The following is a 55637-nucleotide window of genomic DNA, read 5'->3' on the forward strand; positions in this document are numbered from 1 at the left end:
GGGGGTGCTCGCCGTCGGCGGCCGCGGGGCGGTGGGCGGAGCCGTGAGCGGGCAAAGGTGCGGGTTTCCCCGTGCGGGGTGCTCGCCGTCGGCGGCCGGGGGCCGGTGGGTTGGCGGCTGTTGATTTCCCCTGAGCCCCTTCGCCGTTCCCCTCACCCCCTCAGCGGTACCGCCGCCAGTTCCCCCACCGTCCACGTCAGCGGGACGAAGACGGTCAGGAGGGTGACCGCTCTCAGGAGGGCTGTGGTGCGGAGGACGCCTGGTGGGGCGCCGATGCGGAGGAGGGCTTCGGTGGTGTGGGTGCGGGACTGTTTGGATTCCAGGGCCGCTGTGAGGAGCGTCGCCGTCGTGCAGGCCACGACCAGGGCGGCGCCCAGGCCGGCCAGGGGGCCGAAGTCGGTGTTCAGGGCGAGGGCCGCCACCGCGCCCGAGCCGACCGCGCACACCACGCCCAACGGGCGTCCGATGCGGCGCGACTCGTCCATGAGGACCCGGCCCGCGAGGAGGCGTACCGCGCCGGGGCGCACCATCTGGAGCAGGCGGCCGCACCAGTGGGTGAGGCCGGGGCCGGCCATCGCGAGGCCGATCGCGGTGAGGATCCAGCCGGCGAGGACGCCGCCGCTGCCGTTCCGGCCCGCGTACGTCTCCAGGGCGAGGCCGACGGCCAGGAGCGCTACGCCCCAGGGGAGGCCGGAGGGCTGGGGGGCGACCTCCGCGGGCTTGCGCGGGCGCAGGGCCAGGCCGGCGGCCGTGGCGGCCACCACGGGGAGGATCGCGAGCAGGGTGAGGGCCGCGGCGAGCGGGATGGGCTGGTCGGCGGCGAGGAGTTCCGCCGCGGCGCCGTCGAAGGGCAGGCCGGTGATGTCGCCGCGCAGGTGGAGGTAGAAGAGGAGGGCCAGGGCCGAGCCGAGGGTGGTCGCGACCGCTGTGGAGGCGGCCGCCAGTGCGGTGAGGCGGGCGGGGCCGAGGCCGACCGCGTCGAGGCCCTGCCGGGGGCGGGTGCTGGGGTCCGTGCGGGCGACGGCCACCGCGAACTGCACCGTCGCGGCGAGCGGCAGCGCGCACCACAGCAGGCGCAGCACGGAGGTGGAGGACTGCGCGGGGTGCCCGACCGCGTAACCGAGGGCGCAGAGCAGGAGGAAGCCCACCCCGGCCGCCGCCGTGGCCACCAGCAGGCGGCGCAGCTGGACGAGGGGGTGGGTGCCGCGGACTAGACGGAGAGCGAGCACGCGGTGACGCCCTCCGCCCCGGTGGCCGGCGGTACGGAGCCGACGCGGCGTCCGTCGAGCAGCGCGACCGAGCGGTCGGCGAGGGCGGCGACCTCGGGGTCGTGGGTCGCGAGGAGGACGGTGATCCGGTGGGAGCGGGCCGCGGCGGTCAGGGTGCGCAGCACCTGGGCGCCGTCCGCGCGGTGCAGGGTGGCGCTCGGCTCGTCGGCGAAGAGCACCGAGGGGGTGGTGACGAGGGCGCGGGCGATGGCGATCCGCTGGCGCTGGGAGTGGGTGAGGGCGTGCGGCCGTTTCCGGGCGCTGGCGCCGATGTCGAGCCGGTCGAGCCATTCGAGGGCGGCGGTCTTCGCGGCCCGGTGGGAGATGCCGCGCAGCAGCAGGGGGAGGGCGGCGTTCTCCCAGCCGGTGAGTTCGGGGACCAGGCCGGGCTCGGGGTCGATCCAGCCGAAGCGCTCGCGGCGGACGCGTTCGCGCTGGGCGGTGCCGAGGGTGTGGAGGGGGGCGCTGTTGAACCAGACCTCGCCCTGCTGGGCGACGGTCTGGCCGGAGAGGCAGCGCATCAGGGTGGTCTTGCCGCTGCCGCGCGGTCCGACGAGGGCGAGGATCTCGCCTTCTCGTACGCCGAGGGAGACGCCGGTCAGGACGTCCGTGCCGCCCAGGGTGCAGTGCAGGGAACGCGCCCAGAGCACGTCGTTGTCCGGTGGGGCCATCGCGTACACCTCGATGTCGAAGCCAAACAGAGTCCGTTCCCCCGTCCGGGGGAACGAGGAGACGGCCCTGTCGGTCACTGGGACTCGGGGCGTCACTGGGCACCGTAAGGATTCAGATCAGCTTGTACGGACAGCACGCGGCCCGGGCCGCCGCCATCCACTCGGATGGCGGCATGCCCGGGCCGGGGTCACGCCGTGAGGGCGGCGTGGCGCACGTCGAGATCTACAGCTTCGTCCAGGCCTCGGTGAGGGTGGCGCGGAGGATCTGCTCGATCTCGTCGAACGTGGTCTGGTCCGCGATCAGCGGCGGAGCCAGCTGGATGACCGGGTCGCCACGGTCGTCGGCACGGCAGTAGAGACCGTTCTCGTACAGCGCCTTGGAGAGGTAGCCGTAGAGGACGCGCTCCACCTCCTCGTCGTTGAAGGACTCCTTGGTGACCTTGTCCTTGACGAGCTCGATGCCGTAGAAGAAGCCGTTGCCGCGGACGTCGCCGACGATCGGGAGGTCGTGCAGCTTCTGCAGCGTCGAGAAGAAGTTGCCCTCCTGGTCCAGCACGTGCTGGTTCAGGCCCTCCTTGTCGAAGATGTCGAGGTTCGCCAGGGCCACGGCGGAGGACACCGGGTGACCACCGAAGGTGTAGCCGTGCAGGAAGGTGTTGTCGCCCTTGTAGAACGGCTCCGCGATGCGGTCCGAGACGATGCAGGCGCCGATCGGGGAGTAGCCCGAGGTCATGCCCTTGGCGCAGGTGATCATGTCCGGCACGTAGCCGAACTTGTCACAGGCGAACATCGTGCCGAGGCGGCCGAAGGCGCAGATCGTCTCGTCGGAGACGAGCAGCACGTCGTACTGGTCGCAGATCTCGCGGACGCGCTGGAAGTACCCGGGCGGCGGCGGGAAGCAGCCACCGGCGTTCTGCACCGGCTCCAGGAAGACGGCGGCGACGGTGTCGGCGCCCTCGAAGAGGATCTGCTGCTCGATCTGGTCGGCGGCCCAGCGGCCGAAGGCCTCGGGGTCGTCGGCGTGGATCGGCGCGCGGTAGATGTTGGTGTTCGGCACCTTGTGCGCGCCGGGGACCAGCGGCTCGAAGGGGGCCTTCAGGGCCGGCAGGCCGGTGATGGACAGGGCGCCCTGCGGGGTGCCGTGGTAGGCGACCGCACGCGAGATGACCTTGTACTTGGTGTGCTTGCCCTGCAGCTTGAAGTACTGCTTGGCCAGCTTCCACGCGGTCTCGACGGCCTCGCCGCCACCGGTGGTGAAGAAGACCTTGTTCAGGTCGCCGGGGGCGTAGTCCGCCAGACGCTCGGCGAGCTCGACGGCCTTGGGGTGCGCGTACGACCACACGGGGAAGAACGCGAGCTCCTGGGCCTGCTTGTACGCGACCTCGGCCAGCTCCTTGCGGCCGTGGCCGGCGTTCACCACGAACAGGCCGGCGAGGCCGTCGAGGTAGCGCTTGCCCTTGTCGTCGAAGATGTAGGTGCCCTCACCGCGGACGATGGTGGGGACGGGGTTGTTCTCGTACGACGACATGCGGGTGAAGTGCATCCACAGGTGGTCGTAGGCGGTTTTCGAGAGGTCCTGGCTCACGGCTATCGGGTTCCCCACATATAGGTCTGCTTCTTGAGCTTCAGGTAGACGAAGCTCTCGGTGGAGCGCACCCCGGGGAGGGTGCGGATGCGCTTGTTGATCACATCCAGGAGGTGGTCGTCGTCCTCGCAGACGACCTCCACCATCAGGTCGAAGGAGCCCGCGGTCATCACCACGTACTCGCATTCGGCCATCGCGGTCAGCGCCTCCGCGACCGGATCCAGGTCACCCTCGACGTTGATGCCGACCATCGCCTGCCGCCGGAAACCCACGGTGAGCGGGTCGGTGACGGCGACGATCTGCATGACGCCCTGGTCGAGCAGCTTCTGGACGCGCTGTCGTACGGCGGCTTCGGAGAGGCCGACGGCCTTTCCGATGGCTGCGTAGGGACGGCGACCGTCCTCCTGGAGCTGCTCGATGATCGCCAGGGAGACGGCATCGATCGTCGGGGACGAACCGGTTCCGGTTCTGGAGTCTGTGCTTCGACTGGCCACGACTTCACTGTGCACCGAACCTCGTCGGTCTGGCAACCCCAGAGTGATGAAATCCGTTGTTCTGGGGTGCGGATCTCACTGAATCCGAAGTTGGCAGGGGTCGGGCCTGTTGAAAGCGTCTGCGAACCGACTAGGCTGGGTGTCTCGCCCATCGGGCACGCCGCACGACGGAGTGCGGAGTACAGAACGTGACAGGAGGGGTGGCAAGTGACCACCGAGCTGCGTCGGCTGCGCAACTACATCAACGGGGAGTTCCGGGATGCGGCCGACGGCCGCACGATCGACGTGATCAACCCTGCCACCGGTGAGGCGTACGCGACCTCCCCGCTCTCCGGCCAGGCCGACGTCGACGCCGCCATGGAGGCCGCCGCGGCCGCCTTCCCCGCCTGGCGCGACACCACGCCGTCCGAGCGCCAGAAGGTCCTCCTCAAGATCGCGGACGCCTTCGAGGAGCGCGCCGAGGACCTGATCGCCGCCGAGGTCGAGAACACCGGCAAGCCGGTCGCCCTCACCGCGAGCGAGGAAATTCCGCCGATGGTGGACCAGATCCGCTTCTTCGCGGGTGCCGCCCGGATGCTCGAGGGCCGCTCGGCCGGCGAGTACATGGAGGGCATGACCTCGATCATCCGCCGCGAGCCGGTCGGCGTCTGCGCCCAGGTCGCGCCGTGGAACTACCCGATGATGATGGCCGTGTGGAAGTTCGCCCCGGCCCTCGCCGCGGGCAACACGGTCGTCCTCAAGCCCTCGGACACGACCCCCGCGTCGACCGTCCTGATGGCCGAGATCATCGGCTCGATCGTCCCCAAGGGCGTCTTCAACGTCCTCTGCGGCGACCGCGAGACCGGCAAGGCGATGGTCGAGCACCCGACCCCGGCGATGGCCTCCATCACCGGCTCGGTGCGCGCCGGCATGCAGGTCGCCGAGTCGGCGGCCAAGGACGTCAAGCGCGTCCACCTGGAGCTGGGCGGCAAGGCCCCGGTCGTGGTCTTCGAGGACACCGACCTGGACAAGGCCGTCGAGGACATCTCCGTGGCGGGCTACTTCAACGCCGGCCAGGACTGCACGGCCGCGACCCGCGTCCTGGTCCACGAGTCGATCCACGACGAGTTCGTCGCCGCCCTCGCCAAGGCCGCGAGCGAGACGAAGACCGGCCAGCCGGACGACGAGGACGTGCTCTACGGCCCGCTGAACAACGCCAACCAGCTCACGCAGGTCAGCGGCTTCATCGACCGCCTGCCGGCGCACGCCAAGGTCGAGGCGGGCGGCCACCGGGTCGGCGACAAGGGCTACTTCTACGCCCCGACCGTCGTCTCCGGCCTCAAGCAGGACGACGAGATCATCCAGAACGAGGTCTTCGGCCCCGTCATCACGGTCCAGTCCTTCACGGACGAGGCCCAGGCGCTGGAGTTCGCCAACGGCGTCGAGTTCGCCCTGGCCTCCTCGGTCTGGACGAAGGACCACGCCCGCGCGATGCGCATGTCCAAGTCGCTCGACTTCGGCTGTGTGTGGATCAACACCCACATCCCGCTGGTCGCCGAGATGCCCCACGGCGGCTACAAGAAGTCCGGCTACGGCAAGGACCTGTCGGCGTACGGCTTCGAGGACTACACGCGCATCAAGCACGTGATGACCTCCCTGGGCTGATCCAGCCCGCCCCCCCCCGCGGCCCCGGCACCTCGATCGACGTGATCGACAAGGTGTCGGGGCCGCGCCGTCCCGGTCGACGGACCGTCCATTGCCGCTGGTCACCCGGGGCGACCATGCTGGGCGGGTGACAGCCAGAGCCAGAGTTCCCGCCCGCCCGCACCCGTCCCGCCGCGCCCTGCTGCGGGGGATCGGCGGGGCCGGCGCCGCCGCGCTCCTCGCCGGATGCGGAGTGCCGGCCGCGTACGTCGATCCGGAGGACCGGGCCGGGCGGGACCTGTCCGCGCGGGACCGGGTGCTGCACTTCGCGAACTGGCCGCTCTACATCGACACCGATGACGACGACAAGTCGAAGCGGCCCACCCTGGACGCCTTCCAGAAGCGGACCGGGATCTCCGTGCGCTACACGGAGGAGATCAACGACAACGACGAGTTCTTCGGCAAGATCGGCCCGGCCCTGATGAACCACCAGGAGACCGACCGGGACCTCATCGTGATCAGCGACTGGATGGCCGCCCGCTACGTGCGGCTCGGCTGGGTCCAGGAGATGGACCGGGCCAAGCAGCCCAACGTCGCCAGGTACCTGGACCCGCTGCTGCGCAAGCCCGCCTTCGACGAGGGCCGGCTGCACTCGGTGCCCTGGCAGTCCGGGATCACCGGCATCGCGTACAACCGCAAGAAGCTGGGCCGGGAGATCCGCTCCACCAAGGAGCTGTGGGCCGACGACCTGAGCGGCAAGGTCACCCTGCTGTCCGGGCTCGACGAGTCCTTCTCGCTGCTCATGCAGGGCATGGGCGTCGACGTCACCCGCTGGACCGCGGACGACTTCCACGCGCTGTGCGAGGAGATCGAGGGCCTGGTCCGCCGCAAGCACATCCGCCGCTTCACCGGCAACGACTACATCAAGGACCTGTCCACCGGCGACGTGCTCGCCTGTCAGGCGTACTCCGGCGACATCATCCAGCTCCAGGCCGACAACCCGGACATCGAGTTCGTCGTGCCCGAGGAGGGCGCCGAGCTGTGGGCCGAGTCCCTGATGATCCCCAACCTGGCCCGGCACAAGACCAGCGCCGAGCAGCTCGTCGACTACTACTACGAGCCCGAGGTCGCCGCCGAGCTGGCCTCCTGGGTCAACTACGTCTGCCCGGTCCCCGCGGCCCGCGACGTCCTCGCCGACTCGGGCGACAAGGAGCTGGCGGCCCTCGCCGAGGACCCGCTGATCTTCCCGGACGACGCGATGCGCACCCGGCTGGCCATCGCGCGGGACATCTCCTCCGATGAGCGCACCGAGTTCGCGAAGCGGTGGAACTCGATCGTCGGCCTGTGAGAAGGGGGTCCCTGCGACGGGGCCCCCTTTTTGAACGTGTTCATGAGGGGCGTACGCTGCCCCCATGAGCGACACGAACGGGCCCAGAGCCCTCCTCAAGCGCATCCGCGTCTGGCTGGTCGTCTTCATCGTCTGCCTGGTACTGAGCGGCGCCACCGCCTTCCCGCTCGTCACCGAACTGCGCCTCGTCGACGGGGCCCTGGACTCCTGGGCCGCACCCCTGGCCGACGCCTTCCCCGGCCTCGCCGAGTGGATCACCCGCGTCCGCACCGGCCTCGAAGGCGCCGACGCCCGGGCCCCGTACCTCCTCTACGGCACCGACTGGCTGGCCTTCGCCCACCTCGTCATCGCCGTCGCCTTCTACGGGCCCTACCGGGACCCGGTCCGCAACATCTGGGTGATCGAGTTCGGCATGATCGCCTGCGTCGGCATCATCCCGCTCGCCCTGATCTGCGGACCGATCCGCGCCATCCCCTTCTGGTGGTCGGTCATCGACATGTCGTTCGGCGTCATCGGCATCCTGCCGCTCCTCGCCGTCCACCGGCTGATCAAGCGCCTCGAAGCCCTGGAGGCCGCCGCGCCGGTCCTCACTCCGACGGCAGGCCGTACGTCGACAGCATGATCCCCAGCGCCACCTTGTTCATGTCCTGGCCCTTGGCGTCGGTCGCGTTGACGCTGTAGACCAGGGTCCGCTCACCGTGGCGGGTCGAGGCGATGGCCGCGTTGTAGCCCCAGCGGCCACCCGTCTTGCCCCACACCTCGCGCCCGCCCAGCTTCTTCATCGACAGGCCCACGGAGTACGCGGCCGGGGCACCGCTCTTGAAGTCCGCCACCTTCGGCAGCGTGAACATCTCCTCCAGGAGCGGTCCGCGCACCACCCGGCCCGCGAACAGGGCCTGGGTGAAGCGCTCCAGGTCCGCCGTGGTGGAGATCAGGTCCCCGGCCGCCCAGCCGTCCGTCGCCCCCCACACGGAGACGTCCCGCAGCCCGGTCGTCCCGTCGTCCAGCCGCATCCACTGGTAGCCGTGGTTGTACCGGCCCTCGATCCGCGGGCTCGTGCCGGGGAAGTACGTGTCGCGCAGCCCGAGCGGCCGCAGCACGCGCGCGCTCACCTGGTGCGCGTACGAGTCGCCCGTGACGCGCTCGATGATCAGACCCGCGATCGTGTAGCCGATGTTCAGGTAGTGCTGCTTCGCACCGGGGGCGAACTCGCGCGGCTGGGAGGTCGCCGAGCGGACCAGGTCGCGCGGGTCGTACTCCACGAAACGGCGCGCGTACCACTCCTCGACCGTCTCGCCCGGCAGATCCGCCGCCGGGATGCCGTGCGTGTGGTTCAGCAGCTGGCGCACCGTCACCTCGCCGTACGCCGCCGGGATCAGCTCCGGCAGGTACGAGCGGGCCGTGCGGTCCAGGTCGAGCCGGCCCTCGCCGGCCAGCTGGAGCGCCACCGCCGCCGTGAACACCTTCGTCACCGAACCCGCCCGGAACCGCGCCCCCGGGTCCGCCGCGCGGCCGGACTTCAGATCCCGCACGCCCGAACCGCCCTGCCAGACACCCTCCGTGCCCCCGACCCGGACCAGCGCCGCCGTCGCGTCCTTCGACGGGAGGCCGGCGATCGCCGCCGCCAGGGCGGTGCCCGTCGCGGGGTCCACCGGGGCGCCCTCGGCAGCGGACCGGGCCGTCACGGACACCGGGGCCGCGCCCGCCGGGAGGACCGCGGGACCCGCCGCGACGCCCAGGACGAGGGCGGCGGCCAGCAGCGTGCGGGTGGTGCTCTTCATGGTCAACTCCGTGGGTGTGAGCCGTTGTTCTCGATGGCTCCATCCTGCTGACCAGGGACGGAACGCGGATCGCCCGCACCGGCGGTTCCCACGGCCGGCATTCCTCACCGGCGCGGGGGAGTCACCTCGCCGCGCCTCCCCCGCCCGGGGGAGGCCCCGCCGCCACGAGCCCCGTCTCGTACGCGCAGATCACCGCCTGGATCCGGTCCCGCAGCCCCAGCTTCGCCAGCACGTTCCCCACGTGCGTCTTCACCGTGTGGTCGCTCACCACCAGCTCCGCCGCGATCTCCGCGTTCGACAGACCCCGCGCCAGGAGCAGCAGCGTCTCGCGCTCCCGCCCCGTCAGCACGTCGAGCCGCGCGTCGGCGGGCGCGTCCGCCCGGCGCGGGGTGCCCGAGGTGTACTGCTCCACGAGCCGCCGCGCCACCGAGGGCGCGAGCAGCGCCTCGCCCGCCGCGACCACCCGCACCGCGTGGACCAGGTCGTCCCGGCGCACGTCCTTCAGCAGGAAGCCGCTCGCACCCGCGTGCAGCGCCTCGTACACGTACTCGTCCGAGTCGAAGGTCGTCAGGATGACCGTCCGGCACTCCGACTCCGCGCTGATCACCCGGCACGCCTCGATGCCGTCCATCCGGGGCATCCGGATGTCGAGCAGCGCCACGTCGGGCCGCAGCCGCCGCACCGCCTCCACGGCCGCGGCGCCGTCGCCGACCTCCGCGACCACCTCGATGTCCTCCTGCACGTCCAGGATGAGCGCGAACCCGCTGCGCACCAGCTCCTGGTCGTCCGCGACCACCACCCGCAGCGTCATCCCCGCACCTCCAGCGGGAGCACCGCCCGCAGTTCGAAACCGTGCCCGTCCGGGCCGGGGCCGGCCGAGGCCGTACCCCCGTGGGCGGCCGCCCGCTCCCGGACCCCGACGAGACCGTGCCCGCCGGAACCCCCGGGGCGCGGCCCGCGCCCGTCGTCCGTCACCCGGACCTCCACCTCGTCCCTGCCGTAGCCGAGGCGCACCGACACCGTCGTGGCCCCCGCGTGCTTGACCACGTTCGTCAGCGCCTCCTGCACGATACGGAAGACGGTCGCCCCGGTCGCGGCCGGCAGCGGGCGCGCCGTGCCGTCCGTCCCGTACCGCACGTCGAGCCCTCCGCCCCGTACCCGCTCGACCAGTTCCGGCAGCCGGTCCATCCCGGGCTGCGGGTCGCGCGGCGCGTCGGAGGCGCCGTCCTCGTCCCGCAACACGCCGAGCATCCCGCGCAGTTGCCGCATCGCGTCGCGCCCGGTCTCCGAGATCGCCTCGAACGCGGCCTCGGCCCGCTCGGGCGCCCGGCGCACGGCCAGCGGGCCGGCCTCCGCCTGCACGATCATCAGGCTCACCGCGTGCGACAGGATGTCGTGCATCTCCCGGGCGATCCGCGCCCGTTCCCGCGCGGCGGCCTGTTCCGCCTCCACCCGGTTGGCCCGCTGCCGGGCGTCGGTCAGCCGGCCGAAGGCGTAGGCGGCGCCGAACACGAAGAGGGAGAAGGTCAGTTCGCGCGCCGACTGGGTGTTGAGCCATACCGACACCGGCACCGCGACCAGCATCAGCAGCGCCGTCACCAGCCGCTTCCACGGCGGCGACAGCACGGCGATCGTGTAGACGCTCACCAGACCGGTGTACGGCAGCGGCTGCCCCGGGCCCTCCAGCGCCAGCTTGTACAGCGCGCTGGCCGCCAGCATCGCGAGCAGCACCGCCAGCGGTGCCCGGCGGCGCCACACCAGCGGCAGGACCGTCAGCGTCGTCAGGCCGTACGCGGGCCAGGTCGCCGGCTCCAGTTCGGGCGGGCGCGGGACGACGAAGGGCATCGTCATCGCCGCCTGCACGAGCAGCGCCAGGGCCGTGTCGACCGCCCAGGGGTGGTCCGCCGCCCAGGCCCTCAGCTCCTGGATCCCGCGGACGTCCCGGAGCCCGAGCCGCCCGTCCTGGATCCCCGCCCCGCCTTGCGTCCCCCGCGTCCCTTGAGTCCCCAGAGTCCCGCGCCTCCCCCGTATGTCCATTACGGCTTGCGGCCCACCGCTCCGTACTGCGCCACCGCGACCGCCTCCGGCGCCCGCCAGCGCGCGCACGACACGATGCCCGGCTCCAGCAGCTCCAGGCCGTCCAGGAACGACGCGAAATCCGCCCGGCCGCGCGCCGTGATCGGCGGGGTCGCGTGGGCGTTCCAGAACTCCATCGCCGCGATGTTCCCCTCGCCGCCCAGCTCCGCGTCGAACGTCGGGTGCGTCAGCACCAGATGACTGCCGGACGGCAGCGCCGCCATCACCGTGCGCACGATCTGCCGGGCCTCGTCGGTGTCCAGGACGAAGTTCAGGATGCCCAGCATCAGCACCGCGACCGGCCGCGACAGGTCCAGCGTCCGGCCGGCCGCCGCCAGGATCGTCTCCGGGTCGTGCGCGTCGGCGTCCACGTACTCGGTGACGCCCTGCGGCGCGCTCGTCAGGAGCGCCCGCGCGTGGGTCAGGACGATCGGGTCGTTGTCGACGTAGACCACCCGGGAGTCCGGCGCCACCCGCTGCGCGACCTCGTGGGTGTTGTCGGCCGTCGGCAGCCCCGTACCGATGTCGAGGAACTGGCGCACCCCCGCCTCCGCCGCGAGGTACGTGACCGCCCGCCCGAGGAACGCCCGGTCCGCGCGCGCCACGGCGCCGATGCTCGGGTGGAAGGAGGTGACCTGGTCGCCGACCGCGCGGTCCACCGGGTAGTTGTCCTTGCCGCCCAGCCAGTAGTTCCACACCCGTGCGTTGTGCGCGATGTCGGTGCGGATCCTGTCGTTCATTCTCGGCCCTTTCGCAGCACGCCGGCCAGCGTGTCGATCCGGTTGGTGGTGATCGAGTCCACCCCGTCGCGGATCAGCTTACGCATCGTCCAGGCGGTGTCCGCGGTCCAGGCCGAGACCAGCAGCCCGTCCTTGTGCACCCGCTCCACCAGCTCCCGACCGGCAAGGCCGAAGCGGTAGTTGAGCCACCGGGGGCGCACCGCGTCCAGCAGCGTGCGGCGCGGCGGGGCCAGCGTGTTCCAGGTCAGCGCGATCTCCGCGGCCGGGTCCGCCGCCCGCACCTGGAGCATCGCCACGGCCCCGGCGCAGTAGTAGACGCGCTCGCCCGCCCCGGCCTCGCGGACCGTGCCCACGATCGTGCGCACCGAACGCGCGTCGCCGCCCGGCAGATCCAGCATCAGGCGGTGCGCCCCGGCAGCGATCAGCGCCTCGCGCAGGGTCGGCACACCCCCCTGGGTGACCTCCGCGAGCTCGGAGACCGTCAGCGAGGACAGCGGGCGCTCGACCTTCCAGAGCCGCTTGAGGGTGTCGTCGTGGAGGAGGACGGGGACGCCGTCCTTGGTGAGCCGGACGTCGACCTCCACCGCGTCCGCGCCCCGCTCGATCGCCGACAGGATCGAGGGGACGGTGTTCTCGCGGACGCGGTAGGGGTCGCCGCGGTGGCCTACGACAGTGACGGGGTCCATGACCCCATTCTCCCGGCGCTCAGCGCGCCAGCCACTGCTCCGTGTACGTGTCGATCTCCTCGACGATCCGGGCCTTGCCCGCCTCGTCGAGGAACGAGGCCTCCACCGCGTTCTTGGCGAGGGCCGCGACCCCGCGCTCGTCCAGGCCGAGCAGGCGGGCGGCGACGGCGTACTCGTTGTTGAGGTCGGTGCCGAACATCGGCGGGTCGTCGCTGTTGATGGTCACCAGCACGCCCGCGTCCACCATCCGCTTGAGCGGGTGGTCCTCCAGGCGCTCCACCGCGCGGGTGGCGATGTTCGAGGTCGGGCAGACCTCCAGGGCGATCCGGTGCTCGGCGAGGTACTTGAGGAGCTCCGGGTCCTGGACCGAGCTGGTGCCGTGGCCGATGCGCTCGGCGCCCAGGTCGTTCAGGGCGTCCCAGACCGTCTCCGGGCCCGTCGTCTCGCCCGCGTGCGGGACCGAGCGCAGGCCGGCCGCGCGGGCGCGGTCGAAGTACGGCTTGAACTGCGGGCGCGGCACGCCGATCTCGGGGCCGCCGAGACCGAAGGAGACCAGGCCCTCCGGGCGCAGGTCGACCGCCAGGCGCGCGGTCTCCTCCGCCGCCTCCAGGCCCGCCTCGCCGGGGATGTCGAAGCACCAGCGCAGGATCACGCCCAGCTCGGTCTCGGCGGCCTTGCGGGCGTCCTCGATGGCCGCCATGAAGGCGTGCTCGTCGATGCCGCGGCGGGTGGAGCTGTAGGGGGTGATGGTCAGCTCGGCGTAGCGGATGTTCTGCCGGGCCATGTCGCGGGCGACCTCGTAGGTCAGCAGGCGCACGTCCTCGGGGGTGCGGACCAGGTCCACCACCGACAGGTACACGTCGATGAAGTGCGCGAAGTCCGTGAAGACGAAGTAGTCGCTCAGCGCCTCCGGATCGGTCGGCACCTTGGAGTCCGGGTGGCGGGCCGCCAGCTCGGCGACGATCCGGGGCGAGGCGGAGCCGACGTGGTGGACGTGCAGCTCGGCCTTGGGGAGTCCGGCGATGAAGGGATGCAGGTCGGTCATCGGGTCATCGTAGGCCGGGCCCTTCCTCCGTCAGAGGGAGGTCGTAGCATGGCGTGACCACGATGGGGGAGGCCCAATGTCCGAAAACAGCGAACCGCCGGTGGACCCGTGGGCTCCGCCCCACCCGGACCGCGTCGAGCTGACCAAGCCCGCGACGCCTCCGGTCCATGACCAGAACACCGTGATCTCGATGCCGGGCGCGGACGTCCCGCCGCCGCCGGTCGCCCCGGGCGGCGCGTACGGCTACCCGACGCCCGCCCCGGTGCCGCCGGCCACACCGTCCTACGGCTACCCGCCGGCGTCGCCGTACCCGAGCTACGGCGCGGGGTACGGGCAGCCGGGCTGGCAGCAGTCCCCGTCCAACGGGATGGGGACGACGGCGATGGTGCTCGGCATCATCGCCGTGGCCGGTTTCTGCATGTACGGCCTGGGGATCGTCCTGGGCGTCCTGGCGCTGATCTTCGGCATCATCGGCATGAAGAAGGCGAACCGGGGCGAGGCGACCAACCGGGGCATGGCCCTCGCGGGTGTCATCCTCGGGTCGATCGGCATTCTGGTGAGCGCCGTGTTCCTCGGGTTCATGGTCTGGGTCATCTCCCAGGACTCGTCGTCCTTCGACGAGTCCGAGGACCCGTTCGCCACCTCGCTGGTCGTGGACGCCGGGGGCCGTTAGCGCAGTCGGCCGGTGGGGGGTCCCCGTCCCCCCGCCCGCCCTCCGCTCCCCTCACAGCCGCAGCCGGTCCCGCGCCTCCATCAGCGCGAAGCCCAGGAGGTTCAGGCCGCGCCAGCGCTCCGGGTCCGTCGCGGCCGGGGCGTCCGCCGTCAGGCCGATGCCCCAGACGCGGTCCAACGGGCTCGCCTCCACGAGGACGCGCGCGCCCGTTCCCAGCAGGAACGCCCGCAGGGCCTCGTCCGCGGCGAACTTGTGGACGCTGCCCCGCGTGACGATCTCGGCGCGCTCCCGTTCCCAGACGTCCCCGTCGAAGTCCCGGACCAGACGGCCCGCGTTCTTGGCCTCCGCCGGGGTCCGCGCCGAGAGGATCGTCGCCTCGGCCTCCGGGTCGCCGAACAGCCTCGCCTTCTCGGCCATCATCCAGTGCTCCGCGGTCGCGTACCGCACGCCGTCCACCACGAACGGTGACGGCCACCACTGGCTCAGACAACTCGCCGAGAGCGTGCCGTCGGGCCGTGGACGGTGGCCCCAGAAGTGCAGCCACTTGACCTTCTCACCCCGTCTGACCTGGCCAATCAGCCACTCAAGATCCTTCATGCATGCCACCCTGCCACTCGCCACGGACACTCCGTACGGCAATTTCCCGCTGCCCTCGACACATGGTCCACCGATTCCGTCGCGTAACCAAAAGGCAACAACGGAATCACTTGTTGCACCCGTATGTCTCTGTCAGGATCGGCACTCAATTCGAGCGGGAACAACGGAGTGCGTCATGGGCAACCGCTTCCAGGTGTCGGACCGTTTCGCGGACGGCGCGCAGTACATCGGGGGGCGGCTCCGCCCCGGAACCTCGGGGCAGGAGCACAGCGTCATCGACCCGGCCACCGGCGAGAGCGTCTACACGTACGCCCTCGCCTCGGAGGCGGACGTCGACGACGCCGTCGCCGCGGCCAAGGCGGCCTTCCCCGCCTGGGCGGCCGCCACGCCGGGGGAGCGGTCCGAGGCCCTGCACCGGTTCGCGAGCGTGCTCGCCGAGCGGGCGGAGGACATCGCCGTCGTCGAGTCCCTCCAGTGCGGCAAGCCCATCAAGCTGACGACCGAGTTCGACGTGCCCGGCACGATCGACAACACCGCGTTCTTCGCCGGTGCGGCCCGTCACCTCCAGGGCCAGTCCGCCGCCGAGTACGACGGCGACCACACCTCGTACGTACGGCGCGAGCCGATCGGCGTGGTCGGCTCCATCGCACCCTGGAACTATCCGCTCCAGATGGCCGCCTGGAAGATCCTCCCGGCGGTCGCCGCCGGCAACACGATCGTCCTCAAGCCGGCCGAGCTCACCCCGCTGACCTCGCTGATGTTCGCGCAGGCGGCGACCGAGGCCGGGATCCCCGACGGTGTCATCAACATCGTCAACGGCGCCGGCCGCACCGTGGGCGAGCACCTCGTCGGCCACCCCGACGTGGTCATGACCTCCTTCACCGGCTCCACCCCGGTCGGCAAGCGGGTCGCCGAGATCGCCACCGCCACCGTCAAGCGCCTCCACCTGGAGCTCGGCGGCAAGGCACCGTTCGTCGTCTTCGACGACGCCGACCTGGAGGCCGCCGCGCACGGCGCCGTCGCCGCCTCGCTCATCAACAGCGGGCAGGACTGCACCGCCGCCACCCGCGCCTATGTGCAGCGGCCGCTCTTCGACGCCTTCGTGGCGCGGGTCGCCGAGCTCATGGAGACCGTGCGGCTGGGCGACCCGTTCGACCCGTCGACGGACCTCGGGCCGCTCATCAGCCACGCCCAGCGCGACCGCGTCGCCGCCTTCGTCGAGCGCGCCCGCGGCTACGCCACCGTCGTCACGGGCGGCGAAGCCCCCGGCGGTGACCTGAAGGACGGGGCGTACTATCGCCCCACCCTGATCACCGGTGCGGCGCAGGACAGCGAGGTCGTGCAGTCGGAGATCTTCGGCCCGGTCCTGGTGGCCCTGCCCTTCGACAGCGACGACGAGGGCATCCAGCTCGCCAACGACACCCCGTACGGGCTCGCCGCCTCCGCCTGGAGCCGCGACGTGTACCGGGCCAACCGGGCCACCCGCGAGATCAAGGCCGGATGCGTGTGGGTCAACGACCACATCCCGATCATCAGCGAGATGCCCCACGGCGGCTCCAAGGCCTCCGGCTTCGGAAAGGACATGTCGGTGTACTCCTTCGAGGAGTACACGCAGGTCAAGCACGTGATGTTCGACAACACCGCGGTCGCCGAGAAGGACTGGCACCGCACGATCTTCGGGGACCGATAGCAGCCAGCCGTCCGACCAGCGGCGAACCCATCCCGAAAGGGCACAGCGCATGGAGCAGTACCAGCCCGACAGTCTGTCCGCCGCGCAGATAGCGGCGATGCGGCGCACTCTCACGAGCGGCCGGGGCGCGCTCACCCGCCGTTCGGTGCTGCGGGCGGGCGGCGTGGGCGCGCTCACGGTCGGCGGGCTCGCCGGCCTGACCGCCTGCGGCATCCCGCCGGCCAAACGGGAGGGCCAGGGGCCGGCGTCCACGGACTTCTCGGCCAAGGAGAGGACGGTGAACTTCTCCAACTGGACCGAGTACATGGACGTCAGCGAGGACGAGAAGTCCCGGCCCACCCTGGAGGCCTTCGCCAAGCGGACCGGGATCAAGGTCAAGTACACCGAGGACATCAACGACAACGTCGAGTTCTTCGGCAAGGTCAAGCCGCAGCTCGCGGCCGGCCAGGACACCGGCCGCGACCTGATCTGCGTCACCGACTGGCTGGCCGCCCGCATCATCCGCCTCGGCTGGGCGCAGAAGCTGGACGCGTCGAACCTCCCCACGGCGTACGCCAACCTCTCCGCGCAGTTCCGCCGCCCCGACTGGGACCCGGGCCGGGCCTACTCGTACCCCTGGACGGGCATCTCCACCGTCATCGCCTACAACTCCAAGGCGACCGGCGGCAAGAAGGTCGACTCCGTCAGCCAGCTGCTCGACGACCCCGCGCTCAAGGGCCGGGTCGGCTTCCTCACCGAGATGCGCGACTCCGTCGGCATGACCCTGCTCGACATGGGCAAGGACCCCGGGAAGTTCACCGACGCCGACTACGACGCGGCCGTCGGACGCCTCCAGAAGGGCGTCGACAAGAAGCAGATCCGCCGCTTCACCGGCAACGACTACACCTCCGACCTCGACAAGGGCGACCTGGCGGCCTGCCTCGCCTGGGCCGGTGACATCATCCAGCTCCAGGCGGACAACCCGGACATCAAGTTCGCGATCCCCTCGGCGGGCTACATCACCTCCAGCGACAACCTCCTGGTCCCCGCCCAGGCCCGGCACAAGACCAACGCCGAGAAGCTCATCGACTACTACTACGAGCTTCCGGTGGCCGCGCAGCTCGCCGCGTACATCAACTACGTCTGCCCGGTCGACGGGGTGAAGGACGAGCTCGCCAAGATCGACCCCGAGCTGGCGAACAACACGCTGATCGTCCCCGACAAGGCGATGGCCCGGAAGTCGCACGCCTTCCGCTCGCTGAGCAGCGCGGAGGAGACGGCGTACGAGGAGAAGTTCGCCAAGCTCATCGGTGCCTGACCGCCGCCACCCCTTTCCTTACGACCCTCCGGGACCGCAACCCATGACTGACAAGACTGCTCACACCGAAAAGAACGCCGGCGGCGGCGACGTCCGTCTCTCCGGCATCAGCAAGTCCTACGGCTCCTTCCACGCCGTCCGCCCGCTCGACCTGACGATCCCGCAGGGCTCGTTCTTCGCCCTCCTCGGCGCCTCGGGCTGCGGCAAGACCACCACGCTGCGCATGATCGCCGGCCTGGAGGACCCCACCACGGGCACCGTCTTCCTCGGCGACCGGGACGTCACCGACCTCCCGCCGTACAAGCGCCCCGTGAACACGGTCTTCCAGTCGTACGCGCTCTTCCCGCACATGAGCATCTTCGAGAACATCGCCTTCGGCCTGCGCCGGCGCGGCGTCAAGTCGGTGAAGCCGCAGGTCGACGAGATGATCGACCTCGTGCAGCTCGGCGAGCACGCCCACAAGAAGCCGCACCAGCTCTCCGGCGGCCAGCAGCAGCGCGTCGCCGTCGCCCGCGCGCTCATCAACCACCCCCAGGTCCTCCTGCTCGACGAGCCGCTGGGCGCGCTCGACCTCAAGCTGCGCCGCCAGATGCAGCTGGAGCTGAAGCGCATCCAGACCGAGGTCGGCATCACCTTCGTCCACGTCACCCACGACCAGGAGGAGGCCATGACCATGGCCGACCAGGTCGCGGTGATGAACGGCGGCCGCGTCGAGCAGCTCGGCGCCCCCGCCGACCTGTACGAGAACCCGCAGACCACCTTCGTCGCCAACTTCCTCGGCACCTCCAACCTCATCGAGGCCGAGGTCGTCGAGACGGGCGGCGCCGACGTCCTGGCCACGGCCGGCGGCGGCAAGCTCCGCGTACCCCGCAGCCGCTGTACGGACGCCGTCCGCACGGGCGGCAAGGTGCTGGTCGGCGTGCGCCCGGAGAAGATCTCCCTCGCCCACGCCGACGACGAGGGCACGATCGCCGACGGCCGCAACCGGGTCACCGGCCGGATCGTCGACTCCTCCTTCATCGGCGTCTCCACCCAGTTCGTGGTGAACTCGCCGGCCGGCCAGGAGCTCCAGGTCTACGAGCAGAACATCGAGCGGGACGCGCGCCTGGTCCCCGGCGCCGAGGTCGTCCTGCACTGGAACCCCGCCCACACCTTCGGGCTGGACGCCGCCCAGGACATCGACGCCGGTGTGGAGACGGTGGAGGACGCCGCATGAGCACGCCCACCCTCGTCAAGGAGGAGGCGCCCGCGGCCGGCGACCCGGTCCCGCGCAAGCCCTCCACCCGCAAGCGGCTCGTCCCGTACTGGCTGCTGCTGCCCGGCATCATCTGGCTGCTCGTGTTCTTCGCGCTGCCGATGGTCTACCAGGCCTCCACCTCGGTGCAGACCGGCTCCCTGGAGCAGGGCTTCCAGGTCACCTGGCACTTCCAGACCTACTGGGACGCCTTCCAGGAGTACTGGCCGCAGTTCATCCGCTCGCTGCTGTACGCGGGCACGGCGACCCTGCTCTGTCTGCTGCTCGGCTACCCGCTGGCGTACCTCATCGCCTTCAAGGCCGGCCGCTGGCGCAACGTCCTCCTGGTCCTCGTCATCGCGCCGTTCTTCACCAGCTTCCTCATCCGGACGCTGGCCTGGAAGACGATCCTCGCGGACGACAGCCTCGTGGTGAACGCGCTCGACGCGCTGCACGTCCTCGACGTGACCAGCTGGCTCGGCTGGACCGAGGGCAGCCGGGTGCTCGCCACGCCCATGGCGGTGGTGTGCGGTCTGACGTACAACTTCCTGCCGTTCATGATCCTGCCGCTGTACACCTCCCTGGAGCGGATCGACGGCCGGCTGCACGAGGCGGCGCAGGACCTGTACGCCTCCCCGGCCACCACCTTCCGCAAGGTGACGTTCCCGCTCTCCATGCCGGGCGTCGTCTCCGGCACGCTGCTCACCTTCATCCCGGCGAGCGGTGACTACGTCAACGCCGAACTGCTCGGCTCGACCGACACCAAGATGGTCGGCAACGTCATCCAGTCGCAGTTCCTGCGCGTGCTCGACTACCCGACGGCCGCCGCGCTGTCCTTCATCCTCATGGCGATCGTGCTCCTCATGGTCACCGTCTACATCCGCAAGGCGGGAACGGAGGACCTGGTCTGATGCGTTGGATCCGACAGCACCTCGTCGTCATCGCGGGCCTGCTCACGCTCGCGTACATGATCCTGCCGAACATCGTCGTGATGGTGTTCTCGTTCAACAAGCCGAACGGGCGCTTCAACTACGCGTGGCAGCAGTTCTCCCTGGACGCCTGGAAGGACCCCTGCGGTGTCGCCGACATGTGCGGCTCGCTGTCCCTCTCGCTCCAGCTGGCCGCGTGGGCGACGGTCGGCGCCGTCGTCCTCGGCACGATGATCGCCTTCGCGCTGGTCCGCTACCGCTTCCGGGCGCGTGGCGCGATCAACTCGCTGATCTTCCTGCCGATGGCGATGCCCGAGGTCGTCATGGCCGCCTCGCTGCTCACCCTCTTCCTCAACATGGGCGCCGAGCTGGGCTTCTGGACGGTCCTGATCGCCCACATCATGTTCTGTCTGTCGTTCGTCGTGACGGCGGTCAAGGCGCGCGTGATGTCCATGGACCCGCGTCTGGAGGAGGCCGCGCGCGACCTCTACGCGGGCCCGGTGCAGACCTTCCTGCGGGTCACGCTGCCGATCGCGGCGCCCGGCATCGCGGCCGGCGCGCTGCTCGCCTTCGCGCTCTCGTTCGACGACTTCATCATCACCAACTTCAACGCGGGCTCGACCGTGACCTTCCCCATGTTCGTCTGGGGCTCGGCGCAGCGCGGTACCCCCGTGCAGATCAACGTCATCGGCACGGCGATGTTCGTCATCGCGGTGCTGGTGGTAGTGGCCGGACAGATTGTTACGAACCGGCGCAAGAAAACAGCAACAGCCTGACCGAAAGCCGGTCAGGCACCGAAGGAGTTGGAAACCATGGCCCCAGTCGCCATGCGTCTCGCTGCACAATCTCTCTCCGACGCCCAGCCCGTCCCCTTCTGGCTGGAAGACCCCGGTAAGCCGGGTGCACTGCCCGCTCTCACCGGCAGTGAGCGCTGCGACCTGCTGGTCGTGGGCGGCGGCTACAGCGGCCTGTGGACCGCGCTGATCGCCAAGGAGCGCGACCCCTCCCGGGACGTCGTGCTCATCGAAGGCCGCGAGGTGGGCTGGGCCGCCTCGGGCCGCAACGGAGGCTTCTGCGCGGCCTCCCTCACGCACGGCCTGGGCAACGGGCTCGCCCGCTGGCCGGGAGAGCTCGCCAAGCTGGAGCGGATGGGCGAGCACAACCTCGACGCCATCGAGGAGGCCGTGGCCCGCTACTCCCTGGACTGCGACTTCGAGCGCACCGGCGAGATCGACGTGGCCACCGAGGCCTACCAGGTGGACGAGCTCCACGAGCTGTACGAGGAGGCCGAGCGGCTCGGTCTCGCCGACGGCCTCGAACTCCTCGACGGCGAGGCAGTCCGGGCCGAGGTCGCCTCGCCGACCTTCAAGGGCGGCCTGTGGGACCGCCGCGGCGTCGCCATGCTGCACCCGGCCAAGCTGGCCTGGGGGCTCAAGCGGGCCTGCCTCGACCTGGGCGTGCGGATCTTCGAGAACACCCCGGCGCTCGACCTCGTCTCGGCGGGCGGCCCCGGCGGCGGCATGGCCGTGCGCACCCCGTACGGCCGGGTCGCGGCCCGCCGGGTCGCCCTCGGCACCAACGTCTTCCCCTCGCTGGTCAAGCGGCTGCGGCACTACACCGTCCCGGTCTACGACTACGCGCTGATGACCGAGCCGCTCTCCGCCGAGCAGCTCGCCTCGATCGGCTGGAAGAACCGGCAGGGCCTGGGCGACAGCGCCAACCAGTTCCACTACTTCCGCATCACCGCGGACCACCGGATCCTGTGGGGCGGCTACGACGCCATCTACCAGTTCGGCGGCAAGGTGACCGCCGAGATGGACCACCGCCCGGAGACGTATCTGAAGCTGGCCGAGCACTTCTTCACCTGCTTCCCGCAGCTGGAGGGCCTCCGCTTCAGCCACGCCTGGGGCGGCGCGATCGACACCTGCTCGCGCTTCTCGGCCTTCTTCGGCACCTCGCACCAGGGCAAGGTGGCGTACGCGCAGGGCTACACGGGTCTCGGTGTCGGCGCCACGCGCTTCGGCGCCGACGTGATGCTGGACCTGCTGGCGGGGGAGCGCACCGAGCGCACCGAGCTGGAGATGGTCCGCTCCAAGCCGCTGCCGTTCCCGCCGGAGCCGATCGCCTGGGCGGGCATCGGGCTGACCAAGTGGTCGCTGGCCCGGGCCGACGAGAACCGCGGCCGGCGGAACCTGTGGCTCAAGACCATGGACAAGCTGGGCCTGGGCTTCGACAGCTGACCAGGCGTGAGCCGGTTGTGATCCAGATCACAACTCGCGGGTAGGAAACCCGCGTAAGAGAAACCCCGAACCGCCCTCTCTCCGTACGGACACCCCGACCGAGGTGTCCGTACGGAGAGAGGAGACCGTCGCGATGACTGGTTCGGGGGCCGCTGAGGCCAGGACCGCCGTGGAGTGGCTGGCCTCGGCCGCGCCGGATCCCGACGCCTGCCGCTGGGAGTGGGAGCGCAACCCGCACGGGGTCACGCTGCTGCCCGCCGGCCGGCGTTGGGACGTGCTGATCCTGCCGTCCGAGCTCGGCTATCCGACGCTCGACGTGCTGAGCCGCCTGGTGGACCGGCCGGGCCCGGTGCTCGCCGACTTCGGCGACGCCCGGATGGGCTTCTTCGTGCCGCCCGGCACCGCCGCGCGCTGGCTCGGCACCGGGGTGCGCGGCGCGGGCAGCGGCACCTGGATCGTCGTCCCGTACCCGGGCCGGGTGAGCGGCGGCGTGCGCTGGCTGGTGACACCGGACGCGGCGGGCACGCTCACCGACGCCTCGCTGCTCGAACTGGCGATGCACGAGGCCGCGGGGCAGTTGGCGCGGGGCGAAAGGGGTTTGGAGGCAACCTGACGGCTCGTCATCCCCGGCAAAGGTCTTGACCACTCAATTGGTCTGGACCATGCTGTGGCGCGCTCCACCTCGATTCCCCCCACCCCGGAGGCAGTTGTGGACCGCACCAGACCCCTCACCCTGCTGCTGGCGGGCGTCCTCGCCGCCGGCGGACTCGTGGCGCTCACCCCCCTGGCCCAGGCCGCCGACACCGAACTCGCCCGCAACGGCGGTTTCGAGTCCGGCCTGGACGGCTGGAGCTGCACGGCCGGCAGCGGGGCCGTCGTCTCCTCGCCCGTGCACGGCGGGACGAAGGCCCTCCAGGCCACGCCCGCGGGCAGCGACAACGCCAAGTGCTCCCAGACCGTCACCGTGAAGCCGAACTCCACCTACACGCTCAGTGGCTGGGTCCGCGGCAGCTACGTCTACCTCGGCGCCTCCGGCACCGGGACCGCCGACGCCACCGCCTGGACCCAGTCCGCCCCGGACTGGCAGCGGCTCGCCACCACCTTCACCACGGGCGCCTCGACCACCTCGGTCACGCTCTCCACCCACGGCTGGTACGGCACCGGCGCCTACCTCGCCGACGACCTGTCCCTGCTCGGCCCCGGCGGTGACCCCGTCCAGATCCCGGCGACCCCGGCCGGCCTGACCGCGGGCTCCGCCACCTCGTCCTCGATCACGCTGAGCTGGCCCGCGGTCTCCGGCGCCACCTCCTACAAGCTCTACAAGGACGGCGCCCCGCTCGCGACCGTCACCGGTACCTCGTACACGGCGACCGGTCTGGCCGCCGCCACCGCGTACAGCTTCCAGGTCTCGGCCGCGAACAGCGCCGGCGAGTCGGCGAAGTCCACCGCCGTGACCGGCACGACGACCAGCGGAGGCGGCGGCGACCCCGGCGGCTCCCTGCCCGCCCACGCCCTCGTCGGCTACCTCCACGCCAGCTTCGCCAACGGCTCCGGCTACACCCGCATGGCCGACGTTCCCGACTCCTGGGACGTCATCAACCTCGCCTTCGGCGAGCCGACCTCGGTCACCTCCGGCGACATCCGCTTCAGCCTCTGCCCGGCGACCGAATGCCCGGGCGTCGAGTCCCTCGCCGACTTCAAGGCCGCCATCAAGGCCAAGCAGGCCGCCGGCAAGAAGGTCCTGATCTCCATCGGCGGCCAGAACGGCCAGGTCCAGCTCTCCACCACCGCCGCCCGCGACACCTTCGTCTCCTCCGTCTCGAAGATCATCGACGAGTACGGGCTCGACGGCCTCGACATCGACTTCGAGGGCCACTCCCTGTCGCTCCAGACCGGCGACACCGACTTCCGCAACCCGACCAGCCCGGTCATCGTCAACCTGATCTCGGCGGTCAAGACCCTCAAGGCCAAGTACGGCGCCAAGTTCGTCCTCACCATGGCCCCGGAGACCTTCTTCGTCCAGCTCGGCTACCAGTACTACGGCTCCGGCCCCTGGGGCGGCCAGGACCCGCGCGCCGGCGCCTACCTCCCGGTCATCCACGCCCTGCGCGACGACCTCACCCTGCTGCACGTCCAGGACTACAACTCGGGCTCGATCATGGGCCTCGACAACCAGTACCACTCCATGGGCGGCGCGGACTTCCACATCGCCATGACCGACATGCTCCTCACCGGCTTCCCCGTCGCCGGCAACACGGACCGCGTCTTCCCGGCCCTCCGCCCCGACCAGGTCGCCATCGGCCTGCCCGCCTCCACCCAGGCCGGCAACGGCCACACCACCCCGGCCGAGGTGAACAAGGCCCTCAACTGCCTCACCAAGAAGACCGACTGCGGCAGCTACCAGACCCACGGCACCTGGCCGGCCCTGCGCGGCCTGATGACCTGGTCGATCAACTGGGACCGCTACAACCAGGGGGAGTTCAGCCGGAACTTCGACGCGTACAACTGGAGCTGACGAACAGGACCAGCACCCCAAGACAGCAACTGGCCAGCACGTCCAGCGGCCAGTGGTAGCCGCGCAGGACCAGCCCGGTGCCCGTCACCGCCGTGAGCACGGCGGCGACGGGCACCAGGCGTCGGGACACCAGGAAGGCCGCGCCGAAGTACGCGACGAGGGCCGTGGCCGTGTGGCCCGAGGGGTAGTAGCCGTGGGCCCAGGGTTCGAGGGGGCCGGGGCGGGCGGTCCACTCCTTCAGGGGGACCACCAGGAGCGGGACGGCGGCCATGGCCAGCCCCGCGAAGAGGGCCGCGGCACGGCGGCCCCGCCGGTAGGCGTACGCCATGGCGACGACCAGCACCGGGAGCGCGACCGTCAGGTTGCCCAGGTCGGAGGCGGCCTCGCTCAGACCGCGCGGGACGGTGTCCACCAGGGCGCGGGAGAGGCGTTCGTCGAGGCGGGCCAGCGGGCCGTCGACCAGGACCTGCCAGGTGGTGAGGGTGAGGACGACCAGGGCCCAGAAGACAGCCGACCGCCCCGGAACAGGGGGGGTGGTTCCGGGGCGGTCGCCTTGACCGGGCTGCCGCGCGCCCCGGGGGGTGTGGGGCGGGCGGCCATCCGATCGGTGAGGAGTTCCGGAGCCCAGGGCTCCAGCGGTGTGCGCGAGGGCACGGTGTGGACGGGGCTGGGGAGGCTCCGCCCGGGGTGTTTCTCTCATCTGCTGAAACCGTACGCCACGAAGAAGGGGACCGACAGCCGGAACTCCATCCCGCCATCGGCCCCCCACACCTTCTTCACACGGAGCGTCAGATCGCGGCGAACGCGCTCTCGATGACGTCCAGGCCCTCGTTCAGGAGGTCCTCGCCGATGACCAGCGGCGGCAGGAAGCGCAGCACGTTGCCGTAGGTGCCACAGGTCAGGACGAGGACGCCCTCCGCGTGGCAGAACTTGGCGAGCGCGGCGGCGGCCTCCGCGTTCGGCTCCTTGGTCGCCGGGTCCTTGACCAGCTCGATCGCGATCATGGCGCCGCGGCCGCGGATGTCGCCGATGACCGGGAACTTCTCCTGCATGGCCGTCAGACGGGCCTTCATGAGGGACTCGATCTTCTTCGCCGCGGCGTTGAGGTCGAGCTCCTTCATGGTCTCGATGGCGCCGAGCGCACCGGCGCACGCGACCGGGTTGCCGCCGTAGGTGCCGCCGAGGCCGCCGCCGTGGACGGAGTCCATGATCTCGGCGCGGCCGGTGACGGCGGCGAGCGGCAGACCGCCCGCGATGCCCTTGGCGGTGGTGATGAGGTCCGGGACGATGCCCTCGTCCTCACACGCGAACCACTGGCCGGTGCGGCAGAAGCCCGACTGGATCTCGTCGGCGACGAAGACGATGCCGTTGTCGTTGGCGAACTTCACGATCGCCGGCAGGAAGCCCTTGGCCGGCTCGATGAAGCCGCCCTCGCCGAGCACCGGCTCGATGATGATCGCGGCGACGTTGTCGGCGCCGATCTGCTTGGTGATCTGGTCGATGGCCTGCGCGGCGGCCTCGGGGCCGCAGTTCTCCGCACCGGTGGGCCAGCGGTAGCCGTAGGCGACCGGCACGCGGTAGACCTCGGGCGCGAACGGGCCGAAGCCCTGCTTGTACGGCATGTTCTTCGCCGTCAGCGCCATCGTCAGGTTGGTGCGGCCGTGGTAGCCGTGGTCGAAGACGACGACGGCCTGGCGCTTGGTGTACGAACGCGCGATCTTGACCGCGTTCTCGACGGCCTCGGCGCCCGAGTTGAACAGGGCGGACTTCTTCGCGTGGTCGCCCGGGGTCAGCTCGGACAGCGCCTCGCAGACCTCCACGTAACCCTCGTACGGCGTCACCATGAAACAGGTGTGGGTGAAGTCCGCGAGCTGCGCGGAGGCGCGGCGGACCACGGCCTCGGCGGAGGCGCCCACGGAGGTCACGGCGATGCCGGAGCCGAAGTCGATCAGCTGGTTGCCGTCGACGTCCTCGATGATGCCGCCACCGGCCCGCTTGGTGAACACCGGCAGCGTGGAACCCACGCCACCGGCGACCGCGTCGAGACGGCGGGCCTGAAGCTCCTGCGACTTCGGGCCGGGGATGGCGGTGACGACGCGCCGCTCCTGCGGGACAGCGTTCATGCGGGGCTCCTGGGGGTGTTCTGGACGCACTTGCGGGTTTCCTCCGCAGGCTAGGCGCGAGGGAGGGGCGGAGGCATGCGCCGACCTGGAGTGGTGGGGGGTGTGTCGTTGTCCGCGATGGACATGACGGCACGGATTCGCCCGGCTGGACGAAACGGCTCGGCGGCGGCCGATCACCACTAGATTGACGCTTGCACGGAAGCGGCGACCTGGCTGGTCAGGGGGCAGGGGTTCATGGAGACCGAAGGCACGTACGAGTCGCGGGACCGGGCCGGTGGCGGGGTGCCGCGGGCGGGGGACGGGCCGGCGCCGGGCCGACCGCCGACACCACCGGCCCCCCCGCTGCCCCGCCCGGCGAGCCCGCCACCCCTGCCCCTGACCGCCCCCGCTCCCGTCGCGCCTCCGCCCGCGCCCGTCGTCCCGCCGCCCCCGGCCGCCGCCCCGCCCCTGCCGGGCCAGGCGCCTGCGGCCCGGCATCCCGTGGCCGAGTGGCTGGACGCGCCGCGGCCGGAGGCGGGGCTGGGGATCTGGCGGTTCCGGTATGTTCCGGCGGCGGCGCCGGCGTCCGCCGGGATCACGCCCGTCACCGTCGCGGGCATGCTGATCCCCGTACTGATCGGGCTGCTCTTCTGGTCGGCCTGGCAGCGTGGCGCCATCCCGTACGGGTATCTCGTCCTCAAGACCCTCACCCCCAGCGACTGGTGGTGGCCCGGGACCACCGCGCCGCGGGACTGGCACGGTTCCGCGGCCCACGACGTCTTCGGCGGCCTCGTCTTCCTCGGGCTGGTCTGGGTGATCGGACGGCTCGGCGCCTGGGGCAGGATCGCCCGGTACTTCCTCGACCGCCACAGCCCCGGGGCGCGCGCCGCGCTCACGGGCGGTCTCGCCCTGATCGTCCTCGCGTTCGTCTGGCCCGAGGCCTTCGGCCTCGGCTGGGACCCGCTGCCGGTGGCCTCGCCGGTGTTCTCCCTCGTCGCCCTGGTCACCGGCGGCTTCGAGGTGTTCGCCTCGCCCTTCCTCGTCTACCCCCTGTACGTGGTGATCACGGCGGCCGTCGTCTGGCCCTTCGCCCGGCTCGGACGATGGCCGGCGCTCTTCCGGGCCTGGCGGACCGGGTCCGCCGAAGCCGCCGCCCCGGTCCCCGCCCCGGCGGGCCCCCCGCGCTCCCAGTGGCCGTGGCTCAGGGAGTCGGGCGAGCACCGCGCCGCCGACCTGCTCGCCGCCGAGGTGGCCGGCGGGCGGATGAACGACGTCGACTGCGCGCGGGTGCGCCGCACCTGGCGGGAGACCGCACGCGACGCCGTGGGGCGCGCCACCCTCGTCCGCACCCTGCTGGAGCAGGGCGCCGCGGCGGGCGCGCACCCCTCGGGCGCCCGCGACCTGCCGCACCGCTCGGCCATGCACGACCTGCTGGTCGGCCAGGTCAGGGTCGGGCGGTACGCGCCGGCCGAGCGCACCCCGTACGCGTACCACGGCGCCGGGCTCGCCCTCGACCCCGGACTCCTCGGCACCTCCCTCCTCGCCGTCGGCCCCTCCGGCGCCGGCAAGAGCCGCGCCCTCGTCGGGCCCGTCGTCGAGTCGCTGACCCTCCAGGCCCTCACCGGCGGCTGCGCCGTCGTCGCCGTCGGCACGCCCGGCGCCCCGCTCGGCTCCGACGACGCGTACGACGTCGTCGTCCGACTCGGCGACCGGTCCTCGCCCTACGACCTGGACCTGTACGCCGGGGCCACCGACCCCGACGAGGCCGCCGCCGTCCTCGCCGAGGGCCTCGTCGGCGACATGGAGGGCGTGGAGACCCGGCGCGCCGCCACCGCACTCGCCCAGCTCATCGGCCCCTACCGGACCGCCCACGGCCGCTTCCCGACCGTGCCGGTCCTCCGCGAGCTGCTCGAAGCCCACCCCGACACCCTCCGTGCCCTCCTCGACCAGCTGCCGGCCGAGGGCGCGCAGGCCATGCGCCGCGAGCTGGACTCCCGGCTGCGCCAGGTCGGCACCCCGACCGACGTCGGCCCCGTCCTCGCCGACCGGCTCGCCGCCCTCGACCGGCCCGCGTTCGCCGAGTTCTTCGGCGGCGGCAGCGAGGTGCGGCCCTTCTCGCTGCGCGCCGTCGCCCAGCACCCGATGCGGGTGCGGATCAGCCTGCCGGAGGGCGGCCACGAAGAGGCCGCCCGCCTCCTCAACCGGCTCGTGCTCGCCCAGTTCCAGTCCGTCACCCGCGACCGTGCCGGGCGGGGGCCCTTCGCCTGCCTGGTGCTCGACGACGCGGCCGGCGCGCTGACCCCGGGGACCGTCCGGGCCCTCCAGCGGCTGCGCCCGCAGAACGCGGGCGTCGTGCTCGCGCTGCGCACCCTCGCGGACGTGCCCGCCGCGCTGCACGGGCCGCTGCTCGCGGTGGTCGGCTGCCGGATGGCCTTCGCCGGGCTGCCCACCTGGGACGGCCGGCCGTTCGCCGAGGCCTGGGGCACCGAACGGGTCGAGACCACCGAGGTCGCCCACCACACCGTCTTCGCCGACCAGCCGATGACCCGCGCCTACCACCGGCTGCGCAAGATGGTCACCGGCAAGGCCGTCACCACCGAAGCCGTGACCGTACGGGAGGTCGAGCGCGAGCGCTGGTCCGCCTCCGATCTCGCCCACTCCGTGCCCCCGGGCCACGCGGTCCTCTCCCTCACCCACGTGCGCGGCGAGCAGACCCCCCCGTTCCTCGTGGACCTGCGCGGTTGAGGCCCAGGGGCGCCCTCGGCCGAGGGCGCCCTCCGTGGCGGACTGGCACAATCGGGGGCGCGCCGCCCGACGGGCAGCGCCTCCCCTCCCCCCGACGGGCAGCGCCTCCCCTCCCCCCGAAGGTCCACCGGTCCCCAATGCCGCCCACCCTCGCCTCACTCGTCCAGCACTCGGCGCTCAAACTCACCGTCCGAGCCGGTGAGGACCGCCTCGACACCCCCGTGCGCTGGGCGCACGTCAGTGAGCTCGCCGATCCCGTCCCCTATATGGAGGGCGGCGAGCTGCTGCTCACCACCGCGCTCACCCTCGACGCCGAGGACCCGGAGACGGTGCGCCGCTACGTCCGGCGGCTGCTCGGCGCCGGCGTCGTGGGTCTCGGCTTCGCCGTGGGCGTCAACTACGAGGCGATCCCGCAGGCGCTGCTCGACGCCGCCCGCGAGGAGTCGCTGCCGCTGCTGGAGGTGCCGCGCCGCACGCCGTTCCTCGCGATCAGCAAGGCCGTGTCGGCGGCCATCTCCGCCGACCAGTACCGGGCCGTGACCGCCGGCTTCGAGGCGCAGCGCGAGCTGACCCGCGCCGCGCTCGCAGAGGGCCCGGACGCCGTCGTCGCCCGGCTCGCCGCGCACGTCGACGGCTGGGCCGCGCTGTACGACACCTCCGGCAGCGTCGTCGCCGTCTCGCCCGAATGGGCGGCCCGCCGCGCCGCCCGCCTCACCGCCGACGTGGAACGGCTCCGGGAACGCCCCGCCCCCGCGAGCGCCGTCGTCGGCGGCACCGACGACCGGGTCGAGCTCCAGTCCCTGGGCACCGGGCGACGGGTGCGCGGGGCCCTGGCCGTCGGCACGGGCGCGCCGCTGGGCACGGCCGAGCGGTACGCGGTGCACTCGGCGATCGCCCTGCTCACCCTCACGACGGAACGCTCCCGCTCCCTCCAGGCCGCCGAGCAGCGGCTCGGCGCGGCGGTGCTGCGGATGCTGCTCGCCGGCCAGCCGGACCACGCCCGGGCCGTCGCCGGGGACCTGTACGGGGGGCTGCTGGACGCCCCCTTCCGGCTGCTCATCGCCGAGGCCGCGACGGCCGCCGAGCCGCCCTCGGGCGAGTCGCCGCTGTCCGTGCTCGCCGAGTCCCTGGAGGCCGCCGCGGCCCGGGCGGGCGAGTCGGTCCTGGCCGTGCCCGAGAGCGAGGGGCGGCTGGTGGTCCTGGCCGGGGACGGCGGAGCGGTGGTCACGGCCTGCGAGGGCTACGCCTCTCGGGAGGCCGAGGAGGCCGGGATCGTCGTCGGCCTGTCCGCCCCGACCGGCCCGATCGCCGCCGCGGCCGCGTACAAGCAGGCCGAGCAGTCCCTGTCCGTGGCCCGCCGCCGCGGCAGGGCCCTGGTCGAGCACGAGGAGCTGGCGGCCGGGTCCGTCCTGCCGCTGCTCGCCGACGACGCGGTCCGCGCCTTCGCCGACGGCCTGCTGCGCGCGCTCTACGAGCACGACGCCACCGGCCGCGGCGACCTGGTCGCCTCCCTGCGCGCCTGGCTCTCCCGCCACGGCCAGTGGGACGCGGCCGCCGCCGACCTGGGCGTCCACCGGCACACCCTGCGCTACCGGATGCGCCGCGTGGAGGAGATCCTCGGCCGCTCCCTCGACGACCCGGACGTCCGGATGGAACTGTGGCTGGCGCTGAAGGCGACGGGGGACGGGTCGGCGGGGGAGTAGGGCGGAGCGGGGAGGGCCGGCCGGGGCCCGGACGGCGGGGCGGCGGCGGTCCGGTGGCGGTCTGGCGGTGCTGCGCCGCCTTCCGCCATCCTCCGCCCGAGCGAGCGGCGGGTGCCGTCTTCGCGTTCCTCCGCCCCCGCCGGGGCGGCCGCGACCGAGCAGCGCCCTGCCCCATTCCGCGTTTCTCCTCCCCCCGCCACCCCCATCCCGCCCCCACTGCCCGATTCCGGGCAGATTTCCTGGCCTTTCGCCCCCTCCCTGCCTAATCTCCTGCACATGACAAGCCCCGCCGTCGATCCGGCACCTGAGCTCCGCCTGCCCCCCACCGAGAAGCCCGGGGGCCCGGACGGCCCCGCCGTCCGGCGGATCCCCGCCGCCGTGTGGGCCGCGCTCGGGATCGTGTACGTCGTGTGGGGGTCCACGTATCTCGGGATCCGGATCGTCGTCGAGACGCTGCCGCCGTTCCTCTCCGCCGGTACCCGATTCGTCGCGGCCGGGCTGATCCTCGCCGGGATCATCGCCTGGCGGCAGGGCCCCGCCGCGCTCAAGGTGACGCCCCGGCAGCTCGTCTCCGCCGTCGGCGTCGGTCTGCTGCTCATCCTCGGCGGCAACGGGCTCGTCGTGCTCGCCGAGACCTCCATCCCCTCCGGGCTCGCCGCGCTGCTCATCGCCGTCGTCCCGGCCTGGGTCGTCATCCTCAAGGCGCTCTCCGGCGCCCGCCCGACCGTGGGCGGCCTCGCGGGCGTGCTCCTCGGGCTGGTCGGGCTCGGCGTGCTCACCCTGCCGGGTCTCAGCGGCGACGTGAAGGCGGGCGGTGTCCTCCTGGTGGTCGCCGCGACGCTCTGCTGGTCGGTCGGCTCGTTCTCGTCCTCCCGGCTCCCGATGCCCGCGAACCCCTTCGCCGCCAGCGCGTACGAGATGATCGCGGGCGGTCTCGCGGGCCTCGGTGTCGGCCTGGTCCGCGGCGAGCACCACGGCCTCGACCTGTCGGCCGTCTCCGGGCGTTCCTGGGCCGCCCTCGCCTACCTCGTGGTCTTCGGCTCGCTGCTGGCCTTCACCGCGTACGCCTGGCTGCTCCAGGCCGCCCCGCTCTCGCTGGTCGCCACCTACGCGTACGTGAATCCGGTCGTCGCCGTCGCCCTCGGTGCCCTGGTGCTGAACGAGGCCCTGACCTGGCCGATCATGCTGGGCGGCGCGATCGTCGTGGGCGGGGTGTGCCTGATCGTCTCGACGGAACGCCGGGGCTCCGCGCCACGCGGTCGCGCCTGACCACCACGGTCCCGGCCCCACGGGCGCCCGCGGCGGTCGCGCCTGACCACCACGGCCCCGGCCCCACGGGCGCCCGCGGCGGTCGCACCTGACCACCACGGCCCCGGCCCCACGGGCGCCCGCGGCGGTCGCACCTGACCACCACGGCCCCGGCCCCACCGGCGCCCGCGGCGGTCGCACCTGACCACCACGGTCCCCGCCCCACAGGCCTCCGCGGCGGGCCGCACCTGCCCCCCCTGCCCCCCGCCCGGCCCCACGGGCCCCCGCCCGCCCCGCCCCCTTCGGCCAAACCGGACAGCCCCGCCACCCCACCACTCCACACCGGACAAACCCACGTTCGCCCGCTCGGCCCTAACGTGTCACGAGAGCGATCGCTCGCACCCCCGATACGGAAAGGGCCGGGACGCAATGACGACCACCCACGCCTTCTGGCTCGCCGGCCGTGAGGCCACCGGCGAGGCCACCTTCGACGTCACGAACTCCTTCGACGGACGTCTGGTCGGCAAGGTCAGCGTGCCCACCGAGGCCCAGGTCGAGGAGGCCGTCGCCGCCGCGCACGCCGTCGTCGACGAGTTCGCCGCCACCCCGGCGCACGTGCGCGCCGCCGCGCTCGACCACGTGTCGAAGCGGCTCGCCGAGCGCACCGAGGAGATCGCCCAGCTGATCTCCGCCGAGAACGGCAAGCCCATCAAGTGGGCGCGCGGCGAGGTCGGCCGTGCCGTGTCGGTGTTCCGCTTCGCGGCCGAGGAGGCCCGTCGCTTCAACGGTGGCGAGGCCCAGCGTCTCGACACCGAGGCCGGTGGCGTCGGCCGCCTGGCGCTGACCCGCCGTATCCCCAAGGGTGTCGTGCTCGGCATCGCGCCGTTCAACTTCCCGCTGAACCTGAGCGCCCACAAGGTCGCCCCGGCCATCGCCGTCGGCGCCCCGATCATCCTCAAGCCGGCTCCGTCCACCCCGATCTCCTCCCTGATCCTGGGCGAGATCCTGGCCGAGACCGACCTGCCGGCCGGCTCCTGGTCGATCCTGACCGTGCCGAACGACCGCATGCCCGCCCTGGTCAAGGACGAGCGCCTCCCGGTCATCTCCTTCACCGGCTCCGACACGGTCGGCTACGCCATCCAGGAGTCCGTGCCGCACAAGCACTGCACCCTGGAGCTCGGCGGCAACGCCGCCGCCGTCGTCCTGCCCGACTGGTCCTCCGAGGCCGACCTGGACTGGGCGGCGACCCGTATCGCCACCTTCTCCAACTACCAGGGCGGCCAGTCCTGCATCTCCGTGCAGCGCGTGATCGTCGACGCCTCCCTCTACGAGCGTCTGGTCCCGAAGATCGTCGCCGCCGTCGAGGCCCAGGTCACCGGTGACCCGGCGGACGACGCCACCGACGTCGGCCCGCTCGTCGACGAGAACGCCGCCAAGCGCGTCGAGGCCTGGGTGGACGAGGCCGTCGCGGCCGGCGCGAAGCTGCTCGCCGGTGGCAAGCGCGAGGGCGCCACGTACGCCCCGACCGTCCTCACCGAGCTTCCGGCCGGCGTCACCCTGGCCCGCGCCGAGGTCTTCGGCCCGGTCCTGACCATCGCCAAGGTGGACGGCGAGGCCGAGGCCTTCGCCGCGGTCAACGACTCCGACTTCGGCCTCCAGGCCGGTGTCTTCACCCACGACCTGCAGTCCGCCTTCCGCGCCCACCGCGCGCTGGAGGTCGGCGGCGTGATCGTCGGCGACGTCCCGTCCTACCGCGCCGACCAGATGCCGTACGGCGGCGCCAAGCGTTCCGGTGTCGGCCGCGAGGGCGTCAAGTACGCCATGGACGACTACACGTACGAGCGGGTCCTCGTCCTCACGGGCCTGGCGCTGTAACCCGTACGGACGCACCACAGACCGACGGCCGGAGCCCACTGTGCGGGGGCTCCGGCCGTCCCCGTTTCCCGCGTTTCCCGCGTTTGCCGCGTTTGCCGCGTTTCCCCGTTTCCCCGCCTCCCCGGTTTCCCCGTTCCCTCCCCGGTACCGCCCCCGCGTCACGCGACCGGCGTGTCCACCAGGCGGACGACCTCGGCCGGGCCGGCCCGGAAGGCCTTGTTCGCCGCGGCGGCGGCCGCCATGTGCGGGGCCGCGTCGTGCGCGGCGAGCGCCTCGGCCGAGGCCCAGCGCTCCAGCAGCACGAAGCGGTCGGCGTCGCCCGCGACCCGGTGCAGGTCGTACTGGAGACAGCCCTCCTCCGCCCGTACGACGGGCGCGAGCCGCTCGAAGGCGGCGACCTGCTCGGCGCCCCGGCCGGGCAGCGCGGTGATGTGGATGAGGAGCTTGATCGTCTGAGACATGGCGGGGACCCTACGCGTCCTCCGTACGGTCCGCCCGTCTTTCCCAACCCGTGGATATCGGGTACCACGGACGAGTAGCCCCCCAACGACGAGCGGCGAGGTGAGCTCCTCATGTCCGCACCCACCCAGCGTCCTCCCAAGGTCTCCGAACGCGAGGCCCGGCAGGTCGCCGAGGCGGCCCGCCAGCAGGACTGGCACAAGCCCAGCTTCGCCAAGGAACTCTTCCTCGGGCGTTTCCGACTCGACCTCATCCACCCCCACCCGCTCCCCGCCGACGAGGACGTCCGGCGCGGCGAGGCCTTTCTCGCCAAGCTGCGGGAGTTCTGCGCGACCCGCGTCGACGGCGCCCGCATCGAGCGCGAGGCCCGCATCCCCGACGAGACCGTCACCGGCCTCAAGGAGCTGGGCGCGCTCGGCATGAAGATCGACCCCAAGTACGGCGGCCTCGGCCTCACCCAGCTGTACTACAACCGGGCGCTCGCCCTGGTCGGCTCCGTCAGCCCCGCGCTCGGCGCGCTGCTCTCCGCCCACCAGTCGATCGGCGTCCCCCAGCCGCTGAAACTGTTCGGCACCCAGGAGCAGAAGGACGCCTTCCTGCCCCGGCTGGCCCGCGACGCCCTGTCCGCGTTCCTCCTCACCGAGCCGGACGTCGGCTCCGACCCCGCCCGGCTCGCCACCACCGCCGTACCGGAGGGCGACGAGTACGTCCTCGACGGCGTGAAGCTGTGGACCACCAACGGGGTCGTCGCCGACCTCCTCGTCGTCATGGCCCGCGTCCCCGCCTCCGAGGGCCACAAGGGCGGCATCACCGCCTTCGTCGTCGAGGCCGACGCGCCCGGCATCACCGTCGAGCACCGCAACGCCTTCATGGGCCTGCGCGGCCTGGAGAACGGCGTCACCCGCTTCCACCGGGTGCGGGTCCCGGCCACGAACCGCATCGGACCCGAGGGCGCCGGCCTGAAGATCGCCCTCACCACCCTCAACACCGGCCGCCTCTCGCTGCCCGCCGCCTGCGCCGGAGCCGGCAAGTGGTGCCTGAAGATCGCCCGCGAATGGGCCGCCGAACGCGAGCAGTGGGGCAAGCCGGTCGCCCGGCACGAGGCCGTCGGCACGAAGATCTCCTTCCTCGCCGCCACCGCCTTCGCCCTGGAGGCCGTCGTCGACCTGGCCTCCCAGATGGCCGACGAGGACCGCAACGACATCCGCATCGAGGCCGCCCTCGCCAAGCTGTACGGCTCCGAGATGGCCTGGCTGATGGCCGACGAACTGGTCCAGATCCGCGGCGGCCGCGGCTACGAGACCGCCGACTCGCTCGCCGCCCGCGGCGAACGCGCCGTCCCCGCCGAACAGCTCCTGCGCGACCTGCGGATCAACCGCATCTTCGAGGGCTCGACCGAGATCATGCACCTGCTGATCGCCCGCGAGGCCGTCGACGCCCACCTCGCCGTCGCCGGCGACATCATCGACCCCGACAAGGCCTTCGCGGACAAGGCGAAGGCGGGCGCCCGCGCGGGCGGCTTCTACGCCCGCTGGCTGCCGAAACTGGTCGCGGGACAGGGCCAACTGCCCGGCGCGTACGGGGAGTTCGGCGAGCTCGCGACCCACCTCAGGTTCGTCGAGCGCACCTCCCGCAAACTGGCCCGCTCGACCTTCTACGCCATGTCCCGCTGGCAGGGGAAAATGGAGCTCAAGCAGGCCTTCCTCGGCCGGATCGTCGACATCGGCGCGGAACTCTTCGCGATGAGCGCGGTCTGCGTACGGGCCGAACTCCTGCGAACCACCACCGACCACGGCCGCGAGGCCCACCAGCTCGCCGACGCCTTCTGCCGCCAGTCCCGGCTGCGGGTGGACGAGCTTTTCGGCCGACTGTGGGCCAACACCGACGACCTCGACCGCAAGGTCGTCGACGGCGTCCTCGCGGGCTCGTACACCTGGCTGGAGGAGGGCATCCTCGACCCGAGCGGCGACGGCCCCTGGATCGCGGACACCACCCCCGGACCCTCGACGGAGGAGAACGTCCACCGGAAGATCCCGTAGGGCGCGTCACGGAACACGGCCGCGCCCGGGCACACGGCCGCGCCCGGGCACACGGCCGCGCCCGGGCACACGGCCCGCGTCCGGGTACGGCCGTGTCCGGGCAAACGGCGCGCCGGGCACGACCGCGCCGGGCACGACCGCGCCCGGCACACCGCGCTGGGCACACCGCGCCGGGCACGACCGCGCCCGGTACGGCCGTGCACGGACGCGGGCCACGCGGGCCACGCGGGCCACGCGGGCCACCCGGCCCACCCCGCCTCCGCCCCCCACCCCGCCGGAAGCCCCCCGTCCACTGGCCGAAACGCCCCGCCCCCCATCCGCCCCCCACGGCACACTGGGCCCCGTGACCGTCATAGACATCCCCGGCTCCAAGTCCGTCACCGCCCGCGCGCTCTTCCTCGCCGCCGCGGCCGAAGGCACCACCACGCTCCTGCGGCCGCTGCGCTCCGACGACACCGAGGGGTTCGCCGAGGGGCTGAAGGCTCTCGGTTACGCCGTGCGGCAGGAGCCCGGCGCCTGGCACATCGAGGGCCGGCCCGCCGGCCCCGGGGCTGCCGAGGCCGACGTGTACTGCCGCGACGGCGCCACGACCGCCCGCTTCCTGCCCGCCCTCGCCGCCGCCGGCCACGGCACCTTCCGCTTCGACGCCTCGCCCCAGATGCGCCGCCGCCCGCTCGGCCCGCTCACCACCGCCCTGCGCGAGCTCGGCGTCGAGCTCGCCCACGGGGAGCGCGAGGGCCACCACCCGCTCACCGTCACCGGCCGCGGCATCAAGGGCGGCGCGCTGCGCCTCGACGCCGGACAGTCCTCCCAGTACCTCACCGCCCTGCTGATGCTCGGCCCGCTGACGGCCGACGGCCTCGCGATCACCGTCACCGACCTGGTCTCCGAGCCCTACGTGGAGATCACCCTCGCGATGATGCGGGCCTTCGGCGCCGAGATCACCCGCGAGGACGGCTCCGAAGGGCGTACGTACACCGTCGCGCCCACCGGCTACCGCGCCACCACCTACGCCATCGAGCCCGACGCCTCCACCTCCAGCTACTTCTTCGCCGCCGCCGCGCTCACCCCCGGCGGCGAGGTCACCGTGCCCGGCCTGGGCACCGGCGCCCTCCAGGGCGATCTGGGCTTCGTCGACGTGCTGCGCCGGATGGGCGCGGAGGTGACGGTCGCGGCGGACCGGACCACCGTGCGCTCCACCGGCGCTCTGAGCGGCCTCACCGTCAACATGCGCGACATCTCCGACACCATGCCGACCCTCGCCGCCCTCGCCCCCTTCGCCGAGGGGCCGGTCCGCATCGAGGACGTCGCCAACACCCGGGTCAAGGAGTGCGACCGCCTCGACGCCTGCGCCGAGAACCTGCGCGCGCTCGGTGTCACCGTCGACACCGGACCGGACTGGATCGAGATCCACCCCGGCACTCCCGCGGGACCCGTCGAGATCGCCACCCACGGCGACCACCGCATCGTGATGTCGTTCGCCGTCACCGGGCTGCGTACGCCCGGTGTCACGTTCGACGACCCCGGCTGCGTACGGAAGACGTTCCCGGACTTCCACACCGTTTTCGAGGCGTTCGCCCGGGGGCTGTGAGGAGCGCACAGTCTTTGCGGCAAGAATGGGGGGCATGAGCGACCGCCCCTCTCCTCTCGCCGACCCGCACATCGCCTTCGATGTGTCCGCCGGACGCCGCGACATCGTCGTGCTCGGCTCCACCGGGTCCATCGGCACCCAGGCCATCGACCTGGTGCTGCGCAATCCCGACCGGTTCCGGGTCACCGCCCTCGCCGCGTCCGGCGGCCGGATCGGACTGCTCGCCGAGCAGGCGCACCGGCTGCGGGTCGGCGCGGTCGCGGTGGCCCGCGAGGAGGCGCTGCCCGAGCTGCGCGAGGCGCTGACCGCGCTGTACGGCTCCGAGCCGCTGCCCGAGCTGCTCGCCGGCCCCGACGCCGCCACGCAGCTGGCCGCGTCGCCGTGCCACACGGTGCTCAACGGCATCACCGGCTCCATCGGCCTGGCGCCCACGCTCGCCGCCCTGGAAGCCGGACGCACCCTCGCGCTCGCCAACAAGGAGTCGCTGATCGTCGGCGGCCCGCTGGTGAAGGCGCTGGCCAAGCCCGGCCAGATCATCCCGGTCGACTCCGAGCACGCGGCCCTCTTCCAGGCGCTCGCCGCCGGCACCCGTGACGACGTCCGCAAGCTGGTCGTCACCGCCTCCGGCGGTCCCTTCCGCGGCCGCACCCGGGCCGAGCTGGAGGGCGTGACCCGCGAGGACGCGCTGGCGCACCCGACCTGGGCCATGGGCCCGGTGATCACGGTCAACAGCGCGACCCTGGTCAACAAGGGCCTGGAGGTCATCGAGGCCCACTTGCTCTACGACATTCCGTTCGACCGTATCGAGGTCGTCGTCCACCCCCAGTCGTACGTCCACTCGATGGTCGAGTTCACGGACGGCTCGACGCTCGCCCAGGCCACCCCGCCGGACATGGGCGGCCCGATCGCCATCGGCATCGGCTGGCCCGAGCGGGTCCCCGACGCGGCCCCCGCCTTCGACTGGACCAAGGCCTCCACCTGGGAGTTCTTCCCCCTCGACAACGAGGCCTTCCCGTCGGTGAACCTGGCCCGCCGCGTCGGCGAGCTCGGCGGCACCGCCCCCGCCGTCTTCAACGCCGCCAACGAGGAGTGCGTGGACGCCTTCCTCGCCGGAAGGCTGCCGTTCAACGGAATCATGGATACGGTCACCCGAGTCGTCACCGAGCACGGCACCCCGGACCGGGGAACCTCGCTCAGGGTGTCGGACGTCCTGGAAGCGGAGACCTGGGCAAGGGCCCGGGCCCGGGAACTCGCGGCGAAGGCAATCGCGGAGGCGCGCGCATGACCGTTCTTTTGTACGTACTGGGCCTGGTGCTGTTCGCCTTCGGCCTGCTCGTCTCCATCGCCTGGCACGAGCTCGGCCACCTCTCCACGGCCAAGCTCTTCGGCATCCGCGTGCCCCAGTACATGGTCGGCTTCGGCCCCACCGTCTGGTCCCGCAAGAAGGGCGAGACCGAGTACGGCTTCAAGGCGATCCCCGCCGGCGGCTACATCCGCATGATCGGCATGTTCCCGCCCGGCAAGGACGGCCGGATCGAGGCCCGCTCGACCTCCCCGTGGCGCTCCATGATCGAGGACGCCCGCGAGGCCTCCTTCGAGGAGCTCCAGCCCGGCGACGAGGACCGGCTCTTCTACACGCGCAAGCCGTGGAAGCGCGTCATCGTGATGTTCGCCGGACCGTTCATGAACCTGGTCCTGGCCGTCGTGCTCTTCTTCGGCAGCGCCATGGCCATCGGCTTCGAGGCCCAGACCACCAAGGTCGCCGGCGTCCAGAAGTGCGTCATCCCGCAGTCCACCAAGCGCGAGGCCTGCCAGACCGGCGACCCGGTCTCGCCCGCGTTCGCCGCGGGACTGAAGCCGGGCGACAGGATCCTCGCCTTCAACGGCACCCCCGTCGAGGACTGGAACACCCTCTCCGACCACATCCGCGACACCATCGGCCCCGCCACCATCACCGTCCAGCGCGGCGACCAGCGGATCGACCTGCACCCCACCCTCATCAAGAACGAGGTCTACAAGAAGGACGCCGACGGACGCGTCGTCCAGCCGCTGCAGACGGTCCCCGCCGGCTACCTCGGCTTCGCCTCCAAGACCGAGGTCACGCCGCTGACCTTCGGCCAGTCCGTCACCCGCATGTCCGACCAGCTGCAGGCCGGCGTCGAGTCCGTCATCGCCCTGCCCGGCAAGATCCCCGACCTGTGGAACGCCGCCTTCGGCGGCGGCGAGCGCGCCCAGGACTCCCCGGTCGGCGTCGTCGGCGCCGCCCGCATCAGCGGCGAGCTGATGACCCTGGAGGCGCCGCCGCAGACGATCCTCGTCTGGTTCATGAACCTGCTGGTCATGTTCAACGTGTCGCTGTTCCTGTTCAACATGCTCCCGCTGCTCCCGCTCGACGGCGGCCACATCGCCGGCGCCCTGTGGGAGTCGATCCGCCGCCACACCGCGCGGATCTTCCGGCGCCCCGACCCGGGCCCCTTCGACGTGGCCAAGCTGATGCCGGCCGCCTACGTCGTGGCAGGCGTGTTCGTCTGCTTCACGCTGCTCGTCCTCGTCGCCGACATCGTCAATCCGGTGAAGCTGACCTGAGCCGCACGCGGCCGGAACCCGTGCGGTGTCCGGCCGCCCGCCCGCGGGGCGGTAATCTCGAAGACCTGAGCCCGATGAACCACACCTTGGGGTTGTACAGCTGATGACCGCCATCTCTCTCGGAATGCCTTCCGTCCCGACCAAGCTGGCCGAGCGGCGCAAGAGCCGCCAGATCCAGGTCGGATCGGTGGCCGTCGGCGGCGACGCCCCCGTGTCGGTGCAGTCCATGACCACCACCCGCACCTCGGACATCGGTGCCACGCTCCAGCAGATCGCCGAGCTCACCGCCTCCGGCTGCCAGATCGTCCGGGTGGCCTGCCCCACCCAGGACGACGCCGACGCCCTCGCGACCATCGCGAGGAAGTCGCAGATCCCGGTCATCGCCGACATCCACTTCCAGCCGAAGTACGTGTTCGCCGCGATCGACGCCGGCTGCGCCGCGGTCCGGGTCAACCCGGGCAACATCAAGCAGTTCGACGACAAGGTCAAGGAGATCGCCAAGGCGGCCTCCGAGACCCGCACCCCGATCCGTATCGGCGTCAACGCCGGCTCGCTCGACGCCCGCCTGCTCGCCAAGTACGGCAAGGCCACCCCCGAGGCGCTCGTCGAGTCCGCCCTCTGGGAGGCCTCCCTCTTCGAGGAGCACGGCTTCGGCGACATCAAGATCTCGGTCAAGCACAACGACCCGGTCGTCATGGTCAACGCCTACCGCCAGCTGGCCGCCGCCTGCGACTACCCGCTGCACCTCGGCGTCACCGAGGCCGGACCGGCCTTCCAGGGCACCATCAAGTCCGCCGTCGCCTTCGGCGCGCTGCTCTCCGAGGGCATCGGCGACACCATCCGCGTCTCCCTCTCGGCCCCGCCGGTCGAGGAGGTCAAGGTCGGCAACCAGATCCTGGAGTCGCTGAACCTCAAGCCGCGCCGCCTGGAGATCGTCTCCTGCCCGTCCTGCGGACGCGCCCAGGTCGACGTCTACAAGCTGGCCGAGGAGGTCACCGCCGGCCTGGAGGGCATGGAGGTCCCGCTGCGCGTCGCCGTCATGGGCTGCGTCGTCAACGGCCCCGGCGAGGCCCGCGAGGCCGACCTCGGTGTCGCCTCCGGCAACGGCAAGGGCCAGATCTTCGTGAAGGGCGAGGTCATCAAGACCGTCCCCGAGTCGAAGATCGTCGAGACCCTCATCGAAGAGGCCCTGAAGATCGCCGAGCAGATGGAGAAGGACGGCGTCGCCAGCGGCGAGCCGACCGTCGCCGTCGCCGGCTGAAACCGCGCCCGACCGAAGCCCCTCCGCCTTCCGAGACGGAGGGGCTTCGCGCGCCCCGGGCCGCGGGGGACGGGGGTAAAGTGCGGAGACCAGCAGAAACCGCACGGTGAGGCCCCCCTCGTGTTGACGCAGACCTCCACCCGGGTCCTCGAACCCGCCGACCTCGGCGCCGCGCTCGCCGTCCTGGAGAGCGCCCCCGTCGAGAACGCCTTCGTGACCGCCCGCGTCCAGATCGCCGGCCTCGACCCCTGGCGCCTCGGCGGCGAGATGTGGGGCTGGTACGCCGACGGGCAGCTGCGCTCGCTCTGCTACTCCGGCGCCAACCTGGTCCCCCTCTGCGCCACCCCCGAGGCCGTCCGCGCCTTCGCCGACCGGGCCCGCCGGGTCGGCCGCCGCTGCTCCTCGATCGTCGGCCCCGCCGGACCCACCGCCGAGCTCTGGCGGCTCCTGGAGCCGGGCTGGGGCCCCGCCCGCGACGTCCGCGCCCACCAGCCGCTGATGGTCGCCCAGGGACCCTCCACCACCGTCGCCCCCGACCCGCTGGTCCGCCGGGTCCGCAAGGACGAGATGGAGGTGATCATGCCCGCCTGCGTGGCCATGTTCACCGAGGAGGTCGGCATCTCCCCGATGTCCGCCGACGGCGGACTCCTCTACCAGGCCCGCGTCGCCGAGCTCGTCGGCTCCGGCCGCTCCTTCGCCCGCATCGAGGACGGCAAGGTCGTCTTCAAGGCCGAGATCGGCGCCGCCACCCGCCAGGCCTGCCAGATCCAGGGCGTCTGGGTCGCCCCCGAACACCGCGGCCGCGGCCTCTCCGAGACCGGCATGGCCGCCGTCCTCCAGTACGCGCTCGCCGACGTCGCCCCCCTCGTCAGCCTCTACGTGAACGACTACAACACCCCCGCCAGGGCCGCGTACCGCCGGGTCGGCTTCGACGAGGTCGGTGCCTTCATGAGCGTGCTGTTCTGAAGCACCCGCACGGCTTGTAGGGTGCGGCGCATGGATGACACGAAGGTCGTGATCGGGCCGGTCAATCTCGCCGCGCGCGTGGACGAGGCGCTCGCCGTGCAGGCCCAGGCCTTCGGGCTCGAAGCGGACGAGATCGTCGTACGCCGCCACATCGTGCTGCGCCACCTGCTCAACCCCGGCGCCACCGCCTACGGGGCGACCACCCCCGACGGCAGGCTCGTCGGCTTCGTGTACGGGATGCCCAACGACCGCACCCACTGGTGGTCCACGATCGTCGAACCGTATCTGCGCACCACCGGCAGCCAGGGCTGGCTCGACGACTCCTTCGTCATCACCGAGCTGCACGTCCACCCGGCCTTCCAGGGCCGCGGCATCGGCCGCGCGCTGATCACCACCATCACCGACGGCTCCGAGCTGCCCCGGTCCATCCTCTCCGCCATCGACACCGACAGCCCCGCCCGCGGCCTGTACGCCTCCCTCGGCTACCTCGACCTCGCTCGGCAGGTCCACTTCCCCAGCGCGCCCCGCCCGTACGCCGTCATGGGCGCGCCCCTGCCGCTGAAGCGCGGGAACTGATTTCACCGACCCGCCCCCGCCCGGCTAACCTCCTAGCCAAGACCCTCCCCCACTCTCGGCTGCGCTCGAACGGGGGACCCCATCGGCAGGAGTACGAGAACCATGGCCAACGCACCGGTCCAGCGCATGTCGAAGTTGATGGCGAAGACGCTGCGCGACGACCCGGCGGACGCCGAGGTCCTCAGCCACAAGCTGCTGGTCCGCGCCGGCTACGTCCGCCGCACCGCCGCCGGCATCTGGAGCTGGCTGCCGCTGGGCAAGAAGGTCCTCGCCAACGTCGAGCGCGTCGTCCGTGAGGAGATGGACGCCATCGGCGCCCAGGAGGTCTCCCTGCCGGCCCTGCTGCCCCGTGAGCCCTACGAGGCGACCGGCCGCTGGGACGAGTACGGCGCCGAGCTGTTCCGCCTCCAGGACCGCAAGGGCGGCGACTACCTCCTCGGCCCGACGCACGAGGAGATCTTCACGCTCCTGGTGAAGGACCAGGCGTCGTCCTACAAGGACCTGCCGGTCATCCTGTACCAGATCCAGTCGAAGTTCCGTGACGAGGCCCGCCCGCGGGCCGGCATCCTGCGCGGCCGCGAGTTCCTCATGAAGGACTCGTACTCCTTCGACACCGAGGACGAGGGCCTCGCGCACTCCTACGCCCTGCACCGCCAGGCGTACCAGCGCGTCTTCGAGCGCCTCGGCCTCGACTACCGCATCTGCGCCGCCACCGCGGGCGCGATGGGCGGTTCGAAGTCCGAGGAGTTCCTCGCCCCGGCCGAGGCCGGCGAGGACACCTTCGCCGACTGCCCGAACTGCGACTTCGCCGCCAACACCGAGGCGGTCTCCTTCGCGCTCACGCCCGTGGACGGCTCCGCGGTCCCGGCCGCCGAGGAGATCCCCACCCCGGACACCCCGACCATCGAGACCCTCGCCGCCTCCCTCGGCGTCCCGGCCTCCGCCACGCTGAAGAACCTCCTCGTGAAGGTCGACGGCGAGATCGTCGCCGTCGGCGTGCCGGGCGACCGCGAGGTCGACCTCGGCAAGGTCGAGGCCCACTTCGCCCCCGCGACGGTCGAGATGGTCACCGAGACCGACTTCGCCGAGCGCACCGACCTGGTCCGCGGCTACGTCGGTCCGCAGGGCCTGGAGAAGGTGACGTACATCGCCGACCCGCGCGTCGCGCCGGGCACGGCGTGGATCACCGGCGCCAACAAGGCCGGCACCCACACCAAGAACGTCGTCGCGGGCCGCGACTTCGAGGTCGAGGAGTACGTCGACGTCGTCGTCGTCCAGGACGGCGACCCCTGCCCGAAGTGCGGCACGGGCCTGAAGCTGGACCGCGCGATCGAGATCGGCCACATCTTCCAGCTCGGCCGCAAGTACGCCGACGCGCTCAAGCTGGACGTCCTCGGCCAGAACGGCAAGCCGGTCCGCGTCACCATGGGCTCCTACGGCATCGGCGTCTCCCGTGCCGTCGCCGCCCTCGCCGAGCAGACCGCCGACGACAAGGGCCTGTGCTGGCCCGCCGAGATCGCCCCGGCCGATGTCCACGTCGTCGCGGCCGGCAAGGCCCAGCAGATCGAGCTGGCCCTGGAGGTCTCCGACAAGCTGGCCGCCGCCGGCCTGCGGGTCCTCGTCGACGACCGCGCCGGTGTCTCCCCGGGCGTCAAGTTCACCGACGCCGAGCTCATGGGCGTCCCGAAGATCCTCGTCGCCGGCCGCCGCGCCGCCGAGGGCATCGTCGAGCTGAAGGACCGCCGCACCGGGGACCGCGAGGAGCTCCCGGTCGACGAGGCGATCGCCCGCCTGAGCGCGTGAGCGTCTGAGCGCCTGAGCGCCTGAGCGCGTGAGCGTCTGACGCTGAAAGGTCTCCGCCCCGCCGTTCCCGGCGGGGCGGAGGCCTTTCAGTGGTCTCGGGAACCCCCGTCGTCCTCGTGCGGCGCCGGCTCCACCGACGCCCCCGTCAGGTCCTCGATCGCCTCCGCCGCGTGCGACGCGCCCTTCAGGTACGCGTCGGAGTACGGCATGGGCGGCACCGCCGGCGGTGGCGCGGGCTTCGGCGCCACGGGCTTGTGCGATTCAGGCTTCGACGATTCCGGCTTCGGCGACGCCGGCTCCGGCCCGCCGCCCGCGCGCTCCAGGAAGCGGAGGAGTTCGACCGGGATCGGCAGGACCAGGGTCGAGTTCTTCTCGGCCGACACCGCCATCACCGTCTGCAGCAGCCGCAGTTGGAGCGCGGACGGCGTGTCCTCCATCTGGCGCGCCGCCTCCGCCAGCTTCTTCGAGGCCTGGAGCTCCGCGTCCGCGTTGATCACGCGCGCGCGCCGCTCCCGGTCCGCCTCGGCCTGCCGGGCCATCGAGCGCTTCATCGTCTCCGGCAGCGACACGTCCTTGATCTCCACCCGGTCGATCGCCACGCCCCAGCCCATCGCCGGGCTGTCGAGCATCAGCTCCAGGCCCTGGTTGAGCTTCTCGCGGTTGGACAGCAGGTCGTCGAGGTCGCTCTTGCCGATGATGGACCGCAGCGAGGTCTGCGCCATCTGCGAGACGGCGAACTTGTAGTCCTCCACCCGCACCAGCGCGTCCGCCGCGTCCACGACCTTGAAGTAGACGACCGCGTCGACCCGCACTGTCACGTTGTCCCGGGTGATGCCCTCCTGGGCCGGCACGGGCATGGTGACGATCTGCATGTTCACCTTGTGCAGCCGGTCGATCACCGGAACGATCATCTGGAAGCCGGGCTGACGCACCCCCTCGACGAGCCGCCCGAAGCGGAACACCACTCCGCGCTCGTACTGCTTCACCACCCGCGCCGCGGCGCCCGCGTACACCGCGACCGCCGCCCCCGCCCCCACGACTGCTATCAGGATCTCCTGGATCATGACGGGCCCCCTGAGAAAGGGTTACAAAAAGGGTATTCCCTTACAGCCAGCCCGCGAACTCAAGGAGCAGTTCCGCGTCCGCCGGCCGCCCCGCGTCGAGCGCGCGCGTCGCGGACTCGACCGCGCGGAACAGCGTCCAGCCGCGCAGCCGCTCCCGGTCCATGTCCAGCGCGTCGGCCAGCTTGTTCACCCGCCGCCGGGCCGCCGAGGCCCCCGCCGACGCGGCCACCAGGTCCTCCACCCGGTCCCGCACCAGCCGCGCCAGGTCGAACGCCCGCTCGCCGACCAGCGGCTCGGGGCCGACCGCGAGCCAGGGCACCCGGTCACCCGCGAGGACCTTGCCCTGGCGGAAGCAGCCGTGCAGGAGCAGCGTCTCGGCCTCGCCCGCGAGCAGCTCCTCGCGGGCCGCGAGCGCGGCCGTCACCAGCGCGCCGGCCTCGGCGTCGGCCCGGTGCGCGCCCATCGCGGCGGCCTGCCGCCCGGTCCGTTCGGCGACCGACTCGAAGCCGTGGCCGGCGGGCGGCTCGACCCAGAGCCGCCGGACGGTCCCGGCGGCCTCCAGGAGTGCCTTCGCCTCCGGCAGCGAGCGCAGCGAGACCTCGGGGTGCAGCCGCTCCAGGAGCAGCCCGCCCTCCTCGGTCCCGCCGAGCAGGCGCACCGCGCCCCAGCCGTTCCAGTGCGCGAGCGCGTCCCGCTCCAGGTCGGGGCGGGCGACGGCGGGTGCCAGCTTGAGGGCGGCCTGCGGGACGAGGACGACGAGGCTGCTCCGACCGCCCGGGGCCATCACCCGTTCGGCGACCAGACCGGCGTGCTCCAGCGTCTCCCGGGCGAGCTCGGGGAGCGTCCCGAGCCACTCGGCCGCGACGGCCTCCCCGTACGTCTCGCCGAGCGCCCGCACCAGTCGCTGCGGCGGTTCGAAACCCATGCGTGCCTTGTTCCTTCGTTTCCTCGGTGTCAGGCGGGTACTACGCCCGTTCGGCGAGCCCAGGAAAGGTTACGTCGCTGCCGCGCCAGCGGACGGCACGGACCGCCGCCTCGCGCAGCGCGGCGGCCGCGTCCTTGCGCAGCGGACCGTCCGCGGAGCGCACCAGATCGGAGTAGACCCCGGCGACCCGGTCCTCCAGGACGGCCGCGAGGCGGAGGGCCGCGGCGGTGTCCGGGACGCCGAACGGCAGCTCGTACGCGGCGGCGGCGACGACCGGCTCGCCGCCCAGGTCGCGGACGGTGCGGCGCAGCGCGTCCCGGCGGGCGCGGTGGCCCTCGTACGCGGCGGTGGCCTCGGCGCGCCGGGCCTCGCCGACGCGGGCGCCGACGACCCCGTACCCGTACACGGCGGCGTGCTCGGCGGCGAGTGCGGCCTGGGCCGCGTCGAGCGCGGTCATCCGCGGCCCCCTTCGGTGAGCAGATAGGCGTGGGCCGCGCCGGCGGCGGCGACGGAGGCGAGCAGCCGGGCGTACTCGGGCGGCGCCGTCAGGAGCGCGGCGGTGTGGGTGTCGGCGGTCGCCCGTTCGGCGGCGGCCAGTTCGGTGAGCGCGACCGCCGGATCGGCCGGTACGGGGGCGGGCGGGGCGGGGGAGTGGGGTGCGGCGGCCGTGGCGGACGCCGTGGGCTCCGGTGCCGGTGCCGGGGGTGTGCCGCCCTCGCCGAGCGCCTTCACGTGGGCCGCGACCGAGGCCCGCAGCGGCGTGAGCCGGCCGGCGAGCGAGGGGTGCGCGGTGAGCACCGCGTCGTACCGGCCGAGCAGGGTGCGGGCGGTCGCCGCCGAGCGGGTGCGCAGCGCGGCCTCGGCGCGCGCGGCGCGTTCGGCGGCGCTGGGAAGCTCCGGGCGCGTGTCGCCGGAGGAGGTGCACCCGGCGAGTGCCGTCGCGGTGCCCGCCGCCCCGGCGGTCAGGAGCGCGCGCCTGCCGATGGTCCTCACGCCTTCTCCCTCACGCTCAGATATTCGAAGATCACCGCAGGCGAGCGTACCCGCGGCCCCCGGCCCGGTGGACGGCAACACCCTTCCGGACCGGATACCCTTTGATCTGACACGCGACGAACCCACAACAGCACACGCGGCCGAGGAGTCACCCGGATGAGCACCACCCAGAGCGAACGGCTGCGCGGTCTTCTGGAGCCGCTCGTTCACGAGAAGGACCTCGACCTCGAGGAGATCGAGGTGTCCCGGGCCGGCCGCCGCGGACTGCTGAGGGTCATCGTCGACTCGGAGGAGGGCGTCGAGCTCGACGCCTGCGCCGAGCTGAGCCGCGCCATCTCCGAGAAGCTGGACGCGAGCGACGTGATGGGCGAGGGCGAGTACGTCCTCGAAGTCAGCTCCCCCGGCGCCGACCGCCCCCTGACCCAGCACCGCCACTACGTGCGCGCCGTCGGCCGCCTGGTGAAGCTGAACCTGGACGAGGGGGGCGAGCTGGTCACCCGGATCATCGCCGTGGACGAGGACGGCCTCGACACCGAGGTGCCGGGCGTGAAGGGCCGCAAGGCGACCGCCCGCCGGGTCGAGTTCGCCGAGATCACGAAGGCGCGTGTCGAGATCGAGTTCAACCGCAAGGACAAGAAGGAAGAGGAGGCGTAGCCGTGGACATCGACGTGAAGCTCCTTAAGGGCTTGGCGAATGAGAAGGAGATCTCCTTCGACCTGTTGGTCGAGGCGATCGAGTCGGCCCTCCTCATCGCGTACCACCGCACCCCCTCCGCCGCGCGCCACGCCCGTGTGGAGCTGGACCGGCACACCGGTCACGTGACGGTGTGGGCGAAGGAAGACCCGGCCGACCTGGAGGAGGGGCAGCAGCCCAAGGAGTTCGACGACACGCCGTCGGACTTCGGCCGGATCGCGGCGAGCACCGCCCGCCAGGTCATCCAGCAGCGGCTGCGGGACGCCGAGAACGACGTCACCTTCGGCGAGTACGCCCGCCGTGAGGGCGACATCGTGGCCGGCCAGGTGCAGCAGGGCAAGGACCCGAAGAACGTCCTCGTCAAGCTGGACGACAAGCTGGAGGCCATCCTTCCGGTGCAGGAGCAGGTGCCGGGCGAGGACTACACGCACGGTCTGCGGCTGCGCACGTACGTCGTCCGGGTGGCGAAGGGTGTCCGCGGTCCGTCCGTCACCCTGTCGCGCACGCACCCCAATCTGGTGAAGAAGCTCTTCGCCCTGGAGGTGCCGGAGATCGCCGACGGCTCGGTCGAGATCTCGGCCATCGCCCGTGAGGCCGGTCACCGCACCAAGATCGCCGTCCGTTCGACCCGTTCGGGCCTGAACGCCAAGGGCGCCTGCATCGGCCCGATGGGCAGCCGGGTGCGCAACGTCATGGCCGAGCTGCTCGGCGAGAAGATCGACATCGTCGACTGGTCGGACGACCCGGCCGAGATGGTGGCGAACGCGCTCTCCCCGGCGCGGGTGTCCAAGGTCGAGATCGTGGACCTGGCCGCCCGTTCGGCCCGGGTGACGGTGCCGGACTACCAGCTGTCGCTGGCGATCGGCAAGGAGGGGCAGAACGCCCGTCTGGCCGCCCGTCTGACCGGCTGGCGGATCGACATCCGTCCCGACACCGAGGTCTCGGACCCCCGGGACTGAGATCGTATTTGGCCAACAGCTGTTCGATTTTTACCCCGAACGGGTGAGGTCGGTACGGGGAGGTAGACTTAACGTGTCTGGCCGGACGCATGCCCGCCCGTGCCCTGAGCGAACCTGTGTGGGTTGCCGGGAGCGAGCGGCCAAGAGCGACCTGCTGCGGATCGTGATGAATAAGGACGAGTGCGTCCCCGATCATCGCGGTACGCTGCCCGGCCGGGGTGCGTACCTGCACCCCGCCGTGGTCTGTCTCGACCTGGCGGTGCGCCGCCGAGCTTTCCCCAGGGCCTTCAAGGCCCCGGGACCGCTCGACACGGCGGCTCTCCGCCACCACGTCGAACAGCCGGCACAGCAGTGAACAAGAAGTACGGCACGGAATCCCGTGCGGTCAGGTACCTCGCGAGTTGGAAGTAGGTCGAGATTGCGATGAGCACTCGATGAGTACGCGATGAGTACGCCCATGAAGTAGCGACGGTCCGGCGGTAACCGGACCTAAAAGGAGCGAAGTGGCTAAGGTCCGGGTATACGAACTCGCCAAGGAGTTCGGAGTCGAGAGCAAGGTCGTCATGGCCAAGCTCCAAGAACTCGGTGAATTCGTCCGTTCGGCGTCCTCGACGATCGAGGCGCCGGTCGTGCGCAAGTTGACTGACGCTTTGCAGGGTCCCGGCGGCAACGCCGGCAAGACCGCTGCCAAGCCCGGCGCGCCCCGCAAGGCGACGCCTTCCCCCGCGAAGCCCGCAGCGCCGTCCCCGGCCGCCGCGGCTCGCCCCGCTGCCCCCAAGCCCGGCGCCCCGGCCCCCAAGCCGGCCCCCGCCGCGCCTGCGGCGCCGGTCACTCCGGCCGCGCCCGCCAGCAGCACCCCCTCCGCGGCTCCGGCCGCCTCCGGCCCGCGTCCGGGTCCGAAGCCGGCCCCGAAGCCCGCGCCCGCCGCGCCGGCTCCGACCACCCCGGAGTTCACGGCCCCCCCGACGGCTCCGACGGCCCCCGCCGCCGGTCCCCGTGCGGGCGGTTCCGCCCCCGGCCCGCGTCCCGCCTCCGCCCGTCCGGGCCAGCAGGCGCCGCGTCCGGGTCAGCAGGCCCCGCGTCCCGGCGGTCAGCAGGCCCCGCGTCCGGGCGGTCGCCCGGCCGGCCCGCGTCCGGGCAACAACCCCTTCACCTCCGGTGGCTCCACCGGCATGGCGCGCCCGCAGTCGCCGCGTCCGCAGGGTGGCGCTCCGCGTCCCGGCGGCGCCGGTGCCCCCGGTGGCGCTCCGCGTCCGCAGGGCCAGGGCGGCGTTCCCGGCGCCCCGCGTCCCCAGGGCGGCGCCGCGCGTCCGACCCCGGGTGGCATGCCTCGTCCGCAGGCTCCCCGTCCGGGCGGCGCGCCCGGCGGTAACCGTCCGAACCCGGGCATGATGCCGCAGCGTCCCGCTGCCGGCCCGCGTCCGGGCCCCGGCGGCCGTGGTCCGGGTGGCCCCGGCGGTCGTCCCGGTGGTCCCGGTGGTGGCGGCGGCGGTCGTCCCGGCTTCGCCGGTCGTCCGGCCGGTCCCGGCGGTGGCGGCGGCGGCTTCGCCGGCCGTCCCGGTGGTCCCGGTGGTGGCGGCGGCGGTCGTCCGGGTGGTCCCGGCGGCGGTGGCGGCGGCTTCGGCGGTCGTCCTGGTGGCTTCGGTGGCCGTCCCGGCGGTCCGGGTGGCCGTGGTGGCACGCAGGGCGCCTTCGGTCGCCCCGGCGGTCCCGCGCGTCGCGGTCGCAAGTCGAAGCGTCAGAGGCGCCAGGAGTACGAGGCCATGCAGGCCCCGTCCGTGGGCGGCGTGATGCTGCCTCGCGGCCACGGCGAAGCCATTCGCCTGTCGCGCGGTGCGTCCCTCACCGATTTCGCCGAGAAGATCGGCGCCAACCCGGCGTCGCTCGTCGCGGTGATGATGAACCTCGGTGAGATGGTCACGGCCACGCAGTCCGTCTCCGACGACACGCTGACGATGCTCGGCGAGGAGATGAACTACACCGTTCAGATCGTCTCGCCGGAGGAAGAGGACCGCGAGCTCCTCGAGTCCTTCGACATCGAGTTCGGCGAGGACGAGGGCGGCGAAGAGGCTCTGGTCTCCCGTCCGCCGGTCGTCACCGTCATGGGTCACGTCGACCACGGTAAGACCCGACTGCTCGACGCGATCCGCAAGACGAACGTCGTCGCGGGCGAGGCCGGTGGCATCACCCAGCACATCGGTGCCTACCAGGTCGGCACCGAGGTCAACGGCGAAGAGCGTCGCATCACCTTCATCGACACCCCGGGTCACGAGGCGTTCACCGCCATGCGTGCCCGTGGTGCGAAGTCGACCGACATCGCGATCCTCGTGGTCGCGGCCAACGACGGCGTCATGCCGCAGACGATCGAGGCGCTCAACCACGCCAAGGCCGCCGGCGTCCCGATCGTCGTCGCGGTCAACAAGATCGACGTCGAGGGTGCGGACCCGGTCAAGGTCCGCGGTCAGCTGACCGAGTTCGGTCTGGTGGCCGAGGAGTACGGCGGCGACACGATGTTCGTCGACATCTCCGCCAAGCAGGGTCTGCACATCGACTCCCTGCTGGAGGCCGTCGTCCTCACCGCCGACGCCTCGCTCGACCTGCGGGCCAACCCGAACCAGGACGCGCAGGGTATTGCGATCGAGTCGCACCTCGACCGTGGTCGCGGTGCCGTCTCGACCGTCCTGGTCCAGCGCGGAACGCTGCGCATCGGCGACACCGTGGTGGTCGGCGACGCGTACGGCCGTGTCCGGGCGATGCTCGACGACAAGGGCAACAACGTCGAGGAGGCGACCCCGTCGACTCCCGTCCTGGTCCTGGGTCTCACCAACGTCCCGGGTGCCGGCGACAACCTCCTGGTGGTCGACGAGGACCGTACGGCCCGCCAGATCGCCGAGAAGCGCGCTGCGCGTGAGCGCAACGCCGCCTTCGCCAAGCGCGTCCGCCGGGTGTCCCTCGAGGACCTCGACAAGGTGCTCAAGGCCGGTCTCGTCCAGGAACTCAACCTCATCATCAAGGGCGACGCGTCCGGTGCGGTCGAGGCCCTCGAGTCCTCGCTGCTCCAGCTCGACGTCGGCGAAGAGGTCGACATCCGTGTCCTGCACCGCGGTGTGGGTGCGGTCACCGAGTCGGACATCGACCTGGCCATGGGCTCCGACGCCATCGTCATCGGCTACAACGTCCGTGCGGCCGGCCGTGCCGCGCAGATGGCGGAGCGCGAGGGCGTCGACGTCCGGTACTACTCGGTCATCTACCAGGCGATCGAGGAGATCGAGGCGGCGCTCAAGGGCCTCCTCAAGCCGGAGTACGAAGAGGTCGAGCTCGGTACGGCGGAGATCCGCGAGGTCTTCCGCTCGTCCAAGCTGGGCAACATCGCCGGTGTCCTCATCCGCTCGGGCGAGGTCAAGCGCAACACCAAGGCGCGCCTCCTCCGCGACGGCAAGGTCATCGCGGAGAGCCTCAACATCGAGGGTCTGCGCCGCTTCAAGGACGACGTCACCGAGATCCGCGAGGGCTTCGAGGGTGGTATCAACCTCGGAAACTTCAACGACATCAAGATCGACGATGTCATCGCCACGTACGAGATGCGCGAGAAGCCGCGCGCCTGACGTACAGCGTTGATCCGGGGCCGGTCGGCGGGAAGGAATTCCGTCGATCGGCCCCGGCCGTTGCGTGTACGGTTCTGATGTCCCTGCCAAGCGGTTGGCGGGGCCATGAACCCGAACCGGCGGGACATCCGGGCATACATGTATGTGGGGACGCTGTCCTTCGATCTGCTCCTCGGCGACGTACGGTCGCTGAAGGAGAAGCGCTCCGTCGTCAAGCCGATCGTCGCCGAGCTCCAGCGGAAGTTCTCCGTGAGCGCGGCGGAGGTGTCGGGCCAGAACCTCCATCGGCGGGCCGAGATCGGCGTCGCGATGGTGTCGGGCGACCCGGGGCATCTCAGCGAGGTACTGGACCGGTGCGAGCGCCTGGTCGCCGCCCGGCCGGAGGTGGAACTGCTGTCGGTTCGACGCAGGCTCCACTCCGACGAAGACTGAACTCAGCAAGCAAGGCAAGAAAGAGGAGAAGGACCAGTGGCCGACAACGCGCGGGCGAAGAAGCTGGCGGACCTCATCCGGGAGGTGGTCGCCGAGAAGCTGCAGCGCGGCATCAAGGACCCGCGCCTGGGTACGCACGTGACCATCACGGACACCCGCGTCACCGGTGACCTGCGGGAGGCCACGGTCTTCTACACGGTCTACGGGGACGAGGAGGAGCGGGCCGGCGTCGCCGCCGGCCTGGAGAGCGCCAAGGGCGTCCTGCGTTCGGCCGTCGGCCGGGCCGCGGGCACCAAGTTCACCCCGACGCTCACCTTCGTGGCGGACGCCCTTCCGGAGACCGCCAAGAACATCGAGGACCTCCTCGACCAGGTGCGCGCCTCGGACGCCAAGGTGCGCGACGCGTCCTCGGGCGCGACGTTCGCCGGTGGGGCGGACCCCTACAAGAAGCAGGGCGAGGACGAAGCCGCCGAATGAGCACCGCACAGAAGACGCCCGGCGGTGCCTCCCGGCCGACGGCCGCGGAAGGGCTTGTCATCGTCGACAAGCCGTCGGGCTTCACTTCGCACGACGTCGTGGCCAAGATGCGGGGGATCGCCAAGACCCGCCGCGTCGGCCACGCCGGCACGCTCGACCCCATGGCGACGGGCGTCCTCGTCCTCGGCGTGGAGCGGGCGACCAAGCTGCTCGGTCACCTCGCGCTGACCGAGAAGGAGTACCTGGGCACGATCCGGCTCGGGCAGACCACGATCACCGACGACGCCGAGGGCGAGATCACGGCGTCGGTCGACGCTTCGAAGGTCACCCGCGAGCAGATCGACGCGGGGGTCGCGGAGCTCACCGGCGCCATCATGCAGGTGCCGTCGAAGGTCTCGGCCATCAAGATCGACGGCAAGCGGTCCTACGCGCGGGTGCGCGGCGGCGAGGAGTTCGAGATCCCGGCCCGGCCGGTCACCGTCTCCTCCTTCCGCGTGTACGACGTGCGCGAGGACACCGCGGAGGACGGCACCCCGGTCATGGACCTGGTGGTCTCCGTCGTCTGCTCCTCCGGTACGTACATCCGGGCGCTCGCCCGTGACCTGGGCGCCGGCCTCGGCGTGGGCGGCCATCTGACCGCGCTGCGCCGCACCCGGGTCGGCCCGTACAAGCTGGACTCCGCGCGCACCCTGGAGCAGCTCCAGGAGGAGCTCACGGTCATGCCGGTCGCCGACGCGGCCGCGGCGGCGTTCCCCCGCTGGGACGTCGACGAGAAGCGGGCCGAGCTCCTGCTGAACGGCGTCCGCCTGGACATGCCGGAGTTCCCGCCGGGCGCGGTCGCGGTCTTCGGCCCGGGCGGCCGGCTGATCGCCCTCGTCGAGGCGCAGCGCGGCAAGGCGAAGAGCCTGGCCGTCTTCGGCTGAGCAAGCGACTCCCTCGTGGGGGGGGGCCCCCCCCGGGGCCCCCCCCCCAACCCCCCCCCCCGGGGGCCGGGCCCCCCCGGGGTGGCGGGCTCACCCCATGGGGCGGGGGCGCGGAGCCCA

Annotated in this window: 49 protein-coding genes; 31 read left to right on the forward strand and 18 right to left on the reverse strand. The window is 72.1% G+C overall.

Features of this window, described 5'->3' with window-relative positions:
• Positions 1–152 precede the first annotated feature (152 nt).
• The 4 genes from ACZ3ZE_RS30395 to ACZ3ZE_RS30410 all read right to left on the reverse strand — a co-directional run bounded on the left by ACZ3ZE_RS30395 (position 153) and on the right by ACZ3ZE_RS30410 (position 4033).
• Positions 153–1229 carry a hypothetical protein gene (locus ACZ3ZE_RS30395; RefSeq protein ID WP_467261485.1) on the reverse strand — a complete coding sequence of 359 codons (1077 nt, stop codon included), beginning with the start codon at positions 1227–1229 and terminating at the stop codon, positions 153–155.
• Positions 1211–1939, reverse strand: coding sequence for an ABC transporter ATP-binding protein (locus tag ACZ3ZE_RS30400; RefSeq protein WP_361177583.1), 729 nt, complete (start codon positions 1937–1939; stop codon positions 1211–1213). Before ACZ3ZE_RS30400 ends, ACZ3ZE_RS30395 begins: the two co-directional genes overlap by 19 nt.
• Before the next feature lie 223 nt (positions 1940–2162).
• Entirely contained in the window at positions 2163–3542 is a 1380-nt protein-coding gene (locus ACZ3ZE_RS30405; protein ID WP_361177581.1) for an aspartate aminotransferase family protein, read from the reverse strand.
• Positions 3527–4033 (reverse strand): Lrp/AsnC family transcriptional regulator, encoded by a 507-nt coding sequence (locus ACZ3ZE_RS30410; RefSeq protein WP_132918998.1) that lies wholly within the window; start codon positions 4031–4033, stop codon positions 3527–3529. The genes ACZ3ZE_RS30405 and ACZ3ZE_RS30410 overlap by 16 nt, the downstream gene beginning before the upstream one ends.
• Before the next feature lie 192 nt (positions 4034–4225).
• Between ACZ3ZE_RS30410 and ACZ3ZE_RS30415 the strand changes: the two genes are divergently transcribed.
• The 3 genes from ACZ3ZE_RS30415 (at position 4226) to ACZ3ZE_RS30425 (ending at position 7611) form a co-directional block, all read left to right on the forward strand.
• Positions 4226–5662, forward strand: a complete 1437-nt coding sequence (locus ACZ3ZE_RS30415; protein WP_361177578.1) for a gamma-aminobutyraldehyde dehydrogenase — start codon at positions 4226–4228, stop codon at positions 5660–5662.
• A gap of 127 nt (positions 5663–5789) precedes the next feature.
• On the forward strand, positions 5790–6989 hold the full coding sequence (locus ACZ3ZE_RS30420; RefSeq protein WP_361177577.1) for a polyamine ABC transporter substrate-binding protein: 1200 nt from the start codon (positions 5790–5792) through the stop codon (positions 6987–6989).
• Between the two features lie 64 nt (positions 6990–7053).
• Positions 7054–7611, forward strand: a complete 558-nt coding sequence (locus ACZ3ZE_RS30425) for a hypothetical protein (RefSeq protein WP_361177575.1) — start codon at positions 7054–7056, stop codon at positions 7609–7611.
• Here the strand turns inward: ACZ3ZE_RS30425 and ACZ3ZE_RS30430 are convergent.
• The 6 genes from ACZ3ZE_RS30430 to ACZ3ZE_RS30455 form a co-directional block, all read right to left on the reverse strand.
• Positions 7577–8770 (reverse strand): serine hydrolase domain-containing protein, encoded by a 1194-nt coding sequence (locus tag ACZ3ZE_RS30430; protein WP_363292275.1) that lies wholly within the window; start codon positions 8768–8770, stop codon positions 7577–7579. The two genes, ACZ3ZE_RS30425 and ACZ3ZE_RS30430, sit on opposite strands and share 35 nt — an antisense overlap.
• A 121-nt stretch (positions 8771–8891) precedes the next feature.
• The gene (locus ACZ3ZE_RS30435; protein ID WP_361177571.1) at positions 8892–9581 is read right to left on the reverse strand and encodes a response regulator transcription factor; all 690 of its coding nucleotides are present in this window, start codon (positions 9579–9581) and stop codon (positions 8892–8894) included.
• A complete protein-coding gene (locus tag ACZ3ZE_RS30440) occupies positions 9578–10699 on the reverse strand; it encodes a sensor histidine kinase (protein WP_467261517.1) in 1122 nt (373 codons plus the stop codon). Before ACZ3ZE_RS30440 ends, ACZ3ZE_RS30435 begins: the two co-directional genes overlap by 4 nt.
• 107 nt (positions 10700–10806) lie before the next feature.
• Positions 10807–11586, reverse strand: coding sequence for an SAM-dependent methyltransferase (locus ACZ3ZE_RS30445; protein WP_361177567.1), 780 nt, complete (start codon positions 11584–11586; stop codon positions 10807–10809).
• On the reverse strand, positions 11583–12272 hold the full coding sequence (locus ACZ3ZE_RS30450) for a glycerophosphodiester phosphodiesterase (protein ID WP_467261487.1): 690 nt from the start codon (positions 12270–12272) through the stop codon (positions 11583–11585). The genes ACZ3ZE_RS30445 and ACZ3ZE_RS30450 overlap by 4 nt, the downstream gene beginning before the upstream one ends.
• A 19-nt stretch (positions 12273–12291) precedes the next feature.
• On the reverse strand, positions 12292–13317 hold the full coding sequence (locus ACZ3ZE_RS30455) for an adenosine deaminase (RefSeq protein WP_361177563.1): 1026 nt from the start codon (positions 13315–13317) through the stop codon (positions 12292–12294).
• A gap of 76 nt (positions 13318–13393) precedes the next feature.
• Between ACZ3ZE_RS30455 and ACZ3ZE_RS30460 the strand changes: the two genes are divergently transcribed.
• Entirely contained in the window at positions 13394–13990 is a 597-nt protein-coding gene (locus tag ACZ3ZE_RS30460) for a DUF4190 domain-containing protein (protein WP_467261489.1), read from the forward strand.
• Between the two features lie 51 nt (positions 13991–14041).
• On the opposite strand, the gene ACZ3ZE_RS30465 is transcribed toward ACZ3ZE_RS30460, so the two are convergent.
• Positions 14042–14587, reverse strand: coding sequence for an NADAR family protein (locus ACZ3ZE_RS30465; RefSeq protein ID WP_467261491.1), 546 nt, complete (start codon positions 14585–14587; stop codon positions 14042–14044).
• 175 nt (positions 14588–14762) lie between these two features.
• On the opposite strand from ACZ3ZE_RS30465, the gene ACZ3ZE_RS30470 reads away from it, so the two are divergent.
• The 8 genes from ACZ3ZE_RS30470 (at position 14763) to ACZ3ZE_RS30505 (ending at position 24492) form a co-directional block, all read left to right on the forward strand.
• Complete coding sequence (locus ACZ3ZE_RS30470) at positions 14763–16277, forward strand: gamma-aminobutyraldehyde dehydrogenase (protein ID WP_361177557.1); 1515 nt, start codon at positions 14763–14765, stop codon at positions 16275–16277.
• Between the two features lie 49 nt (positions 16278–16326).
• Positions 16327–17574, forward strand: coding sequence for a polyamine ABC transporter substrate-binding protein (locus ACZ3ZE_RS30475; protein ID WP_361626158.1), 1248 nt, complete (start codon positions 16327–16329; stop codon positions 17572–17574).
• 43 nt (positions 17575–17617) lie between these two features.
• Positions 17618–18790, forward strand: a complete 1173-nt coding sequence (locus tag ACZ3ZE_RS30480) for an ABC transporter ATP-binding protein (RefSeq protein ID WP_361177553.1) — start codon at positions 17618–17620, stop codon at positions 18788–18790.
• The gene (locus tag ACZ3ZE_RS30485) at positions 18787–19719 is read left to right on the forward strand and encodes an ABC transporter permease (RefSeq protein ID WP_361177551.1); all 933 of its coding nucleotides are present in this window, start codon (positions 18787–18789) and stop codon (positions 19717–19719) included. The genes ACZ3ZE_RS30480 and ACZ3ZE_RS30485 overlap by 4 nt, the downstream gene beginning before the upstream one ends.
• A complete protein-coding gene (locus ACZ3ZE_RS30490; RefSeq protein WP_361177549.1) occupies positions 19719–20513 on the forward strand; it encodes an ABC transporter permease in 795 nt (264 codons plus the stop codon). The genes ACZ3ZE_RS30485 and ACZ3ZE_RS30490 overlap by 1 nt, the downstream gene beginning before the upstream one ends.
• 36 nt (positions 20514–20549) lie before the next feature.
• Positions 20550–21977 (forward strand): NAD(P)/FAD-dependent oxidoreductase, encoded by a 1428-nt coding sequence (locus ACZ3ZE_RS30495; protein ID WP_467261493.1) that lies wholly within the window; start codon positions 20550–20552, stop codon positions 21975–21977.
• Positions 21978–22110: 133 nt separating this feature from the next.
• Positions 22111–22590 carry a hypothetical protein gene (locus ACZ3ZE_RS30500; protein WP_361177545.1) on the forward strand — a complete coding sequence of 160 codons (480 nt, stop codon included), beginning with the start codon at positions 22111–22113 and terminating at the stop codon, positions 22588–22590.
• Between the two features lie 96 nt (positions 22591–22686).
• A complete protein-coding gene (locus tag ACZ3ZE_RS30505) occupies positions 22687–24492 on the forward strand; it encodes a chitinase (RefSeq protein ID WP_361626164.1) in 1806 nt (601 codons plus the stop codon).
• Here the strand turns inward: ACZ3ZE_RS30505 and ACZ3ZE_RS30510 are convergent.
• Both ACZ3ZE_RS30510 and gabT read right to left on the reverse strand, forming a co-directional pair.
• Complete coding sequence (locus ACZ3ZE_RS30510; RefSeq protein ID WP_361626167.1) at positions 24458–25192, reverse strand: phosphatase PAP2 family protein; 735 nt, start codon at positions 25190–25192, stop codon at positions 24458–24460. The genes ACZ3ZE_RS30505 and ACZ3ZE_RS30510 overlap by 35 nt on opposite strands.
• Positions 25193–25280: 88 nt before the next feature.
• A complete protein-coding gene (gene gabT / locus ACZ3ZE_RS30515) occupies positions 25281–26615 on the reverse strand; it encodes a 4-aminobutyrate--2-oxoglutarate transaminase (RefSeq protein WP_361177539.1) in 1335 nt (444 codons plus the stop codon).
• 234 nt (positions 26616–26849) lie between these two features.
• Here gabT and ACZ3ZE_RS30520 point away from each other — a divergent pair, with 234 nt between their 5' ends.
• The 4 genes from ACZ3ZE_RS30520 (at position 26850) to ACZ3ZE_RS30535 (ending at position 34165) form a co-directional block, all read left to right on the forward strand.
• Entirely contained in the window at positions 26850–29339 is a 2490-nt protein-coding gene (locus ACZ3ZE_RS30520) for a type IV secretory system conjugative DNA transfer family protein (RefSeq protein ID WP_467261495.1), read from the forward strand.
• A 137-nt stretch (positions 29340–29476) separates the two neighbouring features.
• Positions 29477–31042, forward strand: coding sequence for a PucR family transcriptional regulator (locus ACZ3ZE_RS30525; protein WP_361177535.1), 1566 nt, complete (start codon positions 29477–29479; stop codon positions 31040–31042).
• Positions 31043–31318: 276 nt separating this feature from the next.
• Positions 31319–32311: an EamA family transporter gene (locus ACZ3ZE_RS30530; RefSeq protein WP_363292281.1), complete on the forward strand. Its 993-nt coding sequence runs from the start codon at positions 31319–31321 to the stop codon at positions 32309–32311.
• A gap of 408 nt (positions 32312–32719) precedes the next feature.
• Entirely contained in the window at positions 32720–34165 is a 1446-nt protein-coding gene (locus ACZ3ZE_RS30535; protein ID WP_361177531.1) for an aldehyde dehydrogenase family protein, read from the forward strand.
• 158 nt (positions 34166–34323) lie between these two features.
• On the opposite strand, the gene ACZ3ZE_RS30540 is transcribed toward ACZ3ZE_RS30535, so the two are convergent.
• The gene (locus ACZ3ZE_RS30540; protein ID WP_361626173.1) at positions 34324–34626 is read right to left on the reverse strand and encodes a putative quinol monooxygenase; all 303 of its coding nucleotides are present in this window, start codon (positions 34624–34626) and stop codon (positions 34324–34326) included.
• Positions 34627–34737: 111 nt separating this feature from the next.
• On the opposite strand from ACZ3ZE_RS30540, the gene ACZ3ZE_RS30545 reads away from it, so the two are divergent.
• From ACZ3ZE_RS30545 to ACZ3ZE_RS30580, 8 genes are all read left to right on the forward strand, one after another.
• Positions 34738–36663 carry an acyl-CoA dehydrogenase family protein gene (locus tag ACZ3ZE_RS30545; RefSeq protein WP_361626176.1) on the forward strand — a complete coding sequence of 642 codons (1926 nt, stop codon included), beginning with the start codon at positions 34738–34740 and terminating at the stop codon, positions 36661–36663.
• Between the two features lie 343 nt (positions 36664–37006).
• A complete protein-coding gene (aroA, locus tag ACZ3ZE_RS30550; protein ID WP_361177525.1) occupies positions 37007–38254 on the forward strand; it encodes a 3-phosphoshikimate 1-carboxyvinyltransferase in 1248 nt (415 codons plus the stop codon).
• A 34-nt stretch (positions 38255–38288) separates the two neighbouring features.
• On the forward strand, positions 38289–39539 hold the full coding sequence (dxr, locus tag ACZ3ZE_RS30555; RefSeq protein WP_467261497.1) for a 1-deoxy-D-xylulose-5-phosphate reductoisomerase: 1251 nt from the start codon (positions 38289–38291) through the stop codon (positions 39537–39539).
• On the forward strand, positions 39536–40840 hold the full coding sequence (locus tag ACZ3ZE_RS30560) for a M50 family metallopeptidase (protein ID WP_361177521.1): 1305 nt from the start codon (positions 39536–39538) through the stop codon (positions 40838–40840). The genes dxr and ACZ3ZE_RS30560 overlap by 4 nt, the downstream gene beginning before the upstream one ends.
• Positions 40841–40943: 103 nt before the next feature.
• Positions 40944–42101, forward strand: coding sequence for a flavodoxin-dependent (E)-4-hydroxy-3-methylbut-2-enyl-diphosphate synthase (ispG, locus tag ACZ3ZE_RS30565; protein ID WP_361177519.1), 1158 nt, complete (start codon positions 40944–40946; stop codon positions 42099–42101).
• Between the two features lie 120 nt (positions 42102–42221).
• Positions 42222–43067 carry a GNAT family N-acetyltransferase gene (locus ACZ3ZE_RS30570; protein WP_361177517.1) on the forward strand — a complete coding sequence of 282 codons (846 nt, stop codon included), beginning with the start codon at positions 42222–42224 and terminating at the stop codon, positions 43065–43067.
• Positions 43068–43097: 30 nt separating this feature from the next.
• Complete coding sequence (locus ACZ3ZE_RS30575; RefSeq protein WP_361626179.1) at positions 43098–43643, forward strand: GNAT family N-acetyltransferase; 546 nt, start codon at positions 43098–43100, stop codon at positions 43641–43643.
• 102 nt (positions 43644–43745) lie between these two features.
• A complete protein-coding gene (locus ACZ3ZE_RS30580) occupies positions 43746–45446 on the forward strand; it encodes a proline--tRNA ligase (protein WP_361177513.1) in 1701 nt (566 codons plus the stop codon).
• 86 nt (positions 45447–45532) lie between these two features.
• On the opposite strand, the gene ACZ3ZE_RS30585 is transcribed toward ACZ3ZE_RS30580, so the two are convergent.
• From ACZ3ZE_RS30585 to ACZ3ZE_RS30600, 4 genes are read right to left on the reverse strand one after another with little or no spacing between them, the layout of a single operon-like run.
• A complete protein-coding gene (locus tag ACZ3ZE_RS30585) occupies positions 45533–46510 on the reverse strand; it encodes a slipin family protein (protein WP_361626182.1) in 978 nt (325 codons plus the stop codon).
• Between the two features lie 40 nt (positions 46511–46550).
• A complete protein-coding gene (locus ACZ3ZE_RS30590; protein WP_361177508.1) occupies positions 46551–47435 on the reverse strand; it encodes an aminoglycoside phosphotransferase family protein in 885 nt (294 codons plus the stop codon).
• A 40-nt stretch (positions 47436–47475) separates the two neighbouring features.
• On the reverse strand, positions 47476–47892 hold the full coding sequence (locus ACZ3ZE_RS30595; protein WP_361626188.1) for a ferritin-like domain-containing protein: 417 nt from the start codon (positions 47890–47892) through the stop codon (positions 47476–47478).
• Positions 47889–48428, reverse strand: a complete 540-nt coding sequence (locus ACZ3ZE_RS30600) for a hypothetical protein (RefSeq protein ID WP_361626191.1) — start codon at positions 48426–48428, stop codon at positions 47889–47891. The genes ACZ3ZE_RS30595 and ACZ3ZE_RS30600 overlap by 4 nt, the downstream gene beginning before the upstream one ends.
• A gap of 156 nt (positions 48429–48584) precedes the next feature.
• Here ACZ3ZE_RS30600 and rimP point away from each other — a divergent pair, with 156 nt between their 5' ends.
• The 7 genes from rimP (at position 48585) to truB (ending at position 55517) form a co-directional block, all read left to right on the forward strand.
• Positions 48585–49082 carry a ribosome maturation factor RimP gene (gene rimP / locus ACZ3ZE_RS30605; RefSeq protein WP_361177502.1) on the forward strand — a complete coding sequence of 166 codons (498 nt, stop codon included), beginning with the start codon at positions 48585–48587 and terminating at the stop codon, positions 49080–49082.
• 2 nt (positions 49083–49084) lie between these two features.
• A complete protein-coding gene (nusA, locus tag ACZ3ZE_RS30610; RefSeq protein ID WP_361177500.1) occupies positions 49085–50080 on the forward strand; it encodes a transcription termination factor NusA in 996 nt (331 codons plus the stop codon).
• 73 nt (positions 50081–50153) lie between these two features.
• Positions 50154–50435, forward strand: coding sequence for a YlxR family protein (locus ACZ3ZE_RS30615; protein WP_361177498.1), 282 nt, complete (start codon positions 50154–50156; stop codon positions 50433–50435).
• Positions 50436–50583: 148 nt separating this feature from the next.
• A complete protein-coding gene (gene infB / locus ACZ3ZE_RS30620) occupies positions 50584–53685 on the forward strand; it encodes a translation initiation factor IF-2 (RefSeq protein ID WP_361177496.1) in 3102 nt (1033 codons plus the stop codon).
• A 138-nt stretch (positions 53686–53823) separates the two neighbouring features.
• On the forward strand, positions 53824–54117 hold the full coding sequence (locus tag ACZ3ZE_RS30625) for a DUF503 domain-containing protein (RefSeq protein WP_361177674.1): 294 nt from the start codon (positions 53824–53826) through the stop codon (positions 54115–54117).
• 36 nt (positions 54118–54153) lie between these two features.
• On the forward strand, positions 54154–54594 hold the full coding sequence (rbfA, locus tag ACZ3ZE_RS30630) for a 30S ribosome-binding factor RbfA (RefSeq protein WP_361177494.1): 441 nt from the start codon (positions 54154–54156) through the stop codon (positions 54592–54594).
• A complete protein-coding gene (gene truB / locus ACZ3ZE_RS30635; RefSeq protein ID WP_361177492.1) occupies positions 54591–55517 on the forward strand; it encodes a tRNA pseudouridine(55) synthase TruB in 927 nt (308 codons plus the stop codon). The genes rbfA and truB overlap by 4 nt, the downstream gene beginning before the upstream one ends.
• Positions 55518–55637: the final 120 nt, after the last annotated feature.

It is taken from the genome of Streptomyces sp. NPDC023157 (assembly GCF_055560575.1).

Bases quoted from the DNA above. Each gene is read 5' to 3' on its own strand.
- ACZ3ZE_RS30545 (WP_361626176.1), top strand. From the start codon at position 34,738: ATGTCCGCACCCACCCAGCGTCCTCCCAAGGTCTCCGAACGCGAGGCC.
- ACZ3ZE_RS30575 (WP_361626179.1), top strand. From the start codon at position 43,098: ATGGATGACACGAAGGTCGTGATCGGGCCGGTCAATCTCGCCGCGCGC.
- ACZ3ZE_RS30535 (WP_361177531.1), top strand. From the start codon at position 32,720: ATGACGACCACCCACGCCTTCTGGCTCGCCGGCCGTGAGGCCACCGGC.
- ACZ3ZE_RS30500 (WP_361177545.1), top strand. From the start codon at position 22,111: ATGACTGGTTCGGGGGCCGCTGAGGCCAGGACCGCCGTGGAGTGGCTG.
- ACZ3ZE_RS30475 (WP_361626158.1), top strand. From the start codon at position 16,327: ATGGAGCAGTACCAGCCCGACAGTCTGTCCGCCGCGCAGATAGCGGCG.
- ACZ3ZE_RS30510 (WP_361626167.1), bottom strand. From the start codon at position 25,192: ATGAGAGAAACACCCCGGGCGGAGCCTCCCCAGCCCCGTCCACACCGT.
- ACZ3ZE_RS30465 (WP_467261491.1), bottom strand. From the start codon at position 14,587: ATGAAGGATCTTGAGTGGCTGATTGGCCAGGTCAGACGGGGTGAGAAG.
- ACZ3ZE_RS30435 (WP_361177571.1), bottom strand. From the start codon at position 9,581: ATGACGCTGCGGGTGGTGGTCGCGGACGACCAGGAGCTGGTGCGCAGC.
- ACZ3ZE_RS30480 (WP_361177553.1), top strand. From the start codon at position 17,618: ATGACTGACAAGACTGCTCACACCGAAAAGAACGCCGGCGGCGGCGAC.
- truB (WP_361177492.1), top strand. From the start codon at position 54,591: ATGAGCACCGCACAGAAGACGCCCGGCGGTGCCTCCCGGCCGACGGCC.
- ACZ3ZE_RS30590 (WP_361177508.1), bottom strand. From the start codon at position 47,435: ATGGGTTTCGAACCGCCGCAGCGACTGGTGCGGGCGCTCGGCGAGACG.
- rimP (WP_361177502.1), top strand. From the start codon at position 48,585: ATGAGCACCACCCAGAGCGAACGGCTGCGCGGTCTTCTGGAGCCGCTC.
- ACZ3ZE_RS30520 (WP_467261495.1), top strand. From the start codon at position 26,850: ATGGAGACCGAAGGCACGTACGAGTCGCGGGACCGGGCCGGTGGCGGG.
- ACZ3ZE_RS30540 (WP_361626173.1), bottom strand. From the start codon at position 34,626: ATGTCTCAGACGATCAAGCTCCTCATCCACATCACCGCGCTGCCCGGC.
- ACZ3ZE_RS30580 (WP_361177513.1), top strand. From the start codon at position 43,746: ATGGCCAACGCACCGGTCCAGCGCATGTCGAAGTTGATGGCGAAGACG.
- ACZ3ZE_RS30560 (WP_361177521.1), top strand. From the start codon at position 39,536: ATGACCGTTCTTTTGTACGTACTGGGCCTGGTGCTGTTCGCCTTCGGC.
- gabT (WP_361177539.1), bottom strand. From the start codon at position 26,615: ATGAACGCTGTCCCGCAGGAGCGGCGCGTCGTCACCGCCATCCCCGGC.
- ACZ3ZE_RS30495 (WP_467261493.1), top strand. From the start codon at position 20,550: ATGGCCCCAGTCGCCATGCGTCTCGCTGCACAATCTCTCTCCGACGCC.
- dxr (WP_467261497.1), top strand. From the start codon at position 38,289: ATGAGCGACCGCCCCTCTCCTCTCGCCGACCCGCACATCGCCTTCGAT.
- ACZ3ZE_RS30595 (WP_361626188.1), bottom strand. From the start codon at position 47,892: ATGACCGCGCTCGACGCGGCCCAGGCCGCACTCGCCGCCGAGCACGCC.
- ACZ3ZE_RS30485 (WP_361177551.1), top strand. From the start codon at position 18,787: ATGAGCACGCCCACCCTCGTCAAGGAGGAGGCGCCCGCGGCCGGCGAC.
- ACZ3ZE_RS30450 (WP_467261487.1), bottom strand. From the start codon at position 12,272: ATGGACCCCGTCACTGTCGTAGGCCACCGCGGCGACCCCTACCGCGTC.
- ispG (WP_361177519.1), top strand. From the start codon at position 40,944: ATGACCGCCATCTCTCTCGGAATGCCTTCCGTCCCGACCAAGCTGGCC.
- ACZ3ZE_RS30400 (WP_361177583.1), bottom strand. From the start codon at position 1,939: ATGGCCCCACCGGACAACGACGTGCTCTGGGCGCGTTCCCTGCACTGC.
- ACZ3ZE_RS30625 (WP_361177674.1), top strand. From the start codon at position 53,824: ATGTATGTGGGGACGCTGTCCTTCGATCTGCTCCTCGGCGACGTACGG.
- ACZ3ZE_RS30455 (WP_361177563.1), bottom strand. From the start codon at position 13,317: ATGACCGACCTGCATCCCTTCATCGCCGGACTCCCCAAGGCCGAGCTG.
- ACZ3ZE_RS30525 (WP_361177535.1), top strand. From the start codon at position 29,477: ATGCCGCCCACCCTCGCCTCACTCGTCCAGCACTCGGCGCTCAAACTC.
- ACZ3ZE_RS30460 (WP_467261489.1), top strand. From the start codon at position 13,394: ATGTCCGAAAACAGCGAACCGCCGGTGGACCCGTGGGCTCCGCCCCAC.
- ACZ3ZE_RS30490 (WP_361177549.1), top strand. From the start codon at position 19,719: ATGCGTTGGATCCGACAGCACCTCGTCGTCATCGCGGGCCTGCTCACG.
- ACZ3ZE_RS30470 (WP_361177557.1), top strand. From the start codon at position 14,763: ATGGGCAACCGCTTCCAGGTGTCGGACCGTTTCGCGGACGGCGCGCAG.
- ACZ3ZE_RS30530 (WP_363292281.1), top strand. From the start codon at position 31,319: ATGACAAGCCCCGCCGTCGATCCGGCACCTGAGCTCCGCCTGCCCCCC.
- ACZ3ZE_RS30445 (WP_361177567.1), bottom strand. From the start codon at position 11,586: ATGAACGACAGGATCCGCACCGACATCGCGCACAACGCACGGGTGTGG.
- ACZ3ZE_RS30430 (WP_363292275.1), bottom strand. From the start codon at position 8,770: ATGAAGAGCACCACCCGCACGCTGCTGGCCGCCGCCCTCGTCCTGGGC.
- ACZ3ZE_RS30585 (WP_361626182.1), bottom strand. From the start codon at position 46,510: ATGATCCAGGAGATCCTGATAGCAGTCGTGGGGGCGGGGGCGGCGGTC.
- ACZ3ZE_RS30425 (WP_361177575.1), top strand. From the start codon at position 7,054: ATGAGCGACACGAACGGGCCCAGAGCCCTCCTCAAGCGCATCCGCGTC.